General features: G+C 67.4%; 52 protein-coding genes and 2 pseudogenes (2 of these 54 running past the window's edge). 24 read left to right on the forward strand and 30 right to left on the reverse strand.

Annotated features, from left to right (window positions below; all coding sequences use genetic code 11):
- From AB0F41_RS05920 to AB0F41_RS05930, 3 genes are all read right to left on the reverse strand, one after another.
- A protein-coding gene (locus AB0F41_RS05920) for a hypothetical protein (RefSeq protein ID WP_357421577.1) crosses the window boundary here: on the reverse strand, nt 1-363 show its 5' end (the start). The gene continues 639 nt to the left of window position 1, outside the view; only the first 363 of its 1,002 coding nucleotides appear in the window; it begins with the start codon at nt 361-363; its stop codon lies off the left edge, out of view.
- Between the two features lie 492 nt (nt 364-855).
- Nucleotides 856-2,175: an alpha/beta hydrolase gene (locus tag AB0F41_RS05925; RefSeq protein ID WP_357421578.1), complete on the reverse strand. Its 1,320-nt coding sequence runs from the start codon at nt 2,173-2,175 to the stop codon at nt 856-858.
- 281 nt (nt 2,176-2,456) lie between these two features.
- Nucleotides 2,457-3,110 (reverse strand): hypothetical protein, encoded by a 654-nt coding sequence (locus AB0F41_RS05930; protein ID WP_357421579.1) that lies wholly within the window; start codon nt 3,108-3,110, stop codon nt 2,457-2,459.
- A gap of 120 nt (nt 3,111-3,230) precedes the next feature.
- On the opposite strand from AB0F41_RS05930, the gene AB0F41_RS05935 reads away from it, so the two are divergent.
- The 4 genes from AB0F41_RS05935 to AB0F41_RS05950 all read left to right on the forward strand — a co-directional run bounded on the left by AB0F41_RS05935 (nt 3,231) and on the right by AB0F41_RS05950 (nt 8,299).
- Complete coding sequence (locus AB0F41_RS05935) at nt 3,231-3,836, forward strand: TetR/AcrR family transcriptional regulator (RefSeq protein WP_357421580.1); 606 nt, start codon at nt 3,231-3,233, stop codon at nt 3,834-3,836.
- A gap of 355 nt (nt 3,837-4,191) precedes the next feature.
- On the forward strand, nt 4,192-5,670 hold the full coding sequence (locus AB0F41_RS05940; RefSeq protein ID WP_357421581.1) for an alpha/beta fold hydrolase: 1,479 nt from the start codon (nt 4,192-4,194) through the stop codon (nt 5,668-5,670).
- A 169-nt stretch (nt 5,671-5,839) separates the two neighbouring features.
- Nucleotides 5,840-6,955 (forward strand): metallophosphoesterase, encoded by a 1,116-nt coding sequence (locus tag AB0F41_RS05945; RefSeq protein ID WP_357421582.1) that lies wholly within the window; start codon nt 5,840-5,842, stop codon nt 6,953-6,955.
- Nucleotides 6,956-7,111: 156 nt separating this feature from the next.
- Entirely contained in the window at nt 7,112-8,299 is a 1,188-nt protein-coding gene (locus tag AB0F41_RS05950; RefSeq protein WP_357421583.1) for an SGNH/GDSL hydrolase family protein, read from the forward strand.
- A gap of 237 nt (nt 8,300-8,536) precedes the next feature.
- Here AB0F41_RS05950 and AB0F41_RS05955 read toward each other — a convergent pair whose 3' ends face one another.
- A complete protein-coding gene (locus tag AB0F41_RS05955) occupies nt 8,537-9,751 on the reverse strand; it encodes a phospholipase D-like domain-containing protein (protein ID WP_357421584.1) in 1,215 nt (404 codons plus the stop codon).
- A gap of 487 nt (nt 9,752-10,238) precedes the next feature.
- On the opposite strand from AB0F41_RS05955, the pseudogene AB0F41_RS05960 reads away from it, so the two are divergent.
- Nucleotides 10,239-10,754: pseudogene (locus AB0F41_RS05960) on the forward strand (hypothetical protein); the annotation flags it as partial.
- Nucleotides 10,755-10,862: 108 nt separating this feature from the next.
- Here the strand turns inward: AB0F41_RS05960 and AB0F41_RS05965 are convergent.
- Complete coding sequence (locus tag AB0F41_RS05965) at nt 10,863-11,222, reverse strand: Rv2640c family ArsR-like transcriptional regulator (RefSeq protein ID WP_357421585.1); 360 nt, start codon at nt 11,220-11,222, stop codon at nt 10,863-10,865.
- Between the two features lie 96 nt (nt 11,223-11,318).
- On the opposite strand from AB0F41_RS05965, the gene AB0F41_RS05970 reads away from it, so the two are divergent.
- A complete protein-coding gene (locus tag AB0F41_RS05970) occupies nt 11,319-11,798 on the forward strand; it encodes an ArsI/CadI family heavy metal resistance metalloenzyme (protein ID WP_357421586.1) in 480 nt (159 codons plus the stop codon).
- Between the two features lie 9 nt (nt 11,799-11,807).
- On the opposite strand, the gene AB0F41_RS05975 is transcribed toward AB0F41_RS05970, so the two are convergent.
- The 4 genes from AB0F41_RS05975 to AB0F41_RS05990 form a co-directional block, all read right to left on the reverse strand.
- A complete protein-coding gene (locus AB0F41_RS05975; RefSeq protein ID WP_357421587.1) occupies nt 11,808-12,224 on the reverse strand; it encodes an arsenate reductase ArsC in 417 nt (138 codons plus the stop codon).
- The gene (arsB, locus tag AB0F41_RS05980) at nt 12,221-13,318 is read right to left on the reverse strand and encodes an ACR3 family arsenite efflux transporter (RefSeq protein WP_357421588.1); all 1,098 of its coding nucleotides are present in this window, start codon (nt 13,316-13,318) and stop codon (nt 12,221-12,223) included. The genes AB0F41_RS05975 and arsB overlap by 4 nt, the downstream gene beginning before the upstream one ends.
- Nucleotides 13,315-13,692, reverse strand: a complete 378-nt coding sequence (locus AB0F41_RS05985) for a metalloregulator ArsR/SmtB family transcription factor (RefSeq protein WP_357421589.1) — start codon at nt 13,690-13,692, stop codon at nt 13,315-13,317. The genes arsB and AB0F41_RS05985 overlap by 4 nt, the downstream gene beginning before the upstream one ends.
- A gap of 359 nt (nt 13,693-14,051) precedes the next feature.
- Complete coding sequence (locus tag AB0F41_RS05990) at nt 14,052-14,525, reverse strand: MarR family transcriptional regulator (RefSeq protein ID WP_357421831.1); 474 nt, start codon at nt 14,523-14,525, stop codon at nt 14,052-14,054.
- 91 nt (nt 14,526-14,616) lie between these two features.
- On the opposite strand from AB0F41_RS05990, the gene AB0F41_RS05995 reads away from it, so the two are divergent.
- The 3 genes from AB0F41_RS05995 to AB0F41_RS06005 all read left to right on the forward strand — a co-directional run bounded on the left by AB0F41_RS05995 (nt 14,617) and on the right by AB0F41_RS06005 (nt 17,375).
- Nucleotides 14,617-15,516 (forward strand): ABC transporter ATP-binding protein, encoded by a 900-nt coding sequence (locus AB0F41_RS05995; RefSeq protein ID WP_357421590.1) that lies wholly within the window; start codon nt 14,617-14,619, stop codon nt 15,514-15,516.
- Nucleotides 15,506-16,297, forward strand: a complete 792-nt coding sequence (locus AB0F41_RS06000) for an ABC transporter permease subunit (RefSeq protein WP_357421591.1) — start codon at nt 15,506-15,508, stop codon at nt 16,295-16,297. Before AB0F41_RS05995 ends, AB0F41_RS06000 begins: the two co-directional genes overlap by 11 nt.
- Before the next feature lie 88 nt (nt 16,298-16,385).
- On the forward strand, nt 16,386-17,375 hold the full coding sequence (locus AB0F41_RS06005) for an NAD(P)H nitroreductase (protein ID WP_357421592.1): 990 nt from the start codon (nt 16,386-16,388) through the stop codon (nt 17,373-17,375).
- 170 nt (nt 17,376-17,545) lie between these two features.
- Here AB0F41_RS06005 and AB0F41_RS06010 read toward each other — a convergent pair whose 3' ends face one another.
- The 3 genes from AB0F41_RS06010 to AB0F41_RS06020 all read right to left on the reverse strand — a co-directional run bounded on the left by AB0F41_RS06010 (nt 17,546) and on the right by AB0F41_RS06020 (nt 21,119).
- A complete protein-coding gene (locus tag AB0F41_RS06010; protein ID WP_357421593.1) occupies nt 17,546-19,285 on the reverse strand; it encodes a GAF domain-containing sensor histidine kinase in 1,740 nt (579 codons plus the stop codon).
- A gap of 77 nt (nt 19,286-19,362) precedes the next feature.
- Nucleotides 19,363-20,010 (reverse strand): response regulator transcription factor, encoded by a 648-nt coding sequence (locus tag AB0F41_RS06015; RefSeq protein WP_357421594.1) that lies wholly within the window; start codon nt 20,008-20,010, stop codon nt 19,363-19,365.
- A gap of 218 nt (nt 20,011-20,228) precedes the next feature.
- Nucleotides 20,229-21,119: a GyrI-like domain-containing protein gene (locus AB0F41_RS06020; RefSeq protein ID WP_357421595.1), complete on the reverse strand. Its 891-nt coding sequence runs from the start codon at nt 21,117-21,119 to the stop codon at nt 20,229-20,231.
- A gap of 338 nt (nt 21,120-21,457) precedes the next feature.
- Between AB0F41_RS06020 and AB0F41_RS06025 the strand changes: the two genes are divergently transcribed.
- Together AB0F41_RS06025 and AB0F41_RS06030 are read left to right on the forward strand one after the other, a co-directional pair.
- Nucleotides 21,458-21,913, forward strand: coding sequence for a pyridoxamine 5'-phosphate oxidase family protein (locus tag AB0F41_RS06025; protein WP_357421596.1), 456 nt, complete (start codon nt 21,458-21,460; stop codon nt 21,911-21,913).
- A 26-nt stretch (nt 21,914-21,939) separates the two neighbouring features.
- Nucleotides 21,940-22,941, forward strand: a complete 1,002-nt coding sequence (locus tag AB0F41_RS06030) for a zinc-binding alcohol dehydrogenase family protein (RefSeq protein WP_357421832.1) — start codon at nt 21,940-21,942, stop codon at nt 22,939-22,941.
- 86 nt (nt 22,942-23,027) lie between these two features.
- On the opposite strand, the gene AB0F41_RS06035 is transcribed toward AB0F41_RS06030, so the two are convergent.
- Nucleotides 23,028-23,897: a universal stress protein gene (locus AB0F41_RS06035; RefSeq protein ID WP_357421597.1), complete on the reverse strand. Its 870-nt coding sequence runs from the start codon at nt 23,895-23,897 to the stop codon at nt 23,028-23,030.
- A 334-nt stretch (nt 23,898-24,231) separates the two neighbouring features.
- On the opposite strand from AB0F41_RS06035, the gene otsB reads away from it, so the two are divergent.
- A complete protein-coding gene (otsB, locus tag AB0F41_RS06040; RefSeq protein ID WP_357421598.1) occupies nt 24,232-28,269 on the forward strand; it encodes a trehalose-phosphatase in 4,038 nt (1,345 codons plus the stop codon).
- A 58-nt stretch (nt 28,270-28,327) separates the two neighbouring features.
- Here the strand turns inward: otsB and AB0F41_RS06045 are convergent, their stop codons facing one another.
- Both AB0F41_RS06045 and AB0F41_RS06050 read right to left on the reverse strand, forming a co-directional pair.
- Entirely contained in the window at nt 28,328-29,023 is a 696-nt protein-coding gene (locus tag AB0F41_RS06045) for a DUF2267 domain-containing protein (protein WP_357421599.1), read from the reverse strand.
- Between the two features lie 154 nt (nt 29,024-29,177).
- Nucleotides 29,178-29,630 carry a CBS domain-containing protein gene (locus tag AB0F41_RS06050; RefSeq protein ID WP_357421600.1) on the reverse strand — a complete coding sequence of 151 codons (453 nt, stop codon included), beginning with the start codon at nt 29,628-29,630 and terminating at the stop codon, nt 29,178-29,180.
- A gap of 375 nt (nt 29,631-30,005) precedes the next feature.
- On the opposite strand from AB0F41_RS06050, the gene AB0F41_RS06055 reads away from it, so the two are divergent.
- Both AB0F41_RS06055 and AB0F41_RS06060 read left to right on the forward strand, forming a co-directional pair.
- A complete protein-coding gene (locus AB0F41_RS06055; protein WP_357421601.1) occupies nt 30,006-30,893 on the forward strand; it encodes a universal stress protein in 888 nt (295 codons plus the stop codon).
- Nucleotides 30,894-30,911: 18 nt separating this feature from the next.
- Nucleotides 30,912-31,823, forward strand: coding sequence for a universal stress protein (locus AB0F41_RS06060; RefSeq protein WP_357421602.1), 912 nt, complete (start codon nt 30,912-30,914; stop codon nt 31,821-31,823).
- Nucleotides 31,824-31,863: 40 nt separating this feature from the next.
- Here AB0F41_RS06060 and AB0F41_RS06065 read toward each other — a convergent pair whose 3' ends face one another.
- A complete protein-coding gene (locus AB0F41_RS06065) occupies nt 31,864-32,790 on the reverse strand; it encodes a universal stress protein (RefSeq protein WP_357421603.1) in 927 nt (308 codons plus the stop codon).
- Nucleotides 32,791-33,056: 266 nt separating this feature from the next.
- Between AB0F41_RS06065 and AB0F41_RS06070 the strand changes: the two genes are divergently transcribed.
- Nucleotides 33,057-34,418: a wax ester/triacylglycerol synthase domain-containing protein gene (locus AB0F41_RS06070; RefSeq protein WP_357421604.1), complete on the forward strand. Its 1,362-nt coding sequence runs from the start codon at nt 33,057-33,059 to the stop codon at nt 34,416-34,418.
- Nucleotides 34,419-34,503: 85 nt separating this feature from the next.
- Nucleotides 34,504-35,871, forward strand: coding sequence for a wax ester/triacylglycerol synthase family O-acyltransferase (locus AB0F41_RS06075; RefSeq protein WP_357421605.1), 1,368 nt, complete (start codon nt 34,504-34,506; stop codon nt 35,869-35,871).
- Nucleotides 35,872-35,876: 5 nt separating this feature from the next.
- On the opposite strand, the gene AB0F41_RS06080 is transcribed toward AB0F41_RS06075, so the two are convergent.
- Nucleotides 35,877-36,149: a hypothetical protein gene (locus tag AB0F41_RS06080; protein WP_357421606.1), complete on the reverse strand. Its 273-nt coding sequence runs from the start codon at nt 36,147-36,149 to the stop codon at nt 35,877-35,879.
- Between the two features lie 96 nt (nt 36,150-36,245).
- Between AB0F41_RS06080 and AB0F41_RS06085 the strand changes: the two genes are divergently transcribed.
- Nucleotides 36,246-38,435 (forward strand): MMPL family transporter, encoded by a 2,190-nt coding sequence (locus tag AB0F41_RS06085; RefSeq protein ID WP_357421607.1) that lies wholly within the window; start codon nt 36,246-36,248, stop codon nt 38,433-38,435.
- An 81-nt stretch (nt 38,436-38,516) separates the two neighbouring features.
- Complete coding sequence (locus tag AB0F41_RS06090) at nt 38,517-38,783, forward strand: metal-sensitive transcriptional regulator (protein ID WP_357421608.1); 267 nt, start codon at nt 38,517-38,519, stop codon at nt 38,781-38,783.
- Nucleotides 38,784-38,867: 84 nt separating this feature from the next.
- Here the strand turns inward: AB0F41_RS06090 and AB0F41_RS06095 are convergent, their stop codons facing one another.
- Nucleotides 38,868-40,406, reverse strand: a complete 1,539-nt coding sequence (locus tag AB0F41_RS06095; protein WP_357421609.1) for an FAD-dependent oxidoreductase — start codon at nt 40,404-40,406, stop codon at nt 38,868-38,870.
- A gap of 115 nt (nt 40,407-40,521) precedes the next feature.
- On the opposite strand from AB0F41_RS06095, the gene AB0F41_RS06100 reads away from it, so the two are divergent.
- Complete coding sequence (locus tag AB0F41_RS06100) at nt 40,522-41,157, forward strand: TetR/AcrR family transcriptional regulator (RefSeq protein ID WP_357421610.1); 636 nt, start codon at nt 40,522-40,524, stop codon at nt 41,155-41,157.
- 165 nt (nt 41,158-41,322) lie between these two features.
- Nucleotides 41,323-42,546 (forward strand): annotated as a pseudogene (locus AB0F41_RS06105) (amidohydrolase family protein); the annotation flags it as partial.
- Nucleotides 42,547-42,563: 17 nt separating this feature from the next.
- Here AB0F41_RS06105 and AB0F41_RS06110 read toward each other — a convergent pair.
- On the reverse strand, nt 42,564-43,196 hold the full coding sequence (locus tag AB0F41_RS06110) for a TetR/AcrR family transcriptional regulator (protein WP_357421611.1): 633 nt from the start codon (nt 43,194-43,196) through the stop codon (nt 42,564-42,566).
- Between the two features lie 129 nt (nt 43,197-43,325).
- Here AB0F41_RS06110 and AB0F41_RS06115 point away from each other — a divergent pair, with 129 nt between their 5' ends.
- Nucleotides 43,326-43,889, forward strand: a complete 564-nt coding sequence (locus tag AB0F41_RS06115; RefSeq protein ID WP_357421612.1) for a nuclear transport factor 2 family protein — start codon at nt 43,326-43,328, stop codon at nt 43,887-43,889.
- A 139-nt stretch (nt 43,890-44,028) separates the two neighbouring features.
- Here the strand turns inward: AB0F41_RS06115 and AB0F41_RS06120 are convergent, their stop codons facing one another.
- Genes AB0F41_RS06120 through AB0F41_RS06130 form a run of 3 tightly spaced genes read right to left on the reverse strand, consistent with a single transcriptional unit; the run spans nt 44,029 to nt 47,002 of the window.
- Nucleotides 44,029-44,778 (reverse strand): SDR family oxidoreductase, encoded by a 750-nt coding sequence (locus tag AB0F41_RS06120; RefSeq protein WP_357421613.1) that lies wholly within the window; start codon nt 44,776-44,778, stop codon nt 44,029-44,031.
- Nucleotides 44,775-45,797 carry a phosphotransferase family protein gene (locus AB0F41_RS06125; protein ID WP_357421614.1) on the reverse strand — a complete coding sequence of 341 codons (1,023 nt, stop codon included), beginning with the start codon at nt 45,795-45,797 and terminating at the stop codon, nt 44,775-44,777. The genes AB0F41_RS06120 and AB0F41_RS06125 overlap by 4 nt, the downstream gene beginning before the upstream one ends.
- Nucleotides 45,794-47,002 (reverse strand): acyl-CoA dehydrogenase family protein, encoded by a 1,209-nt coding sequence (locus AB0F41_RS06130; RefSeq protein WP_357421615.1) that lies wholly within the window; start codon nt 47,000-47,002, stop codon nt 45,794-45,796. Before AB0F41_RS06130 ends, AB0F41_RS06125 begins: the two co-directional genes overlap by 4 nt.
- A gap of 131 nt (nt 47,003-47,133) precedes the next feature.
- On the opposite strand from AB0F41_RS06130, the gene AB0F41_RS06135 reads away from it, so the two are divergent.
- Entirely contained in the window at nt 47,134-48,042 is a 909-nt protein-coding gene (locus tag AB0F41_RS06135) for a TetR family transcriptional regulator (RefSeq protein ID WP_357421616.1), read from the forward strand.
- 196 nt (nt 48,043-48,238) lie between these two features.
- Here the strand turns inward: AB0F41_RS06135 and AB0F41_RS06140 are convergent, their stop codons facing one another.
- The 8 genes from AB0F41_RS06140 to AB0F41_RS06175 form a co-directional block, all read right to left on the reverse strand.
- Nucleotides 48,239-49,075, reverse strand: coding sequence for a methylamine utilization protein (locus AB0F41_RS06140; protein WP_357421617.1), 837 nt, complete (start codon nt 49,073-49,075; stop codon nt 48,239-48,241).
- Nucleotides 49,076-49,103: 28 nt separating this feature from the next.
- Nucleotides 49,104-49,289, reverse strand: coding sequence for a hypothetical protein (locus tag AB0F41_RS06145; protein WP_357421618.1), 186 nt, complete (start codon nt 49,287-49,289; stop codon nt 49,104-49,106).
- A gap of 119 nt (nt 49,290-49,408) precedes the next feature.
- Nucleotides 49,409-49,735, reverse strand: a complete 327-nt coding sequence (locus tag AB0F41_RS06150) for a cupredoxin family copper-binding protein (protein ID WP_357421619.1) — start codon at nt 49,733-49,735, stop codon at nt 49,409-49,411.
- A 9-nt stretch (nt 49,736-49,744) separates the two neighbouring features.
- The gene (locus AB0F41_RS06155; RefSeq protein WP_357421620.1) at nt 49,745-51,313 is read right to left on the reverse strand and encodes a multicopper oxidase family protein; all 1,569 of its coding nucleotides are present in this window, start codon (nt 51,311-51,313) and stop codon (nt 49,745-49,747) included.
- The gene (locus AB0F41_RS06160) at nt 51,310-52,608 is read right to left on the reverse strand and encodes a hypothetical protein (RefSeq protein WP_357421621.1); all 1,299 of its coding nucleotides are present in this window, start codon (nt 52,606-52,608) and stop codon (nt 51,310-51,312) included. Before AB0F41_RS06160 ends, AB0F41_RS06155 begins: the two co-directional genes overlap by 4 nt.
- Nucleotides 52,605-53,285 (reverse strand): methylamine dehydrogenase light chain, encoded by a 681-nt coding sequence (locus AB0F41_RS06165; protein WP_357421622.1) that lies wholly within the window; start codon nt 53,283-53,285, stop codon nt 52,605-52,607. The genes AB0F41_RS06160 and AB0F41_RS06165 overlap by 4 nt, the downstream gene beginning before the upstream one ends.
- 79 nt (nt 53,286-53,364) lie before the next feature.
- On the reverse strand, nt 53,365-53,973 hold the full coding sequence (locus tag AB0F41_RS06170; protein ID WP_357421623.1) for a methylamine utilization protein: 609 nt from the start codon (nt 53,971-53,973) through the stop codon (nt 53,365-53,367).
- A gap of 21 nt (nt 53,974-53,994) precedes the next feature.
- Nucleotides 53,995-54,576, reverse strand: a complete 582-nt coding sequence (locus tag AB0F41_RS06175) for a MauE/DoxX family redox-associated membrane protein (RefSeq protein ID WP_357421624.1) — start codon at nt 54,574-54,576, stop codon at nt 53,995-53,997.
- Between the two features lie 322 nt (nt 54,577-54,898).
- On the opposite strand from AB0F41_RS06175, the gene AB0F41_RS06180 reads away from it, so the two are divergent.
- The gene (locus AB0F41_RS06180; RefSeq protein ID WP_357421625.1) at nt 54,899-56,392 is read left to right on the forward strand and encodes an APC family permease; all 1,494 of its coding nucleotides are present in this window, start codon (nt 54,899-54,901) and stop codon (nt 56,390-56,392) included.
- Between the two features lie 29 nt (nt 56,393-56,421).
- Nucleotides 56,422-56,863, forward strand: partial view of a helix-turn-helix domain-containing protein gene (locus AB0F41_RS06185; protein WP_357421834.1) — the 5' portion only. The gene runs 302 nt beyond the window's last position; only the first 442 of its 744 coding nucleotides appear in the window; it begins with the start codon at nt 56,422-56,424; its stop codon lies off the right edge, out of view.

Below are 56,863 nucleotides of genomic sequence, written 5' to 3' on the forward strand. Positions count from 1 at the left end.
ACACCAGAGGCGGCCCGACGGCGGTTCATAGGGCAGGGCGTCGTAGACGCTGTCCTCGGCTGCCAGCCCTATCGCCAGTGGTTTACCCGACTCGTCGCTCTGTGAGAAGGCGGTGATCCGACCTCCGCCGAGGGGCATGCTCGTACCGTATTCGGCGCAGGGGCCGAGATAGGACCGGGTTGCGGTGAGCAAGCCGGAGATCTCGGATTCGGCGACCCGGCGGCTGATCTCCTGACCCGGAGTTCCCCCGGTCACCTCGCAGACTGTGACGAGATCCGCGGCTTCGGTATCCACCGGCGAGTCGGGCTCGCTCGACAGCGGTGACACCATCAGCCAGGCGACCAGCACGATCGCGGTCAGCATTGCGAACAGTAGTAGCCCCCGACTGCGCCGGATATTTCCGAACTTACCCGTACCTGCAGCATTCTTCGACACAATCCAACCCACTTCCGAGCAGCGGTAAAGATTTTCGACATGCGCGGATGATTCACTCGATCCGGGCCCGAGCGGACCGCACCGAGAAAGCTTCGGCCGCTCGACAACTGAAATCCATTACCGCCTTACCGATACGCAGTTACCATACAACTGCCACGGCCTCGGCGCATCGGCTCCGGAAATCTCGCACAGCTTCCCGGAATAGCCGTCGCCGCGCACCCGGATGCCCTGAATTCATCTGAGTGACATTTCCGTCGTGTACAGGTCGCGCGTTACAGCGGGTCTATCTCGCCGAAGGTGTTTCCGGCGGTTTCTCTCAGTAGGTTCGAGCGTCGGGCCGGCGCGGTCGGCGAGGGTGACGCCGATCGCGGCATGGATGGGCCGGGACGACCAGGCTTGCGCCACCGGACATCTGTCGTTTCACTGGGCCTCGCACGTCGTATCGTGCTCGGGCAGTATGCCGTCGACCAGGTAGCTCGTGGTGATTTCTCGTGCACAGGCATTGTTTCCGAGGATGTAGCCCCCGTGTCCGCTCCCGTCGATGCCGAGTAGTCGAGATCGGTCGCCGAACTTGTCGTTGAGCAGCTCGCCACCACGCATCGGCGTGACCGGGTCGCGCTGGTTTTGCACGATCAGGACGTTGGCGGGCCCGTCGGGGTTGACGGCGACGGGCGGCTCGGCGGGTTCATGGGGCCAGTAGGAGCAGGGCGTGATGTTGGCGGCCGCGGCGCCGAAGAGCGGGTATTTCGCGCGATCCTCGGTGACGGCCCGCTGGTAAGTGCCTATATCCTCCGGCCATTGGACGTCGTTGCAGGTGACCGCGAGGAAGACCGACCACATATTGTCGTGCGGCGACGGGGCCGGAGCGGGTGCCGGCGTATCGGTCGCGGACCCGGCGTTCTCGGAGTCGAGCAGCGATTTCCATGCTTGCGCTGTCGGTTCGTAGGAAGCCTCGTTGTAGAGCGATACGAAGGTGTTCAGCCGGAACCGGCCGCCGTTCATCCCGTCGGCCGGGGTGTGGTCGAGCCGCCGCGCCAGATCCAGGTAGGTCCGGCGTACTTCCTGCGGCGTGCGGCCGAGACCGTAGTGATCGTGCCGGGCCGCGGCCCACGCGGCGAAATCCGGGAAGGTTTGTTCCATGCCCAAGGCGTACCTGCGTAACCCGTCGCGATCGAGATGCGTATCGCCGTAGTTGCTGTCGAGCACGATCCGGTCGGTGGTCTCGGGAAACATCGAGGCGTATGCGGCGCCCAGCGACGCACCGTAGGAGTAGCCCAGGTAACTGGCTTTCTCCTCGCCGACCGCGGCTCGGATGCGATCCAGATCGCGCGCCATGTTCGCGGTCGTCACATGAGGTAGGCGCCCCGTGTTGTCGTGGGCCGCGCACCGCTGCGCCACCTGACCGGCGGCTTCGGCCTGGGTGGCGACCGCCGCATCGTCGACAGCGTAAGGCGGAATGTTTCCTTCGTAGCCGTCGCCTTCGGTGAACCCGCAGCTGATCGGCGCCGAGTGTCCGATTCCCCTGGTGTCCATACCGATCAGGTCGTATCGGTCCAGTACGCCGCGGGGCAGCCCGCGAGCGGCGAGCATCGTCGAGAATCCCAGCCCGGACCCGCCCGGCCCACCGGGGTTGAGTAGCAGTACGCCGCGTCGCTGCTGTGGTTCGGAACTGGGCAGCCGCGAGATCATGAGGTCGATCTGGGCGCCGTCGGAGTCGCGATAGTCCAGCGGAACCGGCACCGTCGCACACTGCAACTGCGGCGAGTCGCCCGAAACATCGGGCGGACATGGCCCCCATTCCACGGCCGGGCGGGCGGGAGCAGGCGTCAGAGGTTCCTGACCGGCCGGGGCCGGCCCGTGGGAGCATCCGGCTGCGACAAGTGACAGGCAGAGTGCTGCCGTGAGGGTGATCGATCGCTGCGATCGGGATTCCACGCGATCCTCCTGGTGGCTTGGTTCGGTCACGCCCGTCGGTGCGCTGGTGACATCAGGCGTTGTCGATGTGCGGGGGCGGCGGATGGTCAGTTCATCGCGCCGTCCAGTAGCCGGTTGTGCTGCAGCCGAAGGGCTCGCTCCGTGCCGGCGACGACGGCCGCGAGGGCGAGCGCGGCGTTGAGCCACCACGGCAGGCCGATCGGCGAGCTGATACTGCCGATGGACTCCGCGATCGGGGGAATCGCGGATACGGCTTCGATGATCTGCATCAAGAGAAGCAGGGCACCGATGAGGAGCATGCTCAGCGAGATGAAGCCGATGGTCCTGCTCAGTGCCGGGTGGTTCCGGTCGAGGCGAGCGCGGCGTCCTTCTCCCGATCGAGGGTCCGGCGTGAGCTGTGATTCGATTCCGTCGGCGGCGACGTAGTGACAGCGCTTGATTCCGAAGCTGCTCATCGCTACTTGGATCGTGCCGCCTTCGACAGGAAAGGCGGCGGGCAGCTTCGATCGGGCGTGCTGCCTGTTGTCGCGATACAGATCCGCGGTCACAGTGCCCGAGCCCTGGTTCTGCCAGTGCCGGACATCCACGGCATACACCACCTCGGGGCCATCACCCTGCCGCAGCGGCAGATAGAACAGGGCCCGCCCGGGTAGCTGCCACCACCGGAACCGCGCCAATGGGCGTCCATCGCCGCTCATGACGCGTTTCGCCGCCCGGCGGCGCCGCCACTCGTCCAACACGAATACCCCTCCACTGTCGAGTCCGACCCGCGTCCAACACGCTGTACTATTGCGGGATGAACCACGGTAACACACCGTGCTAGTACGGTGTGTTACCAACGAGAGAGGAGGGTCGAGGCGGTGGAAGACGACCAGGAAGGCGGCTCCAGGGCCAGGGTTCTCCGGGCGGCGTGCGACATGATCGCCGAGGACGCGGCAGCAACTCTGAGTGTTCGGACGGTCGCCGCACGTGCGGGTGTGAGCACCGGGTCACTGCGCTATCACTTCCCGACTCAGCGCGCGCTTCGCGACGCGGTACTCGAGACCATCTACGACGTGGTTGCCTCCGACGATCAGGTCATCCACGACCGGTCGGTGCCCGCCCGCGATCGACTGGTCCGGTGCCTGCGGCAAGTGCTCGCGCCCGAAGTCGGCACGCAAGCGCGCGAAGCCTGGCGCCGGGTCTTCGATGCCTTCATCGCCGCCGAGCCCGGCCCCGAGGCCCGCGCCGCCTACCTCGCCATGGAAAACGAAGGCAGGCGCCGCGTCGAACATTGGCTGACGACCCTCGCCGGAGAGGGTGCCCTGACCGCGGACCACATCGCGCGGCATACGCGGTTTCTGAATACCGTCCTGAACGGACTCGCCATCGAAAGAGCGCTGCCCGCCGAAGACTCCATCCTCCACACCGAAACCGAAACCCTCTACACCGCCGTCGACGCGGTCCTCGGCTCCCCCGGCCGATAGGGGAATCCCACCTCGGTCGCAGTGTCGAGATGCTGCCCGATCGCCGACTTGTAGCCGTGGCGAATCGGAGGACCCATGCACGGCGCGGCGTCCCCCGGAGAGCACACGGATGCGACCCAGAACGATAGGGTGCAGAGGTGAATCGGAAGCTCTTCCCATGAGGGGCTGCTCTTCCGGGGTCGCAGCCGCCGTATCCCATCGAACACGATAGGTCTGTTCGAATGTGCGCGAGATACGGACCGTTGTCGGCGTATGGACCGGAGCCCTCGAGAATTCAGTGCCGTCGGAGTGGGACATTCGACAGAGAGGGCCGCGAGATTTGATGCCGACATGGTGGGCCAGGTGGTCTGCGCTGGTGATCGCACTGGCAGTCGCACTTCCCGCGGGGCCGGTGAGCGCCGATCCGGGCGACGACATCGGTGATGGGTTGGCACGGTTCTATCACCAGCAGTTGGTCTGGAAGCCGTGCGATGATCCGGTTCTGGATACTTCAGGGGCACAGTGCGCGGGTGTCGTCGTGCCGCTCGACTACAGCCGTCCGGACCACCGGACGCTGACGGTCATGATTTCACGTATCCCGGCTACGGATCCGGCCCGTCGGCGCGGAATCATGATGTCCAACCCCGGCGGTCCCGGCGGCCCGGGCCTGGGTCTGCTGGCCGGTGCACGGCAGCCCTTCACACCGGAAGTGCGGGCCCGCTACGACCTGATCGGGATGGATCCGCGGGGGATAGGCCGGTCGGATCGGGTGCACTGTGGGCTGCCGCTACCCACCATGGTGTTCTCGGCGGGCTTCGATGTTTTCGGCTACGCGCGGGATACCACCCTGGCCGCCGCCTTGGCGGCCTCATGTCTGGCATCCGATCCAGAGAAGGCCCGCTACATCACCACCCGCAACACAGCCCGGGATATGGATGTCGTCCGGGGCATCTTCGGTGAACGCGCGCTCAGCTATTACGGCAGCTCCTACGGTACCTACCTGGGAACGGTGTATACGCAGATGTTCCCCCGGCACAGTGACCGGATCGTGCTCGACAGCGCGATCGATCCGGACCGCTACTGGATCGGGATCTACCAGGACATGGGCGCCGCCAACGAGGCCGGACTGGACGATTGGGCGAACTGGGCCGCCCGCCACGATGCCGACTACCACTTCGGCAGCACCGGGCCGCAGGTCCGTGCGTTCGTCGAGGATCTGATCCGCCGCGCCGCCGCTCGCCCGATCTTCGCGGACGGTGATCTCTTGGATGAACACGTCGTGCCACTGATGCTGCTGGCGTTCCTGTCGAACCCGAAGCTGAACGCCGACCTCGCCGACGTTGTACGCATCATTGCCGACGGCCTGTCCGGCCTGCCGATCGATACGCAAGGATTGAAGGCGAAGGTCACCGGTGCCGTCCCCTTGGAAACCCCGGGTATGGCCGCTGTCCTGTGCGGTGACAAGGCGGCGCCTCGGGATCCCGCCTGGTACTACCGCAACATCGAACGTGTCCGGGCCACCCAGCCGGTGTTCGGCGCATTCGCCAACAACATCACCGCCTGCGCCTTCTGGCCGGACCCGGTAGAGCCTCCCACCGAAGTGCGCAACTCCACGCCGGCGCTGATCCTGCAGGCAACCGGTGACACCCGCGCCGCCTATCCGGAAGGCGTTGCGATGCACCGGGCGCTGACCGGATCACGAATGGTCACCTTGGCCGATACCCGTATCCACGGCACCTTCCGCAACGGTCTGAGCCCCTGTCTGAACGATATCGTCAATACCTACTTGAGCGGCGGCGTCCTCCCCGCAGCCGATGTCACCTGTCAACCCGCCTCCAGCTACTTCCCGGACTGACCGGTGCGAGCCATCGCTACAGGTGCACGGGGCCGGTGCGCCGCCGTGATCGTCGGATCGCCTCGAGAACTGAATTAGGATCGCGGTGGTGAGCACTCCGTTGCCAGACACCGCGGTCCGATCGGATTCGCGTACTCGACCCAGACCTCTGCGCGCACTTGCGATCACTATGACGATCGTCTCCGTGCTGCTGGTCCTCTTCGCCGTCCCGTGGTGGACGCTGGTGATGTCCGGAACTCAGTGGCCGGCATCCGTGGTCGCGCTGGGGACAGCGGTCTTCGTGGTCACTCTCGTGGCTCTACCCGTGACACTGGTATTGAGCCACGGCCGCCGCCATCTCGACTGGGCGGGAGTGATCGGTGATTCCATCCTGGGAATCGTCTGGGTACTCTTCGCGTGGTCGGTGATCGGCACGGCAGCTCGGCTGGTGCTCGGCTTCGTGGGCGTGGAGGACCCCGTTCGCTCACGTTGGGTGGCCACCGCCGTCGTTGTGGTGACCGTAGTTCTCCTGATCTGGGGCAATCGGGAGGCCATGCGTATTCCCCGGATCGCGCACGTGGACGTCACCCTGCCCCGACTCGGCCGGGGCCTGGACGGTATCCGGATCGTCGCCGTCACCGATACACATTTCGGTCCTGTCGATCGGACGAAGTGGTCGCTCGGAGTCGCTGCGGCGGTGAACGAACTACGTCCCGATATCGTGGCCCATGTCGGTGATATCGCCGATGGCCCCGTGGCGCAACGACGTGGGCAGGCGGCCCCGCTCGCCACCATGGACGCCGAGCTCGCCAAGGTCTATGTCACCGGCAATCACGAGTACCTCGGAGACGCGCAGGGCTGGCTCGACCACATGGATTCGATCGGCTGGAAAACCCTGCACAACGCGCATATTGTCGTCGAGCGCGGCGGCGACCGCCTCGTAGTTGCCGGCGTCGACGACGCTACTGCGAAGTCGGCGGAACCGAGTGGTCACGGCGCGGACTTCGCCGCTGCCCTGGCGGGAGTCGATCCCGGGCTTCCGGTGCTCATGCTCGCGCATCAGCCGAAGCAGGTTTTCGAGTCCGCGGCGGCCGGTGTCGACCTGCAGATCGCCGGCCATACCCACGGTGGGCAGATCTGGCCGTTCAACTTCCTGGTCCGCCTCGATCAACCCGCGGTGCACGGGCTGAGCCGACATGGTGCACGGACCCAGCTGTACACCAGCAGGGGCTCGGGTTTCTGGGGTCCGCCGTTCCGTATCTTCGCGCCCAGTGAGATCACGGTGATAACGCTTCGTTCCGCTTGACGTCAGCGGGCATTTCAGGGCCGGGTCAGCGAAATATCCGGGCGGGCACGTGCCGCCGAGCGGCGGCAGAAGGCCGATGCTCGAAGTAGCCCTCGGCACCCGTTGGTCTGTTCCCGGGCGGCGCCTGCTTTCATGGGTTCGACGAGGAGGCCGACAATGACAACGCCCAGTTCCGCGCGTGTGCTGCGGAATCACCCCATCGGTGCCGAACTCGTACGCGGTGCTGCCGAGTTGGAGCGGACCGAGCGCGGGTGGCTTTCGCATCGGCTCCCCGCGGCGGCCCGCGCGCAGTGCGACGACCCTCGGCTGGCGGCTGCGGAGGCGCAACCGTCGGGAGTGCGCCTGGTGTTCCGGACCTGCTCGACGGTGGTCGAGGTCGACCTGCTGCGGACCCGCAGCTCCCTCGTCGGCGTACCGGATCGGCCGGATGGCACGGTGGATCTGCGGATTGCTGGGAAGCTGGCCGGTCGCGCGACTACCAGCGGAGGCGACGTGGTGCGCACCGATATGGTCTCGGGGATGACCGAATGGCAGCGTGGTCGCGTCGGCACTGTGCGGTTCGCCGGATTGCCCTCGCGGGAAAAGGTCGTCGAGATCTGGTTGCCGCACTACGAGCGCATCGAGCTCGTCGCGTTGCGGACCGACGACACGGTTCTGCCCGTTCCCGCGGGAGAACGCCGCGTGTGGTTGCACCACGGCAGCTCGATCAGCCAGGGATCCAATGCCGCGAGCCCGAGTACCACCTGGGCCGCACTGGCCGCAGCGCTCGGAGGTGTCGAACTGGTGAACCTCGGGCTGTCCGGCAGCGCGATGCTCGACCCGTTCACCGCACGCGCGATGCGCGATACGGCGGCCGACCTCCTCAGCGTCGGGATCGGCATCAATCTGGTCAACGCCGATGTCATGCGATTACGCGCGTTCGGCCCCGCGGTCCACGGGTTCCTGGACACCATCCGTGACGGGCACCCCGACACGCCGCTACTCGTCATCGGCCCGATTCATTGTCCGATCCACGAAAACACCCCGGGGCCGGGGTCGTTCGACACGGACGCCTTGCGTGCGGGTGAAGTCCGGTTCGTCGCGACAGGCGACCCTGCGGACGTCGCGCACGGCAGCCTTACCCTGTCGGTGGTCCGTGACCGGCTTGCCGACATCATCAAGGATCGGAAAACCTACGACCCCCACCTGCATTACCTCGACGGTCGCGATCTCTACGGAGCCGGCGACAACGCCGAACATCCCCTTCCCGACAACCTGCACCCCGACGCAGCGACGCATGAACTGATCGGTGCACGCTTCGCCCACCTGGCCTTCACGGCGCCCGGAGTGTTCGGTTCCAGCTGAGGGGCGAGTGGCAGGACCCTTTCCCAGTGGCCACACCGGGAGCCACCCCGAGCGCCGGTCCGCACCGGGAGACGCTGGAAGCCGGGGTCCGGATCTGCAGCGCGTGGCCACCGCCCAACTGCGGGACCACCGGACTGCCCGGCCGGGATCACGGACGAGGCGCCGTGGCTGTTCGATCGTGCCCGGCGCGGTGCCGACCCCGGCGGCGCGAGTGGATGGACCCGCATCCGTTGCGGATCAGAGGTAGCGCCGGATCGGCTGAACGATCAGTTCCCGGATGCGCTGCAAGGCCGAGCGCTGCTGCCACCGCTTCGGCTGGATGGACTCGCCGGCGCTCTTGTCGTCGTCGAAATGTAAGTCCAGCGTGGCGGTGAACTCGCTGTCGAGGACGACGAGCATGATTTCTTCGTCGTGTTCCATCGATCGCCGGTTGAAGTTCGTCGAGCCGACCAGTGCCGCGATGCCGTCCACCGTCATGATCTTGGCGTGCATCATCGTCGGCTGGTACTGGAAGATACGAACCCCGCAGGCGAGCAGTTCGTCGTAGAAGTGCTGGCCGGCCAGCTGGCAGACGCGTTTGTCGGTGTACCGGCCGGGTAGCAGGATTTCGATTTCCACCCCACGTCGCGCCGCCGCGCAGAGCAGGTCGATGAAGTACGCGTCCGGGGCGAAGTAGGCCGTGGTCAGGCGCAGTCGTGTCTCGGCGGATTCGATGACGACCCGCAGCAGTGTCTGCATATCCTGCCAGCCGAAGCTGGCCGATCCGCGCACAACCTGGACGGTCGCATCTCCGTAGGATTGCTGCGGGGTGAACCGGTCGTGTCGGTCGAAGAGTTCGACGTGGCATTCCGCCCAGTTCTGGGCGAATGCCGCGGCGATCCCATCCACCGCGGGCCCCCTCAGGCGCACATGGGTGTCGCGCCATTCGTGCTCGTTGCGGGCATTCCCGGTCCACTCCGCGGCGATACCCACGCCACCGGTGAACGCCAGGCCCTCATCGATGATCAACGCTTTTCGGTGGCACCGGTGGTTCTGTTTGAGCGGAGACAGAAACAGCGGTTTACGGAACCACGCGATCTGGACCCCGGCTCGTTCCATCCCATCCAGCAGGTCCTTTTCGATTGTCCGGCTGCCGAAACCATCCAGGAGCAGACGCACCCGAACACCGGCTTCGGCGCGTGCGGCCAGGGCTTCGGCGAACCGGCGCGCGATATCGCCCTGCCAATAGACGAATGTCATCATATCGACGGTGTGCCGGGCCGCGCCGATGGCGTTCAGCATCGCAGGAAAGATCTCGTCGCCATTGCGCAGGGCGATCAGCTCATTGCCTTCTGTGGCCGCTACGCCGACGAGACGCTCCAGCCGCCTGCGCATCCGGACAGCGTGTTCAGCGGGCGCCGCGGGCTCTGTTTTCGATGATGTGGGCGTGGGCAGATCATGGATGCCGGTCATGGAGACTCCTCTGCCCTGCGGGCGGCGACGGGTTTTCGAGTACATCGAGGGCGCCTGTGATCAGCCGCAGTGCTCGGGGGAAATCCTTCAGTGGTGGGCTGTATGGATGTCGACCTCGCCGGTGGCGGTGACGATGGCCGGTTCGCACATCGACGTAGTACTGACGATGAGACCGCGTTGCCGCTGACAGGACACAGTGACAGCCTTTCCTGCAAGGTACGACGCGTACCCGAACCCCACAAGGCAGGATCCGCGAACTCGCGATGCACGCGACAGCGCGCATCGTCCGCCGGACATCACCGCGGACCGAGGCATCAGAGCTCGATCGCGGCACACTGCAAGGCTGTGTCGTCAACCAGTGCAAGATCGATAACGATAATAGCGGCCTCTACCAGAGCGACAGTCGGGGCACCGATGGCCGGGACTACCGGGTTCGGCAGCCGGTGGGCGCAGGCACGACCTAGTACGCGCCGGCCTTCACGCTCCGGTGCGCACCGCCCGGCAGATCGCCCGCTTCGACTTCCCCGACACCGAACTCGACTGTGAAGTGCTGGCCGCCTACCATCCCGAGCGCTATCCCATCGAGGGGTTGGGCAGCGCCTGCCGCAATCCTTTCCGGAGCATTCTGGTGCGCGCGGTGGAGGTCGTCTACGCGATGGGAGAGGCGTTGACGCTCATCGCCGGCTACCGGCGACCCGTTCGCGCGGCGGTACCCGCGCGGCCGCGCGCCGGGACGGATCACGGGGTGAGCGAGGCGCCACGCGGTCTGCTCTGTCACCGCTACGACATCGGTGTGGACGGGCTCGTGAGCGCCGCCGAGATCATTCCGCCGACCTCGCAGAATCAGGCGGCGATGGAGGAGGATCTGCGGCGAGTGGTGGCCGCCGATCTCGACCTCTCCGACGCGACCCTGACCGCCCTCTGTGAGCGAACGATTCGCAACCACGATCCGTGTATCTCCTGTTCGGCGCACTTCCTGACACTCGACGTGGTGGGGCGATGACGAGATCGCGAGTGGTCGTCATCGGCATGGGCACCGGATTGCGCTGCGACGACGGGATCGGTCCGGTGGTGGCATCGCTCATCCGGGATCACCCGGTGCCGGCCGCCTTCAGCGGCAGCAGTTCGGGTCGAGGACGACGCACAAAGCGGAGAGGGCATCCCGGTGGGCGCGATGAACGACGTTCATGCCGTGGCGCTCGGATTGCACCAGCCCGGCTTTGCGGAGCTGGCCGAGGTGGTGGCTGACGGTGGATTCGGTGAGGCCGACCGCGGCGGCGAGGTCGCTGCCGTTCGCGCCGGTGACCGGGCTGGCCAGTAGTAGCGACATGAGCTTCACACGCACCGGGTCGGCGAGGGCTTTGAGCCGGAGGGCCACGTGCAGGGCTGCTTCGTCGTCGACCGGGCCGGCGGCCACGGGGGCGCAGCAGACGGGGGCGGTCATATCGATGACCGGCAACGCTTTGGGCATGGTCCCGATCCTATCCAATGAATTGACATATGTCGAAAAGGTGGCACACTCGTCCATATCAGCTCTTCGATATATGTAACATAACTGGAGGTCGTCATGTCTCGTGTGCAGCTCGCTCTGAATGTCGATGATCTGGACGCCGCGGTCGGGTTCTATTCGACCCTGTTCGGCGCGCAGCCCGCGAAGCGCAAGCCGGGGTATGCGAATTTCGCGATCGACGAACCGCCGTTGAAGCTGGTGCTGATCGAGAATCCGGGTCAGGGCGGCAGCGTCAACCACCTCGGGGTGGAGGTCGAATCCTCGGAGAAGGTGCATGCCGAGATCGCGCGCCTGTCCGAGGCGGGGTTGTTCACCGAGGAGCAGATCGCGACCACATGCTGCTTCGCCACCCAGGACAAGGTGTGGGTGACCGGCCCGAGTCAGGAGCGGTGGGAGGTCTACACGGTCCTCGCCGATACCGAGAATTTCGGTGCGGCTCCGGTGTTCGCCGAGATGAGCGATGGTGAGGCAGTACAGGCGTGCTGCGGTACCGACGGCGGCCGATCCCGTCGGCCCCGCTCGAACTCTCCAGCGTGAGCCGGTTGCCTACGGTCGAGCGCGGTTGGGCACCAACTCGGAGATCAACGCTTCGACCCGGGCCCGGATCTCATCGCGGATCGGGCGCACCGCTTCCACATCCTTCCCGGCCGGGTCGGGCAGATCCCAGTCACGGTAACTGACCCCGGGGAACACCGGGCAGGTGTCACCGCAGCCCATGGTGATCACCACATCCGAGGCCTGCACCGCATCGGAGGTGAGGATCTTCGGGGCCTGGGTGGTGATGTCGATCCCGGCCTCGGACATGGCCTCGACCGCGGCGGGATTCAGAGTGTCGGCGGGTGCGCTACCCGCGGAGCGGACTTCGATCGCCCCGTTCGCGAGATGGGTGAGGAAGCCGGCGGCCATCTGGGACCGACCGGCATTGTGGACGCAGACGAACAGCACCGTCGGGGTTTCGCTCACCGGGTCACCGTTTCGGTGGAGCCGCCGACCCGGAACCGGTTTCGCAGTGCCAGCGACACATACACCAGCGCCACCAGCACCGGGACCTCGATCAATGGGCCCACCACACCGGCGAGGGCCTGGCCGGAAGTGGCCCCGTAGGTGGCGATCGCGACGGCGATGGCGAGCTCGAAGTTGTTGCCCGCCGCGGTGAACGCCAGTGTGGTGGTGCGCTCGTACCCGAGGCCCAGGACTGCGCCCAGCAGGTAACCGCCGCCCCACATGATCGCGAAATAGGCCAGCAGCGGCACCGCGATCCGCACGACATCGAGGGGCTGGGAGGTGATGCGGTCACCCTGCAGAGCGAACAGTACGACGATGGTGAACAGCAGCCCGTAGAGCGCCCACGGCCCGATTCGCGGGATCAGCACCGATTCGTACCAGTCCCGGCCCTTGGCCCGTTCACCGAACCGGCGGGTCAGAAATCCGGCGAGCAGTGGGATACCGAGGAAGATCAGCACCGACTTCGCGATCTCCCACGGAGAGGTGTCGATCGTGGCCTGCTCCAGGCCCAGCCATCCGGGCAGCACCGACAGGTAGAACCAGCCGAGAACGGCGAACATGATGACCTGGAAGATCGAGTTCAATGCCACCAGCACCGCGGCGGCTTCCCGGTCACCGCAGGCCAGGTCATTCCAGATGATGACCATCGCGATACACCGCGCCAAACCCACGATGATCAACCCGGTGCGGTATTCCGGCAGGTCCGGCAACAGCAGCCAGGCGAGGGCGAACATCAGCGCCGGCCCGAGCAGCCAGTTCAGCGCCAACGACCCGATGAGAAGCCGGCGGTCACCGGTTACGGTGTCGAGGCGGTCGTAGCGCACCTTGGCCAGCACCGGGTACATCATGACCAGCAGGCCGACCGCGATCGGCAGCGAGATCCCGTCGATCTCCACTGCCGCCAGCGCGTCCCCGACCCCGGGGATCAGCCGGCCCAGCAGCAGTCCGGCGGCCATCGCCACACCGATCCACACCGGCAGGAACCGGTCCAGCGTCGACAGTTTCGCGACGACACCCGGATGGTCGCCCGACGTGGTGGTCCCGGTGCTCACGCGCTCATCTCGGCGGCCGCGCCGCTCTCCAGCAGCAACGCATCCGACAGCTGTCGCAGGGCTCCCGGGACGACCCGGTAGTACACCCACGATGCCCGGCGCTCACTGGTCAACAGGCCCGCACCCCGCAACACCTTCAGGTGATGAGAGATCGTCGGCTGGGTCAGATCGATGCCCTCGGACAGATCGCACACACAGGCCTCCTGCCCGGACCGCGAGGCGATCGAGCTCAACAGCCGCAGCCGCACCGGATCCGACAACGCCTTGAACACCACCGCCAACTCCACCGCGGTCTCCGCGGACAACGGCTCCCGCACCCGCGGAGACGGGTTACATGCTTCGACCGGCGTCAACGGCAGCTGCGACTTAGACATGCATTGATATTGACAACTATCTATTCAGGACGCAAACGAACACCCGGTAAACAACCCTTCCCGGCTTCGCGCCGAGCAACCCGGTACCGGCAGGCCGTTGACGCGTCCGGCGGCGTCGGTCCTGGCAAACCTTGCCCACAGCGGTCCGCTGACGGTCTCCGAGTTTTCGGCGATCGAAGGGCTTCGGGTCGCTGACGGGCTTCCCCGGTTTCCGGGATGGTGGCGGACATCGACCGGGCGGCCGGAAATCATTGTTTGATCTTCTCCACGGGGTAGCCGGCAAACGCAGGCCCGTGACTCCAGTGGACCGAACCACTCCTTCCTGCGGCTCGAGCGCTGTGATTCCCGAGGCGTGCGGGCTACGGCGAGGTATTCGGGGAAGGATGGTCAGCGGCGTATTGCTCGCGCCATCGGTCGATCAAGGGGACCAGTTCGTTGAGCATGAAGGTGTAGAAGTCCTGCATTTCGTGCAGGCGCCGGGCGGTGGCGGTGTCCGCGCCGGTGGCGTCTATGCCTTCCTGGGCCGAATCGCGCATGGTGGCCAGCAGCATGTTCTGCTGCGACATCAATGCCGCCCACGCGCCGCTGCGGAACCGGTAGTGGTCGCGGCGACTTCCGGGCGCGGGTACGCGTTCGATCAGCCCGACCGGTATCAGATGCTTTATCGCGGTCGAAACTGCACCGGAACTGATCGACAGGTCCGCGCACAGGTCGGCGGCGGTCATGGTGTCCTGTTCGGTGTAGAGCAGTGCTGTCAGTACGCGCGCGGTCGACCGTTGCATCCCGCCGCCCGCCGACAGGGTCAGGGCCAGTTTCTCCGCTGCTTCTCGCAATCTCTCGTTGGTTCCCACACCGCGTAAGGTACCAGAACTGCGAGTATTCTGAATATTTACAAATCTCTGAAAAGTCGATACTTTCTGTCCCATGGTGAAAGCAATCGAGCTGAACGGGCTCACGAAGACCTACGGCTCGGCGCGAGGTCTGGCCGAACTGTCACTGTCCGTGGAGCGAGGGGAAGTGTTCGGCTATCTGGGTCCCAACGGCGCCGGGAAATCCACCACGATCCGATTGCTGCTGGACCTGATCCGGCCCACCAGCGGCACGGCACGGGTTCTCGGACTGGACCCGCGCGCCGACGCCGTCGCGCTACATGCGCGGATCGGTTATCTCGCCGGTGATTTCGTCGCTCCCGGCCGGCAGCGCGTCGGCGCGGCGCTGCGGTTTCTTGCCGCCCTGCGGAGCGGAGCGGGCGCGGACCACATCGATGCGCTGTGCGAGCGGCTGGAGTTGGATCAGCACAAACAGATCGCGGCCCTGTCGAAGGGCAACCGGCAGAAGGTCGGGCTGGTGCAGGCGTTCATGCACGAACCCGAGCTGCTCATCCTGGACGAACCCACTTCGGGGCTGGACCCTCTGGCTCAGCAGACCTTCCTGGACATGGTCGCCGAAGCCGCGGCAGCCGGGCAGACGGTGTTCATGTCCAGCCACATCATGAGCGAGGTCGAAGCCGTCGCCGACCGGGTCGCCATCATCCGCGAAGGCCGCCTCGTCGCCCTCGACACCGTCGCGGGCCTGCGCGCCGACGCCGTCCGTGCCGTCGAAGTCACCTTCGGCCGGCCGGTCGACCCGGCCGAATTCGCCTCGCTGGCCGGTGTCGCCGAGGTCCGGACCGAAGGCGCGACCCTGCGCTGCCAGGTGACCGGCAGTCCGGACGCTCTGCTACGCGCCCTCGCGGGGCACCACGTCGCGGGACTGCTGGTCACCGAGCCCGCGCTCGAAGACCTGTTCCACAGCTACTACACCGGAGAAGCCGATGCTGCCTGATATCTACATCCGGACCCTTATCGACAACCGGCGCGGTCTGCTCGCCTGGTCGATCGGCACGGCAGTGGTCGGATTGATGTACGCCGCCTTCTACCCGCAGGTCTCCGAAGGCGGTATGGCCGACACCGTGCAGAATTACCCCGAAGCGATGCGCGAGGCCCTGCGCATGGACGATATGGGCTCGGCCGCAGGATATCTGGGCTCCACCGTCTTCGGTTTGCTACTTCCGCTGCTGGTGATGGCCTTCGGCGTGACCTTCGGCGCCCGGGCCGTCGCCGGAGACGAGGAAACCGGCTACCTGGACCTGCTGCTCGCCCACCCGGTCGGCCGCATCCGGCTCGCCGTACAACGTTTCGCCGGCCTGGTCACCGGTGCTACCGCGATCGCGGTGCTGGTATTTCTCGGCATGCTCGCGGTGCGCTCCACGGCCGATCTCGAGTCGATCGGAATCGGCGAATTCGCGGCCCAGTGTGCGCACCTGGCGCTGCTGGGCATCACCTTCGGCGCACTGGCCATCGGGTTGGGGGCCGCGCTCGGCAAACGCGGCCAGGTGCTGGGTATCTCGGTGGGTATCGGGGTACTCACCTACATCGCGGGCAACCTCGCCGGGGTGATCGGCGCCGATTGGCTGAAGTACCTGTCGCCGTTCCACTACTACATCGGCGGCGAACCCCTGCGGCACGGGATGCAATGGGACGACGCGACCATCCTCGCTGTGGCTTCGGCAGCCATGGTCGCGTGCGGATTCCTGCGATTCGATCAGCGAGATCTGCGCTCCTGACCGAAACGCCGATGCGTGGCCACCCGGCATGTGGATCGGGGACCAAAGACTCCTGGCGGGCCCTGAATGTGTGTATAGCGTCGTGACTATGACAGACGGGCCCAGTGATACGACGGTCGAACGGGCTGTCCTGCTCGCTGGGAGAGCCCCCTCGCTGCACAACAGCCAGCCTTGGCTGTGGCGATATGACGGACGGGTATTGCGCCTGTACGCGGTGCCCGAACGGATGCTGCCGGCGACAGATCCCAGCGGCCGGCAGATGCTGATCAGCTGCGGCGCCGCACTGGCGCATCTTCGGGCGGCGATGGCGGCGGCGGGGTGGCAGCTGTCGGTCGCCCGCTTCCCCGATCCGAATGCACGGAACCACCTGGTGGACATCACGTTCCATCGCTCGCCGATCGTCACCGAGGCGGAGCTCGCCCGCGGTGAGGTGATCAACCGGCGCTACACCGACCGGAGGTCGTTCGGCGCGCCCGAAGGCTGGTCCGATTTCGAAACAGTGCTGAGATCCACTGTCGATCCTTATGACGCTGCTGTGGACGTGCTGCCCGAGGAGAGTCGGGCCGCGTTGGCGCACGCCGCGCGGATGACAGCGGCGCTGCGCCGCTACGACTCGGGCTATCACGCCGAATTGCATTGGTGGACAGGACATGTGATCAGTGCAGCGGGAGTTCCCCGAAGCGCGCTGGCGTCCTCCGGCGAACAGGGACGGGTCGGTGTCGGCCGGCGATTCCCGACCCGCGGAGCCGAATCCGAACCGGAGGAGGGTCCCGAGATCGACCGCGCCGCCATACTGGCCCTGTCCACCACCTCCGACAGCCACGACGAGGTGGTGCGCTGTGGTGAGGTGTTGTCGACGGTGCTGCTGGAATCGACGCTCGCCGGATACGCGACCTGTCCGCTCACTCATCTGACGGAGGTACCACGCAGCCGCGAGGTGGTCCGGGAACTGATCGGAGGCGAGCACCGGTCACCGCAAGTCCTGGTCCGGGTCGGTGCCCCGCCGCCGCAGGACCGCCCCGCAGAGCGGACTCCTCGGTTGCCTCTTCGCGATATCCTCGCCATGACAACCACCTGACGACCAGCTCGGATCGTCTGCGCGTTCCGCGCTTTCCTACGTCGGCGCCGGTATCGCACGGCGTCGTCGACGCCCCAGTCCACACGGAGGCGACCGGACAGGGCCGAAGGCCCGGCGAGAGCGGGTGCCTCGGCGCTGTCGACCCGCGTGGTCCGCCGATTCCGGAGGTATCAGGGAAGAGGGGCACTCCAGTGCAGGACGGTTCCTCCGGTCGGGTTGCCGGTGATCCGGCAGCTGCCGCCCGCTCGTTGCGCGCGGGCGGTCAGATTGGCCAGCCCGCTGCGCCGGTCGATTTCGGGCGCCAGGCCGATTCCATCGTCGGTGACCTCGAGTGTGACCGTGTCGTTCACGCGCAACTCGACCGAAAGGGTGGTGGCGTGCGCATGCCGGACCACGTTGCTGACCGCCTCGCGTAGTGCGGCTTCCACATCGTCGGACAGGGGCGGCATCAGCACAGTGAGGGGTCCGGCGAGTCGGATGGTGGTGCGCAGATCCGTTTCGGCGGTCAGTTCGGTGACGACGTTGTGCAGGTGCTTGCGTTGGTCGGTCGATGTCACGGCCGCGGTACTGTGCAGATCGAAGATCGAGTGGCGGATCTCCTGCACGATGGATTGCAGGTCTTCGATCGTGTCGCCGAGCCGTGCCTTCACTTCCGGACTGCGTGCGCGCTGGAGGGTGCCCTGGAGGCCGAGGCCGACGGCGAACAATCTCTGAATAACGTGGTCGTGCAGATCGCGGGCAATCCGGTCGCGGTCGGCCACCACATCGAGCTCCCGCATCCGCTGCTGGGTCTCCGCGAGTTGCAGCGCCAGCGCGGCCTGGTTGGCGATAACCGACATCATCGCCTGGACCGCGGGGTCGAGGGGGTGGCCGTCGGCGGGCTGTACGGCGGTGAGGAGCCCGATGACCTCATCACCGACCACGAGCGGAAGGACGAGTGCGGGCCCCCAATCGGTGTTCGTATCCGGTAGGAAGTCGTCGGGAAGGCGGTCGAGGGTGACCGTCCGACCGTGCCGGAACACCTGATCGGCTCGAGATCTGTGCAGGGGGAGGCATTGTTCGCGTAGGTCATCGGCTCGCTCGCCCGCGGCAGCGGCGATGGACAGTTGACCGACATCTCGGCAGGGCAGGTCGGGATCTTCCGGGAGTGCCACGAAGGTGCAGGCAGCTCCGGTGAGTGTCAGAGCTCGTTCGGTGACGAGCTCCAGTATCTCCCGTGGTGTGCCTCCCGCGAGTAGGTCGGTGGCGACGTCCCGGGTCGCTTCCAGCCAGCGGTGGCGCACCTGTGAACGTTCGTAGAGCCGGGCGTTCTCGATGGCGATACCGGCGGCCGCGGCGAGTGCTTGCACCACTACCTCGTCGTCCACGGTGAATTCCTGGGCGCCGATCTTCTCGGTGAGGTAGAGGTTGCCGAATACTTCGTCGCGGACCTTCACCGGTACTCCGAGGAAGCTGTGCATGGGGGGATGGTGCGCCGGGAAGCCGACGGAAGCGGGGTGGCCCGAAATATTGGGGAGGCGAATGGGCTCGGGGGCCTGGATCAGCAGTCCCAGCACACCGTGCCCGCGGGGGAGGTCGCCGATCAGGGCGCGGGTGTGGTCGTCGATGCCTTCGTAGATGAACTGGGCCAACTGATCTTTCGCCCGGTCGGTTCCGTAGACGCCGAGTGCGCCGTAGCCGGCGTCCACCAGTTCGATGGCCGTGTGCACGATGGACCGCAGGGTGTCGTCCAGGTCGAGGCCGGCGGTGATGGACAGCATCGCCTCCATGAGGCGGTCCATCCGGTCGCGTACATCGACGATCTGGGCGATACGGTCCTGGACCTCGTCGAGTAGTTCACGCAGCCGCAGCTGGGACAGCGTTTCGGTGACCGCTGGCCGATCGCTGGTCGGGGAAACCCGCCGCCTCATGAAGTGCATTCTTCCACCGTCTCCGGCCCCGGCCAATGCGTGAGCAGCATCAACCAGGCCGGCGGGCGTGACCGGAGCTACACCTTCTTGTCGGGCTGGGTCATCTTCGACGCGATCACGGCGGCCTGCGTCCGGCGTTCGACCCCGAGTTTGGTCAGCAATCGCGATACGTAGTTCTTCACCGTTTTCTCCGCCAGGAACATCCGGCCGGCGATCTGCCGGTTGGTGAGACCCTCACCGAGCAGCGCGAGCAGGGTGCGTTCCTGGTCGGTCAGGCCGGCCAGCGGTCCGGTGGCGGCTTCGGCCTCGGCCCGGAACTTCGCCATGAGTGTGGCCGCGGCGCGATTGTCCAGCAGCGATTTGCCGGCGCCGACCTGCCGGATCGCGTTGGTCAGGTCGAGGCTGGTGATGTCCTTGACGACGTAGCCGCTCGCTCCGGCCAGGATGGCGTCCAGCATGGCCTGCTCGTCGGTGAACGAGGTCAGCATGAGGCAGCGCAGGTCTCGGCCGGCCGAGAGTAGTTCCCGGCACAGTTCGATACCGTTGCCGTCGGGCAGCCGCACATCGAGGACGGCGACATCGGGTCGCAGGGCCGGAATACGGGCCAGCGCCTGGGACGCGTTGGCGGCCTCGCCGATGACTTCCATATCCGGTTCGGACTCGATCAGATCCGCCACTCCGCGGCGCACGATCTCGTGGTCGTCGACCAAGAACACCTTGATCATGGACCCACCTTCTCTCAGGTACAGGTCGTTACAGAGTACGGAGTGAGAAGGCGGTCGTGCGGTGATAGAGGGCCTCGCTTTCCGGGACCAAAGACCCCTTGTCCGGTCCGGAGCTCCGGTGTGCCGTTCGGTGGCGTCGGAATCCGATGGGGTGCCGCTGTGGCTGAGCGGTCCAGGGTCGCTCGATCCGGTCGGTCAGGAGGCGAACTGTTCGCTGATCACCTGTCACCTCGAACTTGTGCTCGACCCGGGGCTTGTGCTGTAGCCCGTGAGGCAGCGCCCGGTACTTCGTCGTCGGCCGCGCACCGGTCCGCGAGGGTTCGCAGCAGGGCTTCCAGTCGTTGCCTCATCTCGCGCCCCGTCGGTTCCGATGCGCCGAGGTCGCCTCGTTCAAGGACCAGGCCCGGGTCCGTCGTTTCGACGACGGTGAGCGCGCCGTCTGCTCGCAGGCTTATGGAGCAGGGCAGCAGTGGTGCGATCGCACCGACAGCCTCCATCATTCGGAGGGCGAGGCCGGGGTGGTAGGCGACGATGATCGAACAGCTCGCGAACTCGTTCCCCGATCGCGCGGTCATCGCCTCCGCGACGTCCAACTCGCCGACGACTTCGAAGCCCTGATCACGCAAGATCTCGCGGGTTGTGTCGACAATGGTCGCGACCGGGCCGTGGACCCGGACAGCCAGGACGACCGAGGTGACCGGAACGCGGATCTCGGTGAGCAGCTCGGCGGGAGCAACAGTCTCATCCGGTGCCACGTGGTAGATCTCGGTGGGCGGACCGGTGGCGCGGCGGCCGGAGTCCTGGATCCAGCGGTCGATCGCCTGGTAGGCCGCGGCGATGCCGGCGTAATCACCGTGGTGGCAGGTGTGTGCGAAGGACTGCTGTTCGGTGCGGCGGATGGTGAAGTCGAGGTCGGTGTCCCCGGCCGGCCCGGCGACCGGCAGCTCGAATTCGACACCGGTCGTACCGCCTCGGCGGAAGTCACCGTGGTAGGTCGTGCGTGGTGGGCCGATCGGTACGAGACACAGTGTGCGGGCCGGATTCGTCCACGCTGACCTGGTAGCGCATACTTCGCCTCCGTGACGCCGGGCCGAGGTGCGGCAGTACATATCCCCGGTGAGTGCCCCGACCGATGTGCGAAAAGCGAAGGACCTGCCTCCTTCGGCGGAACGACGCATCCGACAGGGGATCAGGTGCCGGATCACCCGATGATCTCGACGCTACGAACCGCCACGCCGAATGCACAGTGCCACGCGACCATCGCGAAGAGGACCTTCGGCTTGTTGCGGTGACGCCTCGCCGCGACCGAACTGCATTCTCGCCCCTCTCGTGTCTTTGCGTGGCGGCCGCTCAGATCAGGACCTCCTGCGCTACGGAAAGGGAATTCGACCCTGTCCTGAGTCACGGCTCGATGGTGCTATCGAGATATGGGCCGAGCGAGGAAGCGGTGACACAGGTGCCAGGTTCGGAGAGGACCCCTGCCCACGGCGCCGGTACGCGGCTGACCGTGGGAATCGAGCGGGCGGAGGCTTTGCGATTGCTCGCGGCCGCCCCGTTCGGGCGGATCGTGTTCACCCACGACGCGCTACCCGCGGTGCGCCCGGTGAACCATTTGATCGGTGCGGACGGGTCGATCATCTTTTGTACTCGCCTGTCCGCCGGGCTGGTTCCGGCATCGGGGCGGTCGGTGATCGTCGCCTACCAAGCCGACGATATCGACCCGGCGCGAAGGACCGGATGGTCGGTGCTGGTCATCGGTCCGGCCCATGCCATCGCCGCCGGTGAACTGGCGGCAGAGTACGCACGCAGGCTCGGCACCTGGGGCGATCCGGCCGGGGCGGTGCTCGGCATGGAACCCACCCTGGTCTCCGGTACGAGAATGATCGAGGAGGTCGCGGTGTGAACCGTGCGCGGGCAGTGCCCGCGGTCATGCGAGCTTGGCGGGTGGGCTCTGCGGGCAGTATCGACCGGAGTCCGCTCGGCGCGTGCCACGAGCCGGTTCCGGAGCCGGGGCCCGGCGAGCTGCTGGCCCGGGTCTTGGCGTGCGGTGTGTGCCGGACCGACCTCCACGTGGTGGAGGGCGATCTACCGGTCCATCGCCGGCATGTCGTACCCGGCCACGAGATCGTCGCGGAAGTCCTCGATACCGACCACACGGATCACACCGGGTTCGCGGTGGGGGACCGCATCGGGATCCCGTGGCTGCGCCATACCTGCGGAATATGCGAGTTCTGCCGGCGCGGCGCGGAGAACCTGTGCCCCGGCTCGCGCTACACGGGCTGGGATGCCGACGGCGGGTACGCCGAATACACGACCGTCCCAGCAGAATTCGCGCTGCCCTTGCCGACCGGCTACGACGACCGCGAGCTGGCACCGCTGCTGTGCGCCGGCATCATCGGCTACCGAGCCCTCGGCCGGGCGGCACTGCCGGACGGGGGCGTGCTCGGCATCTACGGCTTCGGCGGCAGCGCCCATCTCACGGCCCAGGTCGCCCTCGCGCGGGGAGCCCGTGTCCACGTCATGACCAGAGGCACCGCTGCCCGTGAGCTGGCCGCGGCGCTCGGAGTCTCCTCTGTCCAGCGGGCAACCGACCCGCCGCCGGAACAGCTGGATTCGGCGATCCTCTTCGCGCCGGTGGGAGAGTTGGTGCCCCACGCGCTGGAGGCGCTGGGCGCGGGAGGCACACTGGCGCTCGCGGGGATTCACCTCACCGATATTCCCCCGCTCAACTACCAGCGCCACCTGTTCCGGGAACGGCAGCTCCGCAGTGTCACGTCCAATACCCGGGTCGATGCGCGTGAATTCCTGGCCTTCGCACAAGAGCACCGGTTGCGGGTCACGACACATCCGTACTCGTTGGATCGCGCCGATCGAGCTCTGTCGGATCTGTCGCACGGACGTTTCGACGGGGCCGCGGTCCTGGTGCCCTGAACGGTGCCGGGCGCCGCTCGGCACCGATCCGGGCCGGGCAGACCGTCGTGGAGCCGCAACGGCCTGCCGCACTGACGAATTGCCCGCTAGATTCGCTGCCGGGCGACGATCAGCGGGACGGAGAGATCGTGGAGCATGGCCTGACCGGTCGAGCCGAGCGTCATCCCGGCGAAACCACCACGGCCGTGACTACCGACGACCACGAGTTGCGCGCCGTCGGCCTCACGCAGCAGGCGCCGCGCGGGCCGTTCCTCGACGACGACATGGCTGACGGGCACATCGGGATACCGCTCCGCGTAACCGGCCAGGCTTTCGGCCTGGACCGCGCGGGCTTGCTCCTGCATCTCGGCGCGGGAGACGTATCGGAAGAATTCCGACCACGTGGTGACCGCCACGAGAGCGACCCCGTGGAGGCAGGCCTCCTCGAAAGCGATCTCGACAGCCTCCGCACCGCGCGCGGAGCCGTCCACTCCGACGACCACGGGCAAGCCGGCGCGTTCGTCCTCGTGCTCAGCGTAACTCTCCGGGATGACCGCGACCGGGCAGTGCGCATGCCGGGCCAGGGCCGTGCTCACCGAGCCGAGGAGCCCCCGCCCCAGGGCGCCGTACCCGTGCGTGCCGACGACGACCATCCGGGCGTCGCGGGATCGCTCGATCAGCGTGGGCGCGGGCTCCGGATCGACGACGACTGTGCTGATCTCCAGTTCGCCGGCGATTTCACGGGCGAGCTTCTCGGCGGCGGCGCAGACGGCCTCGCCGTCGGCCCGCATCGCTTGATTGTCGAAAGCCACGACACCGAGCCCGGGCCCGAAATCGATCGGTGCGCCGACGGCGTAGACCAGGTTCAACGGGACGCCGTACCGGGCGGCGGCACGAGCGGCCCAGCGCAGGGCTCCGAGAGAAACGGACGAACCGTCGATACCTACGACGACGGCTGGTTCGGTGTGTGTGCTCACTGGGGCGAATCCTCCCGCTCACCGGCTCGAGAAGCCGCGACGCGTCCGCTCGCGGCTTCGGAACCGTTCCGGCTGGTGCCGATAGTGCGACGTTAGAAGGCCGGCGGGATCGTCGATGCGGACCTTGGTCCCGGGTCCAGGAGTCCAAGGTCGTATTCCCGCCGGGCCGGACCGGGCTGGAGTCCGAAATGCCGTCGGCAAGGACTTTCGGCACTCCCGCCGGCGGGGGCGGGTGCGCGACGATACGTGCGAACAGGTCCGCGGATGACCGCCCACGGCCTGCGGCGAGCCCGCGGCGTTCAGGGCGGGGACGTCGGACTGCGGAGGAGGTCGAATGCTCCAGCACGGTCCGGAGGTGGACCCGGTGCCGGCGGCCCACGATCCGGCGCCGCGGATCGACACCCGCCGATACGACGCGGTGATCTTCGATATGGACGGTGTGGTCACCGACAGCGCGTCGATACACGAGGCCGCCTGGACCGAGACATTCGACGCGTTCCTGACGGCGAGACCGGCCGGTCCGGGCCAGGACCGGTCCCCGTTCACCGAGACGGATTACCTGGAACACGTGGACGGCAAACCTCGCTACTCCGGTGTCGAGGATTTCCTGGCGGCCCGTCATATCCAGCTGCCTCGCGGTGAACCGGCCGATCCGGATTCGGCCGCGACCATATGCGGTTTGGGGAACCGGAAGGACAAGCTCTTCCGGGAGATTCTCGCCCGCGACGGGGTGACGGCATTCGACTCGACCGTCGCCCTGGTGCGCCGGCTCCGCTTCCAGGGAATTCGTACCGGGGTCTTCTCGGCCAGCCGGCACTGCGCGCAGGTACTCGCGGCCGCCGGTATCGCTCATCTCTTCGAGGTCCGGGTCGACGGGATGGTTGCCGCGGAGCTGGGACTGCCGGGAAAGCCCGATCCCGCGATGCTGTGTGAGGCGGTGTCGCGCCTGGAGGTCGCTCCGGCCCGGGCGGTGGTCGTCGAGGATGCCGAGGCGGGCGTAGCAGCCGGACGAGCCGGAGGTTTCGCGCTGGTCATCGGAATCGAGCGGACCGGTCGCGGCGGTCGGCTGGTGGCCGCGGGCGCCGACGCGGCCGTCGACGACGCGGTGCGGATAGGGGTACGGGGAGGTTTCCGCGGTATCGGGGAGGTGCCGGACGCGTTCGAGTTCTGGCCCCGGATCACCGACCTGCTGAGTATCGAGAAGCCCGCTGTGCTATTGGATTTCGACGGAACCCTGGCCGAGATCGTCACCGACCCGGCCGCCGCCGAGATGGTGGAGGGCGCGGCGACCGCCCTCACGGAGCTGGCCGATCACTGCCCGGTCGCTGTGGTCAGCGGCCGCGGTCTGGACGACCTCCGCGAACGAATGCCGGTACCCGGGGTCTGGCTGGCCGGCAGCCACGGGTTCGAATTGATGGCCCCCGACGGTACCCGGCATGTGCACGATGTGGTGCCCGGCGTCGAAACAGCCCTGGCCGATGCCGCCGAACACCTGAGGTCGCGATTGCGGGATATCCCGGGTGTAGCGGTCGAGCACAAGCGGTTCGCGGTCGCCGTGCACTTCCGCACCGCCGGCGCCGAGGCGGCCGAACAGGTGATGGCCACGGTGCGCGACACCGGGCGTGCCGCCGGCCTGCGGGTGAGCACCGGTCGCAAAGTCGTCGAGTTGCGGCCGGACGTCGACTGGGACAAAGGCGACGCGGTGCGCTGGATTCTGCAGCATCTCGATGGCGCCGCACTTCCGGTATACCTCGGCGACGATGTGACCGACGAGGATGCCTTCGACGCGATCGAGCCGGACGGGGTCGCCCTGGTCGTGCACGATGTGGAGAACACCGACAGGTATACCGCCGCCCGCTACTCGCTGGCCGGGCCACGCCGGGTCGGTAGTTTCCTGAAGCGACTGGTGCATCTCGTGCGCGCCGCGCCGGCCGGCACCGAGGCGGAGACCTGGTCACTGGTCCACGAGGGCTACGAGCCGGGGCGGGAGAAGCTCCGGGAGGCGTTGTGCACCCTGGGCAACGGCTACTTCGCCACCCGCGGGGCGGCGCCGGAATGCCGAGCAGGTGAATCGCACTACCCCGGAACCTACGTCGCCGGCCTCTACAACCGGCTCCGTGACTGTGTGGCGGGGCAGGAGATCGATAACGAGAGCCTGGTGAATGTGCCGAACTGGCTGCCGGTCACCTTCCGGATATCCGACGGCGGCTGGTTCGAACTCGACTCCGCGGACCTGCTGGACTATCACCAGCGATTGGATATCCGCCGCGCCGAGCTGACCCGGCGGTTCCGGTTCCGCGACGACACCGGGCGCATCACCAGAGTGGAGCAGCGGCGTTTCGTCGCCGTCCACCGGCCCCACCTGGCCGCACTCGCCACCACGATCACCGCCGAGAACTGGACCGGGGCGCTGTACCTCCGCTCGACGGTGGACGGATCGGTGACCAACAGCCTCGTCGAGCGTTACCGCGACCTGTCCGGTACCCATCTGGGAGCGGTGCGCACCACCCGGCTGTCCGGCGATTCGGCGCTGCTGGCGACACAGACCAGCAATTCGCTGGTACCGATAACCATTGTGATCCGCAATATCCTGCGATCCGGCAGGGCCGCACCGCCGGAGACCGTATGCGGGGAAAGATCTATCGGCCACGACTTCAGCGTCGAAGTCCGCGAGGGTGATCCGGTCGTCCTGGAGAAAACGGTGGTGGTGTGCACAGGTCGTGATCACGCCTCGGCCGGCCCCGATGACGAGGCGGCCCGGCGGCTCGAGACTGCGCAGGACTACGAAACCTTGTTCGCCGGACACGCCGCTGCCTGGGATCGGATCTGGGGACGTATGCGCATCGACCTCGACGACCACGGCTCGGTGCGAACGCTGCGCCTGCATCTTCTCCATCTACTCCAGACACTGTCGCCGAACACTGCCGACCTGGATGCCGGAGTTCCCGCGCGCGGCCTGCACGGCGAGGCCTATCGCGGCCATGTCTTCTGGGACGAGCTGTTCGTGCTACCCGTCCTGACGCCACGATTTCCGGGGCTGACCCGGTCGCTGCTGCGCTACCGCTACCGGCGCCTACCCGAAGCCCGCCGGGCGGCCGCCGCGGCCGGGCTGGTCGGAGCGATGTTTCCATGGCAGTCCGGAAGCGACGGGCGTGAGGAGAGCCAGCAGCTCCACCTCAATCCGCTGTCGGGCCGGTGGAATCCGGACCCGAGCCGGCGCGCGCTTCACGTGGGTGCCGCCGTCGCCTATACCGTCTGGCAGTACTACCAGACGACCGGCGACCTGGAGTACCTCACCGAGCGCGGCGCCGAGTTGCTGGTGGAAACAGCCCGGTTCTGGGCGGCACTGGCCGATTTCGATGCACGGCTCGATCGCTACGTACTCACCGGTGTGATCGGCCCGGACGAATTCCACGCCGGTTACCCGGACGCACCGGGAGTGGGCGTCGACAACAACGCCTACACCAATGTCATGGCCGCCTGGACGATCCACTGCGCACTCAAAGCGCTCGAGGCGATCGCACCCCGTGCTCGCGCCGAACTACTCGAGCGCCTCGGCGTGGCTTCCGGGGAACTACCGCATTGGCGCGAGGTCGCCCACCGGATGTATGTGCCCTTCCACGACGGTGTCATCAGCCAGTTCGAGGGCTACGACCGGCTACAGGAACTGGACTGGGACCACTACCGGCGCCGTTACGGCGATATCCAGCGGCTGGACCGGATACTGGAAGCCGAGGGCGACGATATCGGCCGATACCGCGCGGGAAAACAAGCCGATGTGCTGATGCTGTTCTATCTGTTCTCGGCGGACGAACTGCGCGAACTGTTCGCGCGCCTCGGCTATGCGTTACCGGGGGAGATGATCCCCCGGACGATCGACTACTACCTCACCCGGACATCGCACGGTTCGACCTTGAGTGCCCTGGTGCATTCCTGGGTGCTCGCCCGTGCCAACCGGGAACGCGCCCTGGAATTCTTCGCGCGGGTGGTCGAATCGGATGTGGGCGATATCCAGGGTGGGACCACCAGCGAAGGAATCCACCTGGCCGCGATGGCGGGCAGCGTCGACCTGCTCCAGCGTTGCTTCACCGGGCTGGAGGTGCGCGGTGACCGGCTGATCTTCTGCCCCTACTGGCCGAAAACGCTGGGTACGCTGTCGTTCCCCATGCTGTACCGGGGTCACCGGCTGATGGTGCGAGTCGGCGGCAGGGAAGTCGAGATAGGTTCGGAACCCGGGGACGCACCGCCGATCGATATCGTCTGCCGGGACCAGGCGGTACGCCTGTCGCCAGGGGACACCGTTCACCTGGAAGATCATCCCGCGCCGGCGACGGATGCGTGGCGAACAATTCCGGCCGGAACACCTCGCTGAGGTCAGGTGCGCGTCGTCGGCCCGTTTCGATCCGGAGCGCCACGCCGGGGCCCACCGATCAACGGGCGCGATCGGTACTGCCCGCTTGCGTCGGGGGCTGCTCCACCAGCCCCTCGGCCAGCAGAATGCGGTGGGCGGACTGAGCAGCGGCGGCGACCCGTTGCTCGTCTGGAAGTAGCGCCGGCAATTGTTCGAGCCCCCGGGCCAACACGGCCACCGCCTCGCTCAGCACCCGGAGCTGCTGGGCGAGATCGTGGTCCTGAACGGGGGCGCCGCCGCCGTGCCCGGTCGCTGCTCGGGACCTGCGCGCGGACTCGTGGTTCGCGTCGATGAAATCACCCCAGAGCGCAACCCCGAGCGGTTCGGGCAGTACCGCGAATACCCGGGTCAACTGTCCGGGCGCGAACAGTTGATCCAGTGATCGGGTGATCTCCCCGGCGGTCGGCACGACCTCGTGGCGCTCGATCCGTGCTTCTTCGGCGAACTGATCGATGAACGCGGCGACACCGTGCCGGACCGGCACTCTGGCGGGAACCCAGCCTTCGTACCACACCCCACGGAGCAGCTCGGGCAGCTGCGCGCTCACGTGGGCGGAGTTGGACACCCCGATCCGGTCGCGGACGGCGTGCATCCACGCGCGTAGCGCACGGAAAGCGAACTGGCGGTCGTCCGTGCCCAGTTCGCCGGCGACAGCATTCAGCCAGGTGCGAGCGGTGTGAATGTCGGCGGCAAGAGGATCATTACGGTGCGCCATACGGTCGCCTTTCTCGCTGCTCGTCCGAGTACACCGGTGGGTGCCGGGCTTGGGATGGTCTCGCCGACGAGGGCGGACAGCAGAGCCGATGGACGGGGCTGCGGCGCGGGCCGCTGCGGTCTCCTGCCACCCGACCTGTGGGCGGCGTCGACAGCTAGGTCATGGGTGCTTCGGCCTGCGCGGGCAGCTGCGGTTCACATACCGCCTCGACGAACTCGCCGACTTCCTGCTCCGGCAGTTCCCGGGCCAGGTCGGCTTCGGTGATGATGCCCACCAGCCGGCCGTGGTCGGTGACCGGGAGCCGGCGGATCTGGTAGCGCTCCATCAGTGCCAGAGCCTCGCCGATATCGGTACCGGTCTCCACTGTGCGCAGCTCGTCCCCTTGGGCGTACTCACCGGCGGTGGCGGTTGCGGGGTTGTGTCCCAGCGCGACACAGTTCACGACGATATCGCGATCGGTGACGATACCTACCGGGTTGCCTTCGCCGTCGCAGATCGGCAGGGCGCCGATGCCGCGTTGACGCATCTGCTGTGCCGCGACGTCCAGCGTGTCACGCACCCCTATATGGGTCACTTCTTCGTGCATCACAGCCTGCGCGGTCGTCATGGTTGCCTCCCTGATGTCACATGTCCGGTGATGTGCCCATCCTCGCCGCCGGAACCGGGTGGCGTCAGGGGACTAAGTACTCTGCGGCAGGTCTTCTGTCGTCGAAGCGAAATGGATTGTTCCGCGCCGCGCTGCACCTTCTCGTGCCGCTCTTCCCTTGTCGTGTGCCGCGCGATCTCCGGGGCGCGCCTACTCGGCCGCATCGGCGGTCCGGCGCCATCTGCTGCCGGAGGACACCAGGACAGGGGACTTTCGACTGTCTCGGCGGGCCTGGGAAAACGGGAGGCTGAGGACGGACGATCCGGCGACCAGAGGTAGCCGCGATGGCCGGGGTGGAGACCGGCTACGCGCCCCCGGACCAGGACGGAGCAGCCGATGGCAAAGGCTCGGGCCGAGAAAGACGGCGCACCCATCGTGGTGGGCGTCGACGGCTCGCTACCGTCGCTCCGTGCCGCGGCATGGGCCGGGCCGGCAGCCCAGCTGTGGGGGCAAAGCCTGCATCTGCTCACTTCGTGCGCACTGCCGCCTCGTTCGGGGACATCGGTGCTGGACGATTCGGAGCTCGAGTGGCTGCGGGCGGATGGGGAATGGGTGCTCGACGAAGCGGTGCGAGCAGCACACGCGACGGCCGGCGGCTCGGTGCCGATCACGACAGAGCTGACCTTCGAACAGATCACCCCTACCCTGCTGGACCGCTCGGCGCGGGCGGCGATGCTGGTCGTCGGCAGACGCGGCCGCGGTGGGGTCGCCCCGACAGTCATCGGCTCGCTCAGCTCCGCGGTGACAGCGTATGCGCAGTGCCCCGTCGCAGTCATTTCCGGGCAGTCCGGCACCGACGCCGTCTCCCGGAACAAACCGGTAGTGGTCGGGGTCGACGGCAGCCCGCACAGCCTGGTCGCGCTGGAAACCGCTTTCGCCGAGGCGTCGCGCCGCGAGGTGGGGCTGGTGGCGGTGCACGCCTGGAGCGATACCAGCGGAATCGCACTTCCCGCCGATAGGCGTCCCACCGACGAAGCTCTGCTGGGCCGGTGGATGGCAGGTCCCGTCCGGCGCTATCCCCAGGTGAAGGTCGAAAGGGTCGTCCGGACCGATGCGCCCGCGCGGACGCTGACCGCCGAATCGGCGTGGGCTCAGCTGCTGGTTGTGGGTCGCCGCGGCCGTGGCGGAGCTCCGGGCACCGTCTTGGGAGCGACCACGATCGCGCTGCTGTACGCGGCGGAATGCCCGCTCGTGGTCGTGCACGGTCGGCCCGTGCGGAATTAGCAGGGAAGGAGAAAGCCGATGGCAGACCATGGATCCGGCCCGCAGGCACACTCCGAGCCGCTGATAGTCGCGGGCGCGGACGGCTCACCGAGCTCCTATCGAGCGGTGGCCTGGGCCGCCGTCGAAGCAGGTTTGCATCAATGCGGACTGCACCTCGTCAATTCGTGGACGATTCCGTCCGGCTTCGGACCCGAAACGATCGCGACCGAGAACGATCTGCGGTGGATGCGTGAAGAGGGCGAGCGAATCCTCACCGAGGCGGCGCGCGTGGCCCGGACAGCGACCCCGGGCGACGAACTCGCCGTCACCACCGAGGCGACCGATCTGCTCATCGTGCCCGCGCTGATCGCGCAGTCGTCCACGGCGCGAATGCTGGTGGTCGGCAGCCGTGGTCTGGGCGCCTTCCAGCGCGGCCTGCTCGGATCGGTGAGTACGGCGGTCACCCGCCACGCGCACTGCCCGGTCGCGGTGATCCACGCCGACACACCACTGGACGTGGTTTCGGCCGGCCGGCCGGTACTGGTGGGCGTCGATGGCACCGGCAACAGCGTCGCGGCGGTGGAACTCGCCTTCGACGAGGCCGCGCGCCGCGAAGTCGGACTGACCGCGCTGCACGCCTGGAGCGATACCAGCGGACTCGATATCCCGGTCCGCAACTGGGACAGCGCCCGGGCATCGGCGGAAGCGGAGCTGGCCGAGAACCTCGCCGGGTATTGCGAGCGGTATCCGGACGTCCCCGTCCAGCGGATCGTGACCGCGGACCGGCCGGTCCGCTCGCTACTCGACGCTTCGGACGACGCGCAACTGGTCGTCGTGGGTAGCCACGGGCGCGGCGGTTTCACGAGCATGCTGCTCGGATCGACGAGCAACGCGCTGCTGCATTCCGTGGATACTCCGATGATCATCGTCCGCGTGCCGGACGCCCGATGAGCTGTGAGCGTGGGGCAATTCGTGGGGCCGGAAGCAGGAGTCAGCGGCGTTGTTCGGTATGGGCGACCATGACCGGGCAGTGCGCATGCTGGACGAGCGCATTCCCGGTGGATCCCAGGAACAGGCCGCGGAACCCACCCCGGCCGCGGTTGCCGACGACCACCAGTTGCGCCAACCTCGACCACTCGGTCAACTGATGAATCGGCCCGGCGGGGTAGACCTTGCGGATGACCGGGACATCGGGATACTTCTCCTGCCAACCGGCGAGATGTTCGGACAGGAGGGCCTGTGCAGAGGCCGCGACTACCGGGTCCGTGATCGTATTCGGGTATCCGGCAAAGCGATCGAAGCGCTGATCGCACCAGACGTGTAGTGCCACGAGTCGCGTCCTGCGCTCGGCGGCCTCGTGGAAGGCGGTGGCGAGGGCAGCTTGGCTGCGGCCGCTGCCGTCTATGCCCGCCACCACAGGGTATCCGCCGCCGGACCGGAGTTCGGCGCCACGATGCCGGACCACCGCCACGGTCCCTCGCCCGTGTGCGACGACAGCGAGCAGCGTGGAGCCGAGGTGGGCGAACGTCCCGCTGTCGCCGGCCGCGCCGAGGACGACCATATGCGCGTCGGCCGATCGCGCGATGAGCAGTCGCGCGGATCCTGCCTCGCAGACCTCGGTACGGATCCGGACGCCGGGAGCGATCGTCCGGGCCAGGCGCGTCGCCGAGGTGATGTACTCCGCTCCGCACCGCCGGATGTTGTCGATGACGCCGGGAGCCAGTACGTCATAGGAGCCCAGTGCGGCTGCGGCGGCCGTGAGATCCAGCCCGTGCACGATATGCAGGGCCCGGCCACGCTGGGCCGCGGTTTCCGCGGCCCAGCGCACTGCCCGGTGGGAGGCGGCGGAACCGTCGGTGCCCACCACGACGGCAGCGGAGGCCAGATTGTGTGGTCGGTCCGTGCGGTGGGCGGCCATATCGTGGGTCCCTTCGGCTCGACGAGCACAGTATTCGTAGAGTAGAAGCCCGTTTCCGCCCGGCACGCCTGTCGTTTGTCATGAACCCGGGGGCCGAAAGGCGATAGTCCGGTCCATCCGGTGGACGGCGTGGCGGTTCCGACACCGGGGATCGGTGACCTTCGCCTCTGCCGGTGATCCGGCGGTGGGGGAACAGTGAAGAGGACGACGCTCTTACCGATCGCCCACGACGAAAGCAGCCGAGAATGGGTTCCGGTGCCTCCCATATGACCCAGTCGGACCTGTTCACCTGGAGCATGGAACAGGATCCCGTGCTCCGTTCGACCATCGTCTCGGTGCTCGTTCTCGACGCGGAACCGCAATGGGACACGGTGGTGCGGGTAGTGGACCGGGGGACCCGGGTGGTCCCGCGGTTTCGGCACATCCTGCGCACGGTGCCGCTGGGTCTCGCCCCGCCTCGCTGGGAACCGGACCCGAACTTCGATCTGTCCTGGCATCTTCGCCGCGCCGCGTTGCCGGGTGCGGCGGACCGGTCAGATGTGCTCGAGTTCGCCCGGAACGAGGTGATGACAGCCTTCGACCCCGCCCGCCCATTGTGGACATTGACCCTGTTGACCGGTTTGCCCGAAGGGCGCACGGTGGCAGTCCTCAAGGTCCATCACAGCTTGACCGACGGCGTCGGCGGTATGGAGATCGCCGGACAGATACTGGATATCACCCGAGAAGGGACAGAACGCGGACCGGTCCGCGGACGGAGCGGGTCCGTGGCGGGACAGGTCGCCGATACGCTGGCGTGGAACTGGTCGACGGGGTATGGACTACTCCGCGGCGGAGTGTCTGCGGTGGCGGCGCTCGGACGAGCGGCCTGGAATCCGGTGGCCGCGGCGCGCGGTGGCGCGGCCCTCACGTCCTCGCTGGCGCGCCTGGCCCGTCCCGTGGTCACCACGATGTCGCCGGTGATGACCGAACGCAGTCTCGGACGGCGGTTGACGGTACTCGAGGTGCCGCTCGAACAGTTGACCCAATCCGCACTCACGGCCGGATGCACCGTCAACGATGCCTTCCTCACCGCCTTGCTCCTGGGATTGCGTTCCTACCACGCTCGATACGACGCGCCGATAGAGCAGCTGCGGGTGACGGTCCCGATCAGCATCCGAGCCGAAGACGACCCGATCGGCGGAAACCGGATCACCCTGGCCAGATTCGGCATTCCGGTCCACAACGACGACGTCTTGGACCTGATATGGGTGGTGCACGATCTCGTCGACCGCTGGCGCCGTGAACCCGCCCTCCCACTGTCCAATGCGGTGGCGGCCGTGTTCGACCGCCTGCCCAGCGGCGCGCTGGCGCAGATGCTGAAGCACATCGACTTCGTCGCCTCCGACGTGCCGGGCTCACCGATCCCGCTCTACCTGGCGGGCGCCGAGGTCGAGAGCATCCATGCGTTCGGCCCGACCATCGGCACCGCGTTCAACGCCACACTGGTCTCCTATCTCGGAACATGTTGTGTGGGAATCAATGCTGATACGGCGGCAGTGCCGGATCTGCCGGAATTCACCGCCTGCCTCGATTCCGGGTTCCGCGCAGTGTCGGCGCTCGGTTCCGGCACGGCTACCGCTGCGAGATGAGGGCCATGACCGGCCGGTCCGACGTCCGCGCCACAGTCACGAGCACGCCGACTGTGCGTCCAGACCCCCGCGACAGGAGTGCATGATGACCGAGCTCCGGGCACTCGACACCGGCTTCATCGAATTGGAGGACGCGGATCGGCGGATCAGCCTCGGTATCGCGGTTGTCGCGATCCTCGACGGGCCGCCGCCCCTGCGCGATGCTTTCACCGCGACCCTGGGGCAGCGGCTCGGCGGGATGCACCGGTTGAAGCAACGAGTACATCGCGCCCCATTCGATGTGACGGCCCCGCAATGGGAGGACGATCCCGCCTTCGACCTCGCTCACCATATTCGCTGGACAGCCCTGCCACGGCCCGGCGACGAGAAGACACTGTGGGAGTTGGTGGCCACCGAAATCGAAGAGCGTCTCGATCGCGACCACCCGCTGTGGCAATGCGTCGTGGTGGAGGGCCTGACCGGGGACCGCTGGGCATTGGTCTTGAAAGCACACCACAGCCTGGTGGACGGAATCTCCGGAGTCGCAGTATTCGCCAACCTCTGCGATCCGCCGCCGTCGGCCGAGGGCAAGCGGGCACCTCCGCGTCGTGCACACCGGCCACCCGAACTCTCGACCTTGCTGAAGTTCCCGGTGTCGCTACCCGGGATCGCCTTCGATACGGTGCGCCGCCTCGTTCCCATCGGCGCGGCCGTGGTCGAACCGGGACCGGTGTCCTCGCTCAACGGGCCCATCGGGCACCGGCGTCGATATACCGCAGTACGGGTGTCGCTGCCGGTGGTCGCCGATATCGGCGCGAAGTACCGGGTCACCGTCAACGACGTGGTTCTCGCCGCGATCACCGCGGGCTACCGGGAGCTGTTACTGGAGCGCGGCGAGACGCCGACCGCACACGGACTGCGCATACTCGTGCCGGTGTCCATGCGGGCCGAGCACGCGAAATATGTGCTCGACAATCGGGTCTCGGCGGTTCTGCCGTACCTGCCGATCGACCGAACCGACGCGGTCGACCGCCTGCGCGCCGTCCATGCGTCCATGCAGACCCAGAAATCCGGTGGTGCGGCGGGGGCGGAGCATACGGTTCTGGGTCTGGCGGGGTGGCTTCCGTTCGCGGCAGTGGCGTGGACTCTGCGACTCGCGACGCGGTTTCCCCAGCGCGGTGTCGCCGCGGTGGCGACCAATGTGCCAGGACCGCGGCACGAGCTCACTCTCCACGGCCATGAAGTGCTGGAATTGCTGCCCGCGATGCCGATCGCTATGCGCCTGCGGACCGCGATCGCGATCCTCAGCTACCACGATCACCTGGTGTTCGGTATCACCGGTGATTACGATACGACCCCCGATATCGACGTGCTGGCGGAAGGGATTCGAAGCGCCGTAGGTGAACTCGCCGCCCGCGCCGCCTGTGGTCGCGATTCTTCCGGTGGGCCCGCGAAGGACGGGGAGAACGGGTAGGTGTCTCACCGTTCCTCGGTGGAGGAGAAGGACGGCGGTCCCTGGTAGGGGCGTTGCGGAGCGGCGAATTCCGGGACGGTGGCTGTGGTGACGAGGGCCTCGCGCAATGCGCGGCCCTGATCGGGGCGCGGCGGCGCGGTGAGGACCGGCCCGGCGAACCCGCGCCCGCCGATCGAAATGATCGGGCTGCCGCCCGGTCCGCCGAGGGTGTCCTGGCTCGCTCGGTGAAAGCGGGCAACCGCGGGATCGTATGCGGAGTCGTCGAGTGCCCCGCTCAACGCGGGGTCGAGGCCTACGCCGGCACCAATATACCCCCTGGGGTATAGTCGGCCGCGGATCAATACCCCGGGGGGTATATGGACACAGGAGTACCGATGAGCGAAGACATCCAGAATCCGGGAGGCGGCGGGTCGACACGCGCGGCGACCGCGGTCGCCCCGGAACCCTCGTCCACGCCGCTGGGTGGGCCGCTCGCGCGACTGGGTGCGGCCATGGCCGGGCGCGCGCGCCTGGTTTTCGGGGTGTGGCTGGTAGTGGTGGTCGCACTGGGCGCGGCCGCGCCCAGTGTGTTCACCGCGCTCGCGGGCGCGGGCTGGCAGGCCGACGGGTCGGAGTCGGTGCGCGTGCGTGCAGTCGCCGAACAGCACTTCGGCGGGAACTCCTCGGCCGCGGTGCAGGTGGTCGTGCACTCCGGCTCCGAGACCGTCGGCAGTCCCGCGATGACCCAGGTGATCGGCGAGATCACTCAGGTGTTCGCCGGGGACGACCGATTCGGGCCCGTGATCGCTCCGCAGCCGGGAACGACGATCAGTCCCGACGGCCACACCGGGATCCTCATCGCGGGCGCGAACGCATCCACCGACGATATGGTCCGGGCAGTCGACGACCACAAAGCGGCCCTCACGGCGCTGTCGGGCGGGGGAGTGGAGGTCTATCCGACGGGCGCGTCCGCGCTATGGAGTGATTTCAACAAGGCCAATCACGACGCGATGATCAAGGCCGAGTTGTTCTCCTGGCCGGCGACGCTCGCGATCATGGTGCTGGCGTTCGGGTCGCTGGTCGCGGCGGGGCTGCCGCTGCTGCTGACCGTGGCCGGTCTGGTGGCCTCCGCCGGTGGACTGGTGCTGCTGAACCAGATCACACCCATCTCGGTGTGGGCGATGAACTTCGCGATGATGTTCGCCCTCGCGCTCGGGATCGATTACGCCCTGTTCATCGTCGCGCGCTTCCGGGACGCGCTGACCAGAGGGTCCGACACCCGGCGGGCGGTCGCCGAAACCATGGACACCGCCGGCAAGGCGGTTGTGCTGTCGGGCATCACGGTGCTGGTCAGTTTGTCGGCGGTGCTACTCGTCCCGGCGCCGGCGGTGCGCACGATGGCCGTCGGCATCATGCTGGCCGTGGTGTTCGTACTCGCCGCCACTCTGACGCTGCTGCCCGCGACGCTGGGCGCACTCGGCAACAAGATCAACGCTGGTTCGCTCCCGTATGCGAAACGGCAACAGCACCGGTCCCCGCGGTTCGCTCGATGGGGTGAGGTGCTGCACAACCACCCGTGGCCGTTCGCGGTGGCCGCGCTCGCCGTGCTGATCGGGCTGTCGATTCCGGTGCTGGGGTTGAAGGTCGCGATGCCCTCGATCCAGGTCGTGCCCGCGGACGCGCCGGTGCGTCAAGGGTATGAACTCGTGCAGCGCCAGCTGGGCCCCGGTGCGCCGGGAGCGCTGCAGATCATCGCCCCCGCCGAAGACGCCGCCGAAACCGGACGTCTGGCCGCGGCCACCGACGGTGTCGCCATGGTCACCTCGGCCCAGCCCTCCGGCGACGGCTCGGATCTGGTGATGCTGCAGGCCCTGCCCGAAGTCGACCCCTCCGACGAACGCATGGGGGCGATCCTCGACGACCTGCGGGAACGGCTCCCCGACCAGACGATCGTCGGCGGCGCCCCCGCCGAGAACCTGGATCTGCAGCAGGCGCTCGACGACTATCTACCGATCATCGTCGGCGTGATCCTCGTACTCGGTTTCGTGCTGCTGCTGGTCGCGCTGCAGGCTCCGCTCATCGCGGCGCTGGGCACCCTGGTCAGCCTGCTGTCGACCGCCGCCGCGTTCGGTGTGGCGAAACTGATCTTCCAGGACGGTCACGGCGCGAGCCTGCTCGGCTTCACCCCGCAGGGATTCCTCGACGGCTGGGGGCCGGTGTTCTTCTTCGCCATGATCTTCGCGATCGCCATGGACTACACCGTGTTCCTGCTGGCCACCGCGAAAGAACACTACGAGCGCACCGGGGACCCGAAAACCGCCCACGTCGACGGACTGGCGCACTCCGGGCGGGTGATCTTCGCGGCGGCCGCGGTCATGGTCGCGGTGTTCTTCACCTTCGCCCTGGCCCAGCCGCTGCCACCCAAGGAAATGGGCATCATCCTCGGCGTCGCGGTCCTGCTCGACGCACTCCTGGTGCGGTTGGTCCTGCTACCGGTCCTCCTGCGACTGACCGGCCACGGTGCGTGGTGGTCGCCCCGCCGGCTGCGCAGACTCCTGCCGAGTATCAGTTTCGCGCACCACTGAGGGACGCTCTGTGCCCGCCTCACGCTGGATAGATACCCTGGGGGGTATCATGTCGGGGGACATGAAGAGGAGAAACACACCATGATCGGCGACGAGAACACCATCGCTCCCGTACTCAACCGGCTACGACGCGCCCACGGTCAACTCGCGGGTGTTATCGCGATGATCGAGGCCGGGCGCGACTGCAAGGATGTGGTCACCCAGCTCGCGGCCGTATCCCGCGCGCTGGACCGCGCCGGATTCAAAATCGTCGCTACCGGTCTACGCGAATGCCTCGATCGTCAGGACGGGGACACCGATCCGATGACTGTTGACGAACTGGAAAAACTGTTCCTCGCGTTGGCCTGACTCCAGCGCGTCCGGAACCGGCTGCCGTCGACTTCCTCCATGCCACCACGAATTGACAAGACGTAACTTCCATTCGGCGTTTGCCTACCGGCCGACGGTTCCGTGCTGCAGTGTTCCGCTGAGCCAGCGGGTGAGTTGCTGAGGGTCGGTGCCGCGCCAGGCCAGGTGAGCGTCGGGGCGGATGAGCCGTACGTCGTGTTGTCCGGAAGTGGGCTCGGCGTGGAGCGCGATGACGTTGTGGCCGAGCCGGGTTCTCATATCGGTGAATTCGTCGGTACTGCCGTCGGCGGGTAGTAGCAGTGCCCAGTGTCTGCCCAGTTGGTCGTAGAGAGCGGTGCTGCGGCCGTCGAGGTGCCTGCAGGGCAGGTTCGGGACGCGGTCACCGGGCCGGGGGAGGGGCCCGATATGAGATCGGATGCCGCCGTTGAGCGGGCCGTGACGGTAGGTCACCCAGAGCTGGGAGGCGACTCGGCTGGCTCTGCGCTGCACCGAGGGCATGGCGGCGATCGGTACGAGCAGTCGGCGCCGGAGGAACCGGAGCAACAGGCTGTCGCCGACTTGCAGGCGGGTCGCGGTCGTGGTGTTGCGCAATACATCGGTGGCCAGTGGCCGGCGTTCGGCCTCGTAGGTGTCGAGCAGGGCGGCGGTGGCGCGTCCCTGGATGACGAGTGCGAGTTTCCAGGCCAGGTTTTCCGCGTCACCTATTCCGGTGACGATTCCTTGTCCGCCCAGTGGGCTGTGGATGTGGGCGGCGGCGCCGGCGAGGAAGATCCGGCCGGCACGGTAGGTGTCGGCCAGTCGTCGGTGGACGTGGAATATCGATGCCCACGCGGCTTCCGTGATGCGGATGTCGGTGCGGCCGGTGCGCTCGGGTACCAGCTGCCGGAAGCGGTCGATGATCTGTTCGGTGCTCTGGGTGCCGTCGTTCCCGGTGGGGTCGTAGGCCATCAGTCGCCACAGGTTGTCCGGGCGGCCGACTTCCCGCATCGGCACGGCGAACAGGGGGCCGTCCCGGTGGGGCCAGCCGTGCCCACCCGAGCGGTCGACCGGCCACTCGGCGTAGACATCGGCCAGCAGGAACCGTTCGGTGAGCCGCGCCCCGGGGAACGCGATCCCGGCCAGTTGCCGAACCGTGCTGTGCGCCCCGTCGCAGCCGACCAGCCAGCGGCATCGCGCGGTCTCGCCGTTCGCGAGGGTCGCGCCGACGCCGGTGTCGTTCTGGGCCACGCCGGATATCGCGGAGTTCCATTCGATCTCGGTACCCAGATCGCGAAGTCGCTGCCTCAATCGTGCTTCGACATCGGCCTGTGACGCATAGAGGGCGGGCCGGGCGGTCCCCAGACCGAGATCGCCGAAACGCACTGTGACGGCCGGCTTTCCGTCGAGATACTGGGTGATGGTCAGTGCGGTCAACGACCGCTCCGGAAGATCGCCGAGGGCGCCGATGCGTTCCAGTACTTCGACGCCCCGGGCGTGGAGAATATTCGCCCGGGAGGTGGTGGCCGGTACCGGCGCCGCATCGACCACTCGCACGTCGATGCCCTGCAGTCGCAACGCGCAGGCCAGTGTCAGCCCGGTGGGTCCGGCGCCGACGACGAGTACGTCGGTCCGCGCATCATTCATGACCACTCCGTGAGATCTGCCGCAAATACGTCGGAACGGTTCCGTTCCGTATTCGAGGGTAATGCTCGGGCCAGCGGAACGCAACCGTCTCGTTCCGTCCACTACACTGACGGCGATGACCGACCCGCCCCGTTCCCGTCCCGTCGCCGGCGCAGCACTGCTGCGTGGGCATGTCACCGACGCGATCACGGCGGCGGCGTGGGACGAAATCGCCGAATCCGGTTATGCCCGGATGTCGATGGAAGCAGTCGCGCGTCGCGCCGGGGTCGGCAAGGCGGCGATCTACCGGCGCTGGGAGTCCAAACAGTCCATGGTCGAGCAGATCGTGGCGGATCTGACGTGGAACGCCGTACCAGTGCCCGATACGGGGACGCTGCGCGGCGATATCGCCTGTTATGTCGCGGCTGCTACCGAAGCCCGTAGCGACGAGCGCACAACCCGGATCATCGCCGATCTCGGCGCCGAAGCCACCCGGAACCCGCGGCTGGCCCGGGCCTTCTACTCCGCGCTGCGTCAACCTCGCCGGGACGCCGGTGTGGCCATGCTCCGGCGGGCGGTCGAACGGGGTGAGCTCCCGGCCGACCTGGACACCGAACTGGCCTTGGACTGCCTGGTCGGACTCGCGCATGCACGACCCCAGACGCTTTCGGCCGCAGGTGATCTCGCAGATCCCTACCCACAAGAGCTGCTGATCGACGTCATACTCACCGCCCTGGCGGCCTGCTGTCGTGAGGTACCCGGGCCCCGATGATCGCCGGCTGCGCCGGCGAACTTCTCATCGCCGAATCGTGGGCTGTGTGCTTTGCGGAGGTGTGAACGTGACCGAGGCGGTGTCGTAGTGCGGCGTCCGGAACCCGGTCGGCCTGGTTCCAGGGGTACCGGGCGTAGCGCGCGGCCGGGCTGTGCCGGCGGCGGCAACCACCTCCCCCCGAAGTACCGCGACGAGGCGCCGCGGCTGGTGCACAATCCCGACGGCTCCGATACTTGGCGGTTCCGGGACACGGTGATTCCCAACGTGGCGCTCAACGCCGTGGCGGGACGGCCCAAGGAGGAATACGGGCTGGAACCGCAAGGCCTCGACGAGATCAGGCCCGGCTGCTACGACCCGGACGAACGGGTCAAGGATATGAACGCCGGCGGCGTGCTGGCCACCCTGAACTTCCCCTCCTTTCCCGGCTTCGCCGCCCGCTTGTTCGCGACCGAGGATTCCGACTTCTCCCTCGCGCTGGTGCGTGCCTACAACGACTGGCACATCGATCAGTGGTGTGGGTCGAACCCGGGACGTTTCATCCCCATGGCGCTGCCGGTCATCTGGGACGCCGAATTATGCGCGCAGGAGGTGCGTCGGGTATCGGAGAAAGGCGTGCACGCCCTCACGTTCACCGAGAACCCTGCCGCCATGGGCTGTCCCAGTTTCCACGACGACTACTGGACGCCGTTGTGGAAGGCCCTGGTGGACACCGACACCGTGATGAATGTGCACATCGGCTCGTCGGGCCGGTTGGCGGTGACCGCGCCGGACGCGCCGATGGATGTGATGATCACGCTGCAGCCGATGAACATCGTGCAGGCCGCCGCGGACCTGCTGTGGTCGAAGCCGATCAAGCAATACCCCGATCTCAAGATCGCGCTGAGCGAGGGCGGCACGGGCTGGATCCCCTACTTCCTGGATCGTGTGGATCGCACCTACGACATGCATGCGACGTGGACCCACCAGGATTTCGGCGGCAAGCGGCCGTCGGAGGTGTTCCGCGAGCATTTCCTGACATGCTTCATCTCCGATCCGATCGGAGTGAAGAACCGCCACGAGATCGGCATCGACAATATCTGCTGGGAAATGGACTACCCGCACAGCGATTCCATGTGGCCCGGCGCGCCCGAGGAGCTGGGCCGGGTGTTCGAAACCTACGGGGTGCCCGACGACGAGATCAACAAGATCACTCACCAGAACGCCATGCGCTGGTACCACTTCGAACCGTTCGGTCACGTACCTGCGGAGGCGGCCACCGCGGGTGCCCTGCGCAAGGCCGCCGAGGGGCACGATGTATCGGTCCGGGCGCTGAGCCGGCACGAGAAGAGCGGCACCAGCTTTGCCGACTTCCAGGCCGATGCCAAAGCCGTTACCGGCAACGTGGATTGACCGTGGTTGGCCTGAACTCAGTTCCGGGAGCGGGGTGAACGTCCGGACCGGGATTTCGGTACGGGCGGCTGGACCGGGCCGAGGTATTGCTCGAAGGCATCGACGAGCTCTCGGTGGGCGGTGCGGACGCCGATTCCCTCCTCGAGGTTGAGGAACTTCGGTATGCCGACGATGAGTAGCAGCAGCGCTCCCGGGGTGAGCTCCTGGTCGAGGAACCTGTGTCCGTCGACGCCCGGGGACAGGGCGTCGAGTTGAAGTTTTCGTACTTGTTCTGTCGCCTCGGCGATTTCGGCGCGGACCGATTCGCGATGGTTGCCCAATGCCATGAACTCGGTGGTCAGGGCGCTGGTTGCTTCGTCCCGGCTGTACTCCCAGAGCACCCGTGGCAGTTGGTCGCGAGGGGCTTGCAGGGCCTCGGCGAGATGCCTGATATTGCGTTCGGTGTATCGGCGGATGGCGGCGAGGAAGATGCCGTCGAGGGTCCGGAAGTAGTACTGGACCAGGCTGGAGGTGACGCCGGCTTTGGCCGCCACGGCGCGGAACGTCACTGCCGCGTATCCCTCTTCCAGCATCAGCTGTTCCACGCAGTCCAGAAGAACGCCCCTGGTCTTCGACGTCTCGGCGCCGGTGCGCCGTGACGATGTCGCCATGCTCCGCCTCCTGTACCTCCGGGGGAACCCATATTTTCTCACCTCTCGTGCTGTACGATCGTATAGCAAGTGGTGAGGTCGAGACGATGCGCCGACACCCGTGCATGTCGCATGCCACCAAGGAGAAATATGACCGACGGTACTGACCTGGAAGCGCTCCGGCGAGACGTCCGATACCTGATGGACCGCACGGCGATCCTCGATTGCATAGCCGGTCATGCGCGGGGCTGTGATCGCCACGATCCCGACCTCGTGACCGCCGCCTATCATCGCGACGGAATCGACGAACACGGTGCGGCGGTCAATCCGGGGCCCGGCTACGCCGAATGGGCCAATCGAACGCATGCGGAAACATCGCTCGTCCATACTCACCACATCACGACGCATACCTGCGAGATCGACGGCGATACCGCGCACGCGGAGAGTTACGTCCTCGTCGTGCTGCTCGGGCTCGACGGCCGCAGCGCCCAGGTGATCGCCGGCCGCTACCTCGACCGGCTCGAACGCCGTGACGGCCGGTGGCGCATCGCGGTGCGGCGTTCCACTGTCGAGACGATGTTCGGCGCGGACGCGTCCATGTTGCAATCGAGCTTCTTCAAGAAAGCCGGCTACCTCGTCGGTACCCGGGATGAATCCGATCTGTCCTACCACCGTCCGCTATCCATGGAAACCCCGGCTCCGGCACGCTGGTGAGCCGGTAGCTGCGCCTGTTCGGGATCGTTCGGAAACTACTGGTGGACAGGTTCGCCCCGACGAGGACGCCTTCGCCACATCGACTCCTACTTGCTGATGGATTGCCTTCCCGGGCAACCATAACAGCGGCTCGCAGTCTCTAGGCGTGGTAACCGTCTGTTCCCGCGCGGGACATGACGATGTTCGGGACCACCGCGCGGGAGGACAACCGAAGCAGGGAGTCCACCATTTCGACCACATCGCTGATGGCCAGCATTCGCTCGGGTGGGATCCGGTCGTGGATCCATGCACTCATCTCGGTGTCGACGTAGCCGGGTGCGATCGTGGTGGCGGTAACACCGTTCGGTGATTCTTCGGCATTGAGGGTGGCGATCAGGGAGATGAGCGCCGCCTTCGCGGCGCCGTATACCGCCAATCCGGCCTCGGCGTAGACACCGGCCATCGACGCGAGTGCGATCACCTTCGCGCCGCGGCCGGGCTCGGCCGCCGCACCGGCCCGCAGCATCGGCAAGGCGCCCTGGATGAGCTGCACCGGTGCGCGCAGATTCACGGCGATAGTTTTATCGAAGCGGCGCATCGAGGCGTCGGCGAGAGCGCCGGCAGTACCGACTCCCGCGTTGAGGATCAGGGCGGACAGCGCGTCGAAACGCTCCGCATGTGCGCTCAGCACCCGCTCGATACCCGCACCGTCGGCCATATCCGCGGCGACGGTCACGATATCGGCCGCGCCGGCCGCGCGCAGGTCGGCGGCGACCGCGTCGAGGCGTGCGGCGTCGCGCGCGGTGAGCGTCAGCGCGTAGCCCTGCCGGGCGAGCAGTGTCGCGATGCCCAGGCCGATACCGCGGGTCGCGCCGCTGATGAGCGCGGCTTTCCTTGTGTGGCCGGTCATTGTCGGCCGCCTTTCAGCGCCCGCAGTCCGGCCGCCATGAACTCCGGGGTGGCTTCGGCGGCCCGCCCGGCGGCAGAACCGGCGTCGGACCCCTGCCTCGCCCGATGGGTGATACCTTCGCCGATCACCCCCAGCTTGAAATTGGCCAGTGCGAGGTAGAAACCCCAGTTCCCGAGGTCGCGGCCCGACGCGGTGGCGTAGGCCTGTGCGAGCGCCTCGGGTGTGGGCATCCGGTCACTGGTCCACGCGGCACGGGTGCCGAGCACCAGGTCGAATACCGGCGTCCGGTAAACGCACATGAGCGCCGCGTCGGTGAGCGGATCACCGAGGGTGGACAGTTCCCAGTCGACCACGGCACGCACCCGGTCGAAGTCCGCGGCGTCGAGGATGGTGTTGTCGATGCGGTAGTCGCCGTGCACGATCGAGGTCGCCGACTCCGTCGGTACCGCCTCCGCCAGCGCCGCGTGCAGGGCCGCGACATCGGGGAGTTCGCGCGTTTTGACCCGCTCCCACTGGGATGCCCAGAGATTCACCTGACGGGTGAGGAAACCGGCCGGCCGGCCGAACTTCTCCAGGCCGACCGCCTCGGGCCGTACCGCGTGCAGCTCGGCGAGTACCCGCACCAATTCCGCGACACCGGCGGTGACCTGCTCGTCACTGAGCGCGGTGAGGTCGTCCTGATCGCGGATCACGGCGCCGTCGACGAATTCGACCACCGTCATCGGCGCACCCAGAACCGTGCCCTCCGCGTCGAAAGCCACCGTTTTCGCCACGGGTACCGCCGAATGCCGGAGCGCGTCGGTCACCGTGTACTCGCGCGCCATATCGTGGGCGGAGGGGGTGAGCCCGGCCACCGGTGGGCGGCGTACCACCCACCGGTTCACGTCGTCGGCGGCGGTGAAGGTCAGATTCGACCGGCCACCGCTGATCAGTTCGACTCGTAGTTCGCCGCGCACCTCGATATCCCGCTCCCGCAGGAATCGCTCCAACGCGGCGACGTCCATACCCGGCAGGTTCATTCGCTGTCCCGCAGTGCGCGTTTGGCGGCACCGACCGTGCGCTTGGCGATCGCCCACCGATGGACCTCCGACGGGCCGTCGTAGATCCGGAACGGGCGCACCTCGCGCGAGAGCCGGGCCAACGGCAGGTCGCCGGAAACTCCGAGCCCACCGCACATCTGCATACTGCGGTCGACGATCCGGAAGATGGCCTCGGCGGCAAACGTCTTCGCGATCGACGTGGCGTTACCGGCGGGCTCGCCGCGATCGAGCTCCCAGCAGGCGCGGGTCAACAGGGCGCGAGTGGCGGCGATATCGATCTCGTTGTCGGCGACCATCTTCTGAACCATGCCGAGATCGCCCAGTTTCGAACCGAAACCTTCGCGCTGAGCCACCTGAGCCACTGCCACATCGTGTCCCCGGCGGGCGGCGCCGAGCCACCGCATCACATGCGTCATCCGGGCCGGCCCGAGCCGCACCTGCGCGTATTCGAAACCGCGGTCGACCTCGCCCAGCACCGCCGACTCCGGAACCAGGAGGTCCTCGAAGAAGACCTCGCAATGCCCGCCGACCATCGAACGGTCCAAGGTGTCGAGGTGGCGTCCGACCCGGATACCGGGGGTGTCGGCCGGGGCCAGGAACATCGTCGCGCCGCCGCGCGCGCCCGGCTCGCCGGAGGTGCGCGCCATGATGATGAAGAAGCCCGCCCCCTCGGCGCCGGTGATGAACCATTTGGTGCCGTTGATCCGCCATCCGCCCTCGGCCCGGACCGCGCGGGTGGCCAGCGCGGAAGGATCGGACCCGGCGCCGGGAGCGGGCTCGGTCATCGCGAACGCCGAACGCACCTCACCGTGCGCCAGCGGCGCGAGGTACTGCTGTTTCTGCTCCGGATCCGCGATATGCGCGAGCATGTGCACGTTGCCCTCGTCGGGTGCGGCGATATTCAGGGCCGTGGGCCCGAACAGCGAGTACCCGGCTTCCTCGAAGACCGGGGCACGGTCGGACATGTTCAGGCCGTGCCCGCCGTATTCGATCGGCGCGTGCGGCGCGAACACGCCCGCATCCCGGGCTGCCTGCTGCAGTTCCACGCGGAACCTGTCACCGCCCGCCGCGGTGATGTCACCGTCGTGCGCGTCTTCGAGCGGCACCACATGGTCGCGGATGAAGCTACGGGTGCGGTCGACCAGTGCTTGCACCTCGGATGACAGGGACAGATCGATCGTCACGGGCCACTCCTGTATCTCCTACACCGAACGATCGTTCGGCACTCGGGCTCCAGGGATATTGGCATTTCAGAGACGCGGGTGTCAATTCCTGATCGGCTTTCGATGTGTATGTGTTCAGGTATGCTGAACGTATGGATGGATCGGAACATGCCGAGAGCGGAGTCGGAGCACGGGTGCGGCAGGCCCGGATGGCGGCCGGCCTCTCGCTGCGCGAGACCGCACAGCGGATCGCCGTCAGTCCCGCGACGCTCAGCGCCGTGGAGAACGGCAAGACCGGTGTATCGATCCCGCGGCTGCGCGCGTTGGCCTCCACTCTCGGGACCACCGTGTCCTGGCTGATCGGCGAGCAGGAACCGGACGTCGGCGCTACGCGGTCGCCGGCCCGTCGCGGCGCCGGCCCGGGACCGGATATCGACACACCGCACGCCTGGCGAAAATTTCCGCCACTCGATATCGACCCCGTACTCGGCGCCGCCATCGACTCCTTCGTCGAGACCGGATACCACGGCGCCACCATGCGTTCGATCGCTCGCCGCGCCGGTATGAGCGTGCCCGGCGTGTACCACCACTATCGCGATAAACAGGAACTGCTGGTGCGAGCACTCGACCTGACCATGGACGAATTGCACTGGCGGGTCCGCGCGGCCCGGCGCGAAGCCGATACCGGGCCCGGCCGCGTCGCCCGGGTCGTCGAGGCGCTGGCCCTGTTCCACACCCACCGCCGTGAACTCGCCTTCATCGGAGCCAGTGAGATGCGCAGCCTGAATCCCGACAACCGGCTACGAATTACTGCCTCCCGCAACATGCTTCAGTATCTGCTCGACGATGACATAGATGCCGCCGTGTCCGAGGAGAATCTGCCCACCCGCCACGCGCGCATCGCAGGCCGGGCCATCGCCACCATGTGCACCTCACTACCGCAGTGGTTTCGCCTCGGCGGGGCCGAGACGCCCGAAGACATCGCCACCGAATACGCGCACTTCGCTCTCGGTCTACTGGGGGTTCGGGACCGTGGAGCCGGCAACTCGTCTCGGCCGTGATGCCCGACCGGTTCGACGCTGCACGTCGAGTTCTTCCTGTCCTCGAGCCGGCTGGGCACCGGCCGCCGGCTCCTGGTCTTCCACCACACCGATCCAGCACATCGTCCGCACAGAATCCGGCCCAACTCGCCCAGAGCGCCGACCGCCAGTGAACGATATGGCTGCGCGGCCGCCCTGGTCCGCGGCGGAGCGGACGTCAGCCGAGCATTCCGGCGGCGAAGCCTGCGAGCCCCACCAGCACCGCTCCGGTGAGCACCTGCACGCGGCGGTCGACCAGGCACATCAGTGACAAGAAGCCGGGCATCGAGCCGCCGCGGCGGGTGTAGGCGATGGCGGCGGCGCTGGGCAGGCAGCGGCCGAGGGTGACCGTCACGAACAGGGCCGCGCCGAGGGCCGGTGACCCCACGGCCGCGACTCCCAGCACCAGCAGGTAGTACGCGCTGGAACGGATGTAGATGAGGAAACCGGGCCCGATGATCGCGCCGAACAGCAGCGATACTTTCCACGGCGCCATACTGCGCCGCAGGTGCCGGGGGAGTTGGCGGCGGCGCATCGGGGTCGGCAGGGCGAGGAGTCCGAGTTCGTGCAGGCCGTAGGCCGCGGCGAGGACGGCCCAGGCGCCGATCATCAGCGTGACCGGTACCAGGTCGAGGGCGATGCCGCCGAGCGCGCCGATCAGCGCGCCGGTGATCGACGCTGTGGCCACGGAGCCGAGTGCGTGCCAGCCGAGGCGCCGTAATGGTGTGGAGGCACCGCGGCGGCCCGGTTGTTTGGGTGCGGCCACGACGCCCGCGACGGACATCCCGCAGGTCGACCAGTTCGCGGCCAGGGCGGTGATCAGGCCGGCGCCCACGACCGCGACGGTGAGGCCGGTGGCCTGCCCCGGAGCCGCCACGAATGCCGTCGCGATTCCGGCCGTCGCGGCGGCCGCGGGCAGGACGACGCGGGACCCGAGTCCGACCGATCGCTGGAGTTCGGGCCGGATCTGTGGCATATCGACGGGCAGTGCTTCGTGATCGAGCAGGGTTGTCATGGTGTGCCTCCTGGAGGGTTGCCGCACGTCAGCCGACGTGCACGGTTCCGGACATGGTCGGGTGGATGGAGCAGCGATACGTCACGTCGCCGGGGGTGGTGAAGGTGAACCGGAAGGTTTCCTCGCTGCGGATGCCGCTGTCGAAGACACCCTCGGCGCGCAGGTCGTGCAGGAGGAGGCCGTCGTCGAAGCGCCATTCGACGGTGCCGCCCACGGGGATCCGGACTTCCCGCGGCTCGAATCGGATCTGGCTGATGTGCACGACGGTGTCGGCTCGTGGTGGGCTCGAACACGCGCCGGCGAAAAGCAGAAGCAGGACGGCGGCCGGGAAACTCAGCCCTCGACCACGACGGTGCCGATCATCATGGGGTGCGGGGTGCAGTGGTAGGTGAAGGTGCCCGCTTCGGTGAAGGTGTGGGTGAAACTGCCTTCGGTGAGTAGTTCGCTCTCGAATGCTCCGTCGTCGGCCACCACATCGTGCGGGAGGCCGTTGTCGTCGAAGGTCCATTCGACTGTCTGGCCTTTCTCGATGGTCACCGAGGCGGGGCCATAGCTCATATTCGCCACGCTGACCGTCACGGTCTCGCCTCCCGAATCGCCGCACGCCGTCAGCGAGAAGAGTGCGCATACGGCGGCGGTCAGGACCAGGAGCTTGTTCATCGATACCTCTCATCGGACGTACATCAGGTTGGCCGTCATACCGGCTTCGAAGTGATAGGCGTTGTGGCAGTGGAACATCCATTCGCCCGGGTTGTCGGCGTCGAATTCGATCGCCAGCGAGGTGCCGGGCAGGACGTTGACGGTGTCGCGGCGCAGACCGCCGTAATCGGGGATCGCGAACGTATGCCCGTGGGTGTGCATGGGGTGCCACATGGTCGACCGGTTGTGCATGGTGATGCGGACGCGCTCGCCCTGTTTCAGCACCAGATCGCCCGCGTCGGCGCCGGCCATCGCCCAGACGTAGCGGTCGCCGGCCTGGAGCAGGTCCACCGCGTAGTCGCGGTCGGGTGGCCGGTTCGGCAGGCGGACGTGCTGTGCGGGGCGCAGTTCGCTTTCCGGTACCAGGTGCCCGCGGAGTTCCGGGATCACGCCGCCGATATCGGGATCGGCGAGCGGAGCCGAGTCCGAACTGCGCAATACGGTCGAGGCGTAGCCGGGTCGGCCTTCGACCGCGGCCACGACCGGCCACGCCCCGGATGCGACCGTCACCAGGACGTCGTAGCGCTGGGCCATGCCGATAAGGATCGTGTCGGCCTCGGCCGGGACTACGTCGTATCCGTCGACGGCCACCACGGTCAGCCGGTGTCCGGCGACGGCGAAGCGGTAGGGCGTCTCCGCGCCGGCATTGATGATGCGTAACCGCAGCCGCGACCCCGGGGCCGCCGTGATGACCGCGGGGTCGTTCGGGGGGCGGCCGTTGATCAGATGCAGCGGGTAGGCGATGTGCTGGGTCATCCCGCCGAGCACCGGCGATGCACCGTGCCCGGCGGCGGTGAGCGAGGCCGCCGCCGCCGCCTCCCCGACACCCACCTGCACCGGGGCAGCGGCACCGTGACCGGCGTGTCCGCCGTGCAGAGCGGGGTTGAGAGCGGCCATCACCGCATCCGGGGTGGTGCCCAGCCCGTCGACCCAGTCGTCGAGAACCAGTACGGCATCGGCATCGGCACCCGTCGTATCGCCCGGGTCCTCGACGATCAGCGCGCCGAAGAGACCGCGATCGGCCTGCAATCCGGAATGCGAGTGGTACCAGTAGGTTCCCGGGTCGGGCGCGACGAACCGGTACTCGAAGGTGCCGCCCGCGGCGATGGGTTTCTGGGTGACCGGTGGCACCCCGTCCATATCGTTGCGGATCCGGATCCCGTGCCAGTGGATACTGGTCTCCGCCGGAACCGTGTTGGTGACCCGCACCGCGAGCGTATCCCCGGCCGAGAGCCGCAACTCCGGAGCGACCGCTCCGGCCCCGTAGGTCCACGTATGCACCGGCCGCCCACCGAGATCCACGGTCGTCGCCCCTGCGGCGAGGGCGTAGGCGGCGGTTTTCCCGGTCGAGCGGCGGGCGGCCTCGGCGGCCGCTACCTCGGGATCGCCGGGTCGTATGTAGTCGAGCCCGGCAGCTCCGGAGGTCGTACCCGCCGACGATCCGCACCCCGTGGCGCCGAGCGCGCCGATTCCCGCCAGTCCGGCGCCGGCCGCCGCGAGGGACAGGAACCGGCGTCGTCCCAGCAGTGTGGAGGTCATTCCAGCACCTCCGGTGTGAGCAGATCGGCGACCGGTTCGACAGTGCCGTCCAGCGTCACCGCGCTCACCTGGTTACCGGTGGCCACATCGAACCCGACCAGCCGCTGCGGCGCCTCGCCGTCGACTTCCGGCGCGTCCCCGAGGATGTAGAACTTCGTGCCGTCCACGCTGTAGGCCATCGACGTGAACGCGGTGATCCCGGCGTCGGTGAGGGTGTGGGTGCGCAGCGGCTTCAGATTCGCCGCGTCGTACACCACCACCTTGGCAACCGAGCCGCCGCGAGCGGAATCGGGGTGCACGATGCTGTCGGTGTAGGCGATCGCGATCCGGGTCCCGCCGGCGTTGATGACGTTCTCGGCGAAACGGCCCGACGGGTCGCCGGCATTGCCGATCGGTTTCACCGGTTCGGTGGGCAGCCCGGCGGCGAAATCGAAGACGAAGACATCACCGTTCTCGCTGACCAGCAGGGCCTCGTTCGCCTCGGTGGCGAATGTGGTCTTGCGGGTACTCACGAAATCCTCGGGCAGCACCTTCGCCCGGCCGGCTTCCTCCGGGGCGCCCTCGTCGTTGATCGCGACATGCAGTAGTTCGCGGGTCTCCTCGCAGACGCTGTAGAGGTCGTGCCCGACCATCCAGGTGAACGGCCCGCAGCCGACAATGCGGACGGCGCCGCTTTCCCGGCCGGATTCGAGGTCGACGACCCTGATGCCGTAGAGCCCGTCGTCCCAGGTGACGAAGTATCTGCCATCGGAGGTGACGGCATTGGAACCCGGCCGCGAATGCACCCGTGCCACCTCGGGAAGTGTGACCTCGGCGGGTTCGAGCAGGTTGCCCGAATAGGTGCTGACCGTGAAATCCGCGTCACCACGGGAACCACGGGGCCGCCAGACCTCGGCTGCCAGCACCGCGGGATCGTCCGAAGTCTTCCCGACGAAACCGTGGATGACCGGGTCCCAGATCCCCGGGCCCACGATGACGCGGGTCGTGATCTTCCCGGTCGCCGGGTCGATGGCGTCGACCTTCATCTCCAGACTGCCGAAATCTCCTTCGACGCCGAGGATCTGGTCCGCGCCGATCGGCTTGATCTTCCCGACGTGTAACGGTTCCGGGAATTGCCCGGTGATCTCCTGGTCCTGCTCGCCCAAACCGATCCCCGGCCCCGGGTCGCCGAATTCGACACTGGGATAGGTGACCTCGGTCGACGATTCCGGGTCGTTCGACCCGCACGAGGTGACGGTGAGCAGGGCGGCCAGCGGTACGGCGGCGAGCGCGACCCTGCGGCGGTTCGATGTCATGATCCGGCCCCCACCTTCGGCCGGTCCGCGGGACGGGCCTGGCAGTCGGCGCCGATGATCGGCGCCATGGTGCAGGTATAGGCCTGCGACTGATCGGAGACGCACCAGATGATCTCCTGATCGGTGCTGCCGCTGACCGGGTTGTACATGGTGGCCTGCATATCCGGCTCACCGCAGAAGGCATTGGAGCAGCTCGGGGCGCCGCAGCAGTCGTAGTAGGCGATGAGGTAGGTCTTGCCGTCGGCCGGGTTGGTGCAACAGCCGACCCAGAATTCGGCGCCCGGTTTCGAGCCCGGAGCGCAGGTGGTGAGGCCGCCGCCTTCACAGGCGGCGCAGGATGTTCCGTCCATATTGCACCAGCGCCAGTAGTCGCATTCGGCGGGATTGCTGCCGTCGTACTCGGGGACCTGCGGTTCCGGCGCCGGTTCGGGGGCGGCGGACGCACGCGACACGGGCAGCGCGCCGATCACCGCGACCCCGGACGCCCCGACCGTCCAGCGGCCGATCCGGGAAAGCATCGAACGCCGCGAGGTACGTTCGGACAGGCGGCGTCCCGCGCGGCCGACGAGACCGCCGCCGCGACCGGCCATCCATTCGGCCTGTTCGGCCACCGTGTTCTCGTCGACCGGATACCGCTGTTCGGTACCTCCGTGGTCGTGAGGATTGTTCTGGTTCATCTGCGCTCCGTTCCGGGAATCGAAGAAGGGGCTGCCCCCGGCCGTATGTGGTCCGCGGCAGAGTCGCGACCGGCGGCCATCAGGCGGCGCCGCGTGCGGCGGTCCGGGCGTGCAGGTGCTGGAGTGACGGCGTATCGGTTTCCAAGGCGTTGAGCAGGCTCTCCACCTGCGCCATGTGATTGCACAGCCCCTTGGCCCGGACCTTGCCGTGCTCGTCGAGCATCACCCCGAACGGTGTGGTGCCGACCTGGTAGGCGATGCCGACATCGCGCCCGTCGACGTAGCTGAGTTCGGCGCCGATCCCCGCGCCGGCCAGGAATTCGGCGTGCTCGCGCTCGGTGCCGTCGGAGATCAGGACGATATCGATATCGCCCTCACCCTTGGCCATGGCTTTCATCCCGGGCAGCAGCGATTTACAGGTGGAACAGTTCGGCGCGGTGAACAGCAGCAGCTGCGGACGGTCGCGATGCCCGCCGACGCTGACGCCGCGGCCGAGCTGATCGGTGAGGCCGTGGAAGGTGGGCCCGATCTGCTGCACCTTCGGGCCGGTGTCCATCATCCGGGCGCCGAGCGGCCCGAGACGCACCTGCACCCGGCCGATCTCGCGGGCGAGCCCGAGGATCATCAGCAGCTCGGCGCCGACCGCCGCGGTGAGAAGCAGGACCATGGTGACAAGGAAAACGGTCATGGATCAGTCCTTTTCGAGTGATCAGTAGCGGCTGGGCGCCGGGACGGCGCGCAGCCGGACGGCGGCCGGGGTCAGGTAGTCGTCGACCGGCCGGCGGCCGAACGACATCACCGATCGCGCATACAGTCCGACGGCGACCACGGCGACGGCGAAGACTCCGGTACCGGCCCCGGCGGCGCGTTCGGCAACCGTGGGCACGGGTGCCACGGCGACCAGTACCGCGGCGACGGTCAGCCCGGCCGCCCGGAGCGCGTGCCACCATCCGATATGCGCGACCTCCCCTCGGTCCGCCGCGAACGCGAAACATCCGCAATCCAAATCGCGCCGGCCACGCAGCAGGTTCACCGTGAGTGCGAGGAAGAAGGCCAGGAACAACCCCGCCGCGGCGAAACCGCTGACACGCGGTACGACGCCGAGTACCAGCGCGGCACCGAGCACGATCTCGGCCCACGGCAATGCCGCGGCGACGACCGGCACCAGCGGATCCGGCAGCAGCCGGTACCCGCGCACACTGCGTTCCATCCGGGCGCGGTCGGCCACCTTCGGCACCCCCGCGATCACCAGAACGGTGCCGACCGCACCCGCCAGAGCTGCCCACAACATCGGCACCCTCACTTCCCTCTGTCGAACCGCCGGCATCCCGGGCGGTGAGCAAAGTATGGGAAGCCGATGCGACGGAACCGCTTCCTGCGGATTACCGGCCGCGCAGTACGGAATGGAATCGGTGCCGCCACGGTTTGCCCTGTTCAGCCGTAACCACCGCGCGGCTGCAGTGGCGCCGGTCACATTCCCGGGCCGACGGCGCGCCGATTCTCGCGACCGATTCCCACTCGGCGATCGCCTACCTGTCACATGGGAAACATCGATGCAATCCGGCCCTCGTAGATTGCTGTTCCCGAAGTAGATTTCTCACCCCAGGTGGCCCATGAACACCAGCGCTCTGCACGCCGCACTCCGGCATGCCGCAGTGGCCGACCCACCCGTGGAACCGGTGTACTCGCCGCTGCGCGCCCTCGGCCGCAGTCAGCTCACACCTTTGGATCTGGCCGGGCAATCGATGTCGACCATGGCGCCGGCCACCTGCATGGTGTTCACCGCGCTGTGGATGTCGGCGGCCGGATCGCACGGCGTGCGCGGGCTGTCCGCCGTTATCGGCGCGGTGCTGGTGATGGCGCTGGTCGCGCTGTGCATCCGCCAGTTCACGGTACGGCTCGCGGCATCCGGTTCGCTGTACAGCTTCGTCGCCCACGGTCTCGGCAAACGCGCGACGCTGACCGCGGGAGCGGCGTTGCTGGCAGGCTACCTGGGCGTGTCGATTTCGGTGCTGTCCAACGCCGGCGCCGATCTCACGCAGGTGGGCGAATCGTTCGGGTTACCCCGGATCCCCGCCGCCCTCGTCTGCGCGGGAATCGCGGTGGCCGTCGCACTGATCGCGATCCGCGGGGTGCGGTTCGCCACCCGGTTGATCCTGCTGATCGAGGTATGCACCATCGGGTTGATTCTCGCCCTTCTGCTGCAGACCCCGGAGCCGCCGGCCTTCGACCTGACGGTGACCCCCGTACCCTTCGGCCTCTTCGTGTTCCTGGCGATGCAGACCGTATTGAACCTCGCGGGCTTCGAGAGCGCGGCGTTCTTCGGTCCCGAAGCGCAACGCCCGTTGCGCACGGTGACGCGGACCGTCCTGGGCACGCCACTGCTGGTGGGCGTGCTCTACATCGTCGCGGGCTGGGCCGGGATGAGCGGGCATGCGGGCACCCTGCTCAACGCGTACTTCGGCGGCACCGCCTCGGGTGCGAGCCCGCTGCTCGTGCTCGTGGTGAACATCGGCGTCTGCTCGTCGTGGATCGCCTCGACGCTCGGTTTCGCGCAGGCGGGGTCGCGGTTGCTGTATTCGATGAGCCTGGAACGCATCATCCCCGCGGTCTTCGAGAAGGTGCAGCCCCGGTTCCGCACCCCCTACGCCTGCGTCGCGCTGTTCGTCGGCATCTCCTTCCTCGGCACGCTCTGGCACACCCCCGGGCACGGTGGTTCCACCGCATTCGACGCGGTCACCGAGATCACCCTGCTCCTCGGCTACACCCTGGTCGCCTTCGCGGCGTTGCGTTTCCTGCACCGCATCGGCGAGCACACTCCGGGGACTCGTGTGGCGGGCCTGGCCGCGGCGGCCGCGGGGAGCGGTCTGCTGGCATTCGCGGCCGTCGATGCCGGCCGCTCGGGCGGATGGGTCTACCTGGCATGGTGCGCCGCGCTGGGCATATCCGGACCGCTCTGGTACGCCGTGCTGCGCCGGTACCGGCCCGGCAGTATCGACGCGATCGGCGTTTTCGACAGTGTGGAAACCGCGGACCTGCTCCCCGGCGCCGCTTCACTACGGATCGACGAACACGGCCGTCCCGTGCTGAGCCCACCCGGACGGTAACCATGGTGGCCGAGCGACACCCCGACCGCATGGACGCGGCGGGCACCGGATTCGGGGGACAGCAACCCAAAGCAGTCCAGCGCGCATTGGCGATGCTCGAAGCCGTGGCGCATCTGGGCGCCGGTGTCTCGGCCAAACAGATCTCCGCCTACACCCGGGTCCCCCCGGCCACGGCATACCGCCTGCTCAACCTTCTTGTCGCCGAGGGTTTCCTGGTCCGCACCCCAGACCTCACCGGGTTCGCCCTCGGCCGCCGCACCTCGGAACTCGCCTACGCCGCGGCGACCACCCAGCCCGCCCGCACGGTCGCCGAAATCCTGGCGGACCTGCGCACCGAAACCCGCTACGGCCTGTACGTGACATCGTTCCGCGGCGGCACGTTGCGAATGGTCGACACCGACCCCGACCACGAAATCGTCTCCGCGGCAACGATCAGCCGCAATCCCCACGCCCACGCCGCCGGAAAACTGC

It is taken from the genome of Nocardia sp. NPDC024068, assembly GCF_040638875.1.
Taxonomy (GTDB): domain Bacteria; phylum Actinomycetota; class Actinomycetes; order Mycobacteriales; family Mycobacteriaceae; genus Nocardia.

Coding starts and splice junctions, on each gene's coding strand:
- AB0F41_RS06005 (WP_357421592.1), top strand. CDS start 16,386: ATGACAGACGGGCCCAGTGATACGACGGTCGAACGGGCTGTCCTGCTC.
- AB0F41_RS05950 (WP_357421583.1), top strand. CDS start 7,112: ATGACAACGCCCAGTTCCGCGCGTGTGCTGCGGAATCACCCCATCGGT.
- AB0F41_RS05985 (WP_357421589.1), bottom strand. CDS start 13,692: ATGTCTAAGTCGCAGCTGCCGTTGACGCCGGTCGAAGCATGTAACCCG.
- AB0F41_RS06065 (WP_357421603.1), bottom strand. CDS start 32,790: ATGGCCGCCCACCGCACGGACCGACCACACAATCTGGCCTCCGCTGCC.
- AB0F41_RS06100 (WP_357421610.1), top strand. CDS start 40,522: ATGACCGACCCGCCCCGTTCCCGTCCCGTCGCCGGCGCAGCACTGCTG.
- AB0F41_RS06180 (WP_357421625.1), top strand. CDS start 54,899: ATGAACACCAGCGCTCTGCACGCCGCACTCCGGCATGCCGCAGTGGCC.
- AB0F41_RS06175 (WP_357421624.1), bottom strand. CDS start 54,576: ATGTTGTGGGCAGCTCTGGCGGGTGCGGTCGGCACCGTTCTGGTGATC.
- AB0F41_RS06150 (WP_357421619.1), bottom strand. CDS start 49,735: ATGAACAAGCTCCTGGTCCTGACCGCCGCCGTATGCGCACTCTTCTCG.
- AB0F41_RS06010 (WP_357421593.1), bottom strand. CDS start 19,285: ATGAGGCGGCGGGTTTCCCCGACCAGCGATCGGCCAGCGGTCACCGAA.
- AB0F41_RS06160 (WP_357421621.1), bottom strand. CDS start 52,608: ATGACATCGAACCGCCGCAGGGTCGCGCTCGCCGCCGTACCGCTGGCC.
- AB0F41_RS06120 (WP_357421613.1), bottom strand. CDS start 44,778: ATGACCGGCCACACAAGGAAAGCCGCGCTCATCAGCGGCGCGACCCGC.
- AB0F41_RS06070 (WP_357421604.1), top strand. CDS start 33,057: ATGACCCAGTCGGACCTGTTCACCTGGAGCATGGAACAGGATCCCGTG.
- otsB (WP_357421598.1), top strand. CDS start 24,232: ATGCTCCAGCACGGTCCGGAGGTGGACCCGGTGCCGGCGGCCCACGAT.
- AB0F41_RS06125 (WP_357421614.1), bottom strand. CDS start 45,797: ATGAACCTGCCGGGTATGGACGTCGCCGCGTTGGAGCGATTCCTGCGG.
- AB0F41_RS06090 (WP_357421608.1), top strand. CDS start 38,517: ATGATCGGCGACGAGAACACCATCGCTCCCGTACTCAACCGGCTACGA.
- AB0F41_RS06075 (WP_357421605.1), top strand. CDS start 34,504: ATGACCGAGCTCCGGGCACTCGACACCGGCTTCATCGAATTGGAGGAC.
- AB0F41_RS06165 (WP_357421622.1), bottom strand. CDS start 53,285: ATGAACCAGAACAATCCTCACGACCACGGAGGTACCGAACAGCGGTAT.
- AB0F41_RS06060 (WP_357421602.1), top strand. CDS start 30,912: ATGGCAGACCATGGATCCGGCCCGCAGGCACACTCCGAGCCGCTGATA.
- AB0F41_RS06115 (WP_357421612.1), top strand. CDS start 43,326: ATGACCGACGGTACTGACCTGGAAGCGCTCCGGCGAGACGTCCGATAC.
- AB0F41_RS05945 (WP_357421582.1), top strand. CDS start 5,840: ATGACGATCGTCTCCGTGCTGCTGGTCCTCTTCGCCGTCCCGTGGTGG.
- AB0F41_RS06110 (WP_357421611.1), bottom strand. CDS start 43,196: ATGGCGACATCGTCACGGCGCACCGGCGCCGAGACGTCGAAGACCAGG.
- AB0F41_RS06020 (WP_357421595.1), bottom strand. CDS start 21,119: ATGTACTGCCGCACCTCGGCCCGGCGTCACGGAGGCGAAGTATGCGCT.
- AB0F41_RS06015 (WP_357421594.1), bottom strand. CDS start 20,010: ATGATCAAGGTGTTCTTGGTCGACGACCACGAGATCGTGCGCCGCGGA.
- AB0F41_RS06000 (WP_357421591.1), top strand. CDS start 15,506: ATGCTGCCTGATATCTACATCCGGACCCTTATCGACAACCGGCGCGGT.
- AB0F41_RS05955 (WP_357421584.1), bottom strand. CDS start 9,751: ATGACCGGCATCCATGATCTGCCCACGCCCACATCATCGAAAACAGAG.
- AB0F41_RS05965 (WP_357421585.1), bottom strand. CDS start 11,222: ATGCCCAAAGCGTTGCCGGTCATCGATATGACCGCCCCCGTCTGCTGC.
- AB0F41_RS06140 (WP_357421617.1), bottom strand. CDS start 49,075: ATGACAACCCTGCTCGATCACGAAGCACTGCCCGTCGATATGCCACAG.
- AB0F41_RS06095 (WP_357421609.1), bottom strand. CDS start 40,406: ATGAATGATGCGCGGACCGACGTACTCGTCGTCGGCGCCGGACCCACC.
- AB0F41_RS06170 (WP_357421623.1), bottom strand. CDS start 53,973: ATGACCGTTTTCCTTGTCACCATGGTCCTGCTTCTCACCGCGGCGGTC.
- AB0F41_RS06055 (WP_357421601.1), top strand. CDS start 30,006: ATGGCAAAGGCTCGGGCCGAGAAAGACGGCGCACCCATCGTGGTGGGC.
- AB0F41_RS06155 (WP_357421620.1), bottom strand. CDS start 51,313: ATGACCTCCACACTGCTGGGACGACGCCGGTTCCTGTCCCTCGCGGCG.
- AB0F41_RS05995 (WP_357421590.1), top strand. CDS start 14,617: ATGGTGAAAGCAATCGAGCTGAACGGGCTCACGAAGACCTACGGCTCG.
- AB0F41_RS06135 (WP_357421616.1), top strand. CDS start 47,134: ATGGATGGATCGGAACATGCCGAGAGCGGAGTCGGAGCACGGGTGCGG.
- AB0F41_RS06050 (WP_357421600.1), bottom strand. CDS start 29,630: ATGACGACCGCGCAGGCTGTGATGCACGAAGAAGTGACCCATATAGGG.
- AB0F41_RS06030 (WP_357421832.1), top strand. CDS start 21,940: ATGCGAGCTTGGCGGGTGGGCTCTGCGGGCAGTATCGACCGGAGTCCG.
- AB0F41_RS06045 (WP_357421599.1), bottom strand. CDS start 29,023: ATGGCGCACCGTAATGATCCTCTTGCCGCCGACATTCACACCGCTCGC.
- AB0F41_RS06085 (WP_357421607.1), top strand. CDS start 36,246: ATGAGCGAAGACATCCAGAATCCGGGAGGCGGCGGGTCGACACGCGCG.
- AB0F41_RS05970 (WP_357421586.1), top strand. CDS start 11,319: ATGTCTCGTGTGCAGCTCGCTCTGAATGTCGATGATCTGGACGCCGCG.